This is a genomic window from Actinomyces sp. Marseille-QA0893, from assembly GCF_976954355.1.
The window spans coordinates 57672-115342 of record NZ_CDRJSY010000004.1 but is presented as its reverse complement, the minus strand read 5'-3'; the positions used below and the strand labels follow the sequence as shown (position 1 = coordinate 115342).

Sequence of the window (57671 nt, the reverse complement as noted above, 5' to 3'; positions counted from 1 at the left end):
TTGGTGGAAGTTGGATTGGGCTATGTGCGCCTCGGCCAGGCGGCGACCACGCTGTCGGGCGGTGAAGCGCAACGCGTAAAACTCGCCTCAGAACTCCAACGACGCTCAACTGGCCGTACTGTCTACGTTCTCGACGAACCTACGACGGGTTTGCATACGGAAGATATCCGCAAGTTGCTGCTCGTCTTGCAAAGCCTCGTTGACAAGGGCAATACGGTTATCGTTATTGAGCACAACTTGGATGTCATTAAGAGTGCTGACTGGGTGATCGACATGGGACCTGAAGGAGGCAGCGGAGGCGGCACTGTTGTTGCCGAAGGTACTCCTGAAGAAGTTGCACAGGTCGAGGAGTCCTTTACCGGTCAATTCTTGGCAGAGATCTTCAACGGGAAGTAAGCACTTCTCAGTTGCATAAACAACGGGGCGACTAGATACTCTCTAGCCGCCCCGCACAACTTTACTGAGCTTCGGGAGTCGTCCCGGATTCGTAGAGCGCTTCTACCTCATCGGCAAAGTCTGCCAGTACTCGACGTCGCTTCAGCTTCAAAGAGGGAGTCATATAGCCGTTCTCCACGGTGAAGGCGGCATTAACAATGCGATAGCGTCGAATCGACTCCGCGCGTGAGACCTTCTTATTTGCCCGGGCGATCGCGCGTTCCAAAGACTCACGAACTGCCGGGAGTTCGGCAGCTTGTGCCGCATCCACGATGGGCAGTCCATGCGAGCGAAGCCACTCGGGGAGCATCTCGGTATCTAGGGAGATGAGCGCGCCAATATAGGGGCGGTTATCGCCGACGACGATAATGTTTGCGATGAGGGGATGAGTGGAAAGAGCATCTTCCAAAATCTCTGGAGAAACATTCTTACCACCCGCAGTGACGATCAATTCCTTCTTACGGCCGGTAATCCGTACGTGGCCTCGATCGTCAATCGAAGCAAGATCCCCAGTCCTAAACCAGCCGTCAACGAAGGCCTCAGCTGTGGCCTCGGAAAGATTATGGTACCCGCGCGAAACGGAGATTCCGCGGACAAGGAGCTCACCATCGGAAGCCAACTTTGCCTGGTTACCCGGCCACACGAAACCAACGCTGTCCGGGGGAAAATCTTCCGGGGTCTCGACAGTGATCGGACCAGTTGTTTCGGAGAGCCCGTAGCCCTGCAGGAGCGTAATACCCAAACCACGGTAAAAATTCGCGAGGTCGAGAGCTAGGGGAGCACCGCCCGAAATAATCGTGTGGAGATTGGGGCCGAGAATCGCCTTGACCTTCGAGAGGACCAAAGCGTCGGCGACTCGCCCGCGAATCTTGAGCAATGTCGAAGGGCCGGGCGAGGGGATTTCCGAGGCGTCAGGCACCGGCGTCGTGTCGGGGAGCGGACCTGCAACCAGAGATTCGGGTTTGGGGGTGTTCGCGTACGCAGTGGCTTGAGATAGTGCACGTGCTTGCTGTGCGGCCCAGGAGAACATACGTCCCTTGAAACCACCGCCAGCTTTGGCCGAAGCGGCATTGAAAACCTTCTCCAAAACACGCGGAACGACAAGAAGCATACTCGGCTTGAATGTGGCGATGTCATCAACCAAGTTGCGTGTATCAGGGGAGAAAGCAACGACCCCTTGACCTGCCAGCAAACAGTACATGACAAAACGTGCGAGGACGTGTGCGACAGGCAAAAACAGGAGCGAACGAGAACGCGGGTCGTTAATGAGGAGAGGCAAGAAGTCGTAGGCCTGAAGCATTGGGCTAATGAAATTGCCGTGAGTCAGCACGACGCCCTTGGGAACACCGGTGGTTCCGGAGGTGTAAATGATCGTTGCTTCGTCCTCGAGTGCTACTGCGTCAGTGCGCTCTCGAACTTTTTCAATCGGTACTTCAATCCCGGCCTGAGCCAAGACCCTTTGAGCACCCTTGTCGATCGATAAGATCTGCCGAACGCGCTCAGTGCGAACAGACTGGACAAGCTCAGCTTGTTGAGATGTCGCAGTGATGACAATGCGAACGTCGGCATCTTTGAGAATATGGGCAATCTGGACGGCCGAGTCTGTTTCGTAGATCGGTACGGTGATTGCTCCACACGACAGGGCGGCAACGTCAACGAGTGCCCACTCGTAGGATGTGGGTGCAAGGATTGCCAGATGCTCTCCCGGTTCAAGCCCGAGAGCAATCAATCCGCGCGCAAGAGAGTCCGCATCAGCTAAGAACTGATCAATGGTGACCGGCCGCCACGCCCCAACCGGAGAGCGGCGTTCGATCGCTACCTGTGAGGGGTAGTTTTCAGCACGCAAGCGAAGCATCTTCGGAATGTTCATTTCGGGAGTTGCCTGTCGCGTAGCCGGAGACTCCCACGAACCGTCTGCAAGCCTGCGTACTGTCATCTGTTTTCCCTTTCGGTAATTGTTGCGATGAGGCCGAGGACGTCAGTGCTCGCGTCGTCGGAAGGAGAACCTGCGGCGCGGCCTTTCAGTCGCTTCAACGGGTCCTCCGTAAAGCTCATCAATCTCGTGCGCGTAGTCCGCGATCACTTTGCGGCGACGCAGCTTCATCGAAGGTGTAACGTATCCGTTTTCTACGGTGAAGCTGGCGTCAATAATGCGGAACTTGCGGATAGATTCGGCGCGAGAGACAGCCTTATTTGCGCGCTCGATTGCGCGCTCAAGCGAGGCCTGAACTTCAGAAAGTTGTGCGGCCTCGGCAGGGGAGCAGCGGGGCAGCCCGTGCTTGCGAAGCCAATCGGGGAGCATTTCGGCATCCAAGGTAATCAGAGCGCCGATGAAGGGACGTTGATCGCCGACGACAATGACGTTCGCGATGAGCGGGTGTGTCGCAAGAGCGTCTTCGAGGATCTCTGGGGAGACGTTCTTACCGCCCGCAGTGACGATCAATTCCTTCTTACGACCGGTAATGGAGAGCTGACCGTTACGCGAGATAGAGCCGATATCGCCTGTGTGGAACCAGCGTCCATCGGGCATGACTGCCTGAGTTTCTTCGGGAAGGTGATAGTAACCGGGCATAACTGCCTGGCCTCGGACAAGGATTTCGCCGTCCTTGGCAATTTTGATGAAATTACCAGGAAGGGGAAGGCCAACGGTTCCAATCGGGTTTGCTCCCAGATGCTGAACTGCGATCGGACCGGTTGTTTCTGACAGGCCGTAACCCTGGATAAGAGTGATTCCCATGCCGGCATAGAACTGAGCGAGATCGGTTGCCAGTGGTGCGCCGCCGGAGACGATGTAGCGCAAGTTCGGTCCGAGGACGGAGCGAATCTTTTTGAGGACGAGTGCATCTGCGAGGCCGTGACGAAGTTTCTTCGTCAGCGAAGGGCCGAAAGTGCGCTGCTGAGCCACAGAGTAGCTGCGCGCCTGCTTTGCACTCCACGCGAACATTCGTCCCTTAAGACCGCCACCGGCCTTAGAGGAAGCAGCGTTATAAACCTTCTCAAGAACGCGAGGAACGACAAGCAGGATTGAAGGCTTGAACGCCTGGATATCAGGAAGCAAATTCTTGATATTCGGCGAGAAACCTAAAACGCCAGCACCGGAGAGCACAACGTGCATCACCAAACGTGCCAAAACGTGTGCGACGGGGAGGAAGAGCAAGAGACGAGTATCAGGCGAATCGATGACCTCACCCAGCACCTGGCGTGTGCCTGCGATCGTCGCGAGGAAATTCGCGTGAGTGAGGACAACTCCCTTTGGGACGCCCGTCGTGCCCGATGTATAGATGATCGTTGCGATCGACGAGGAGCTTAAAGATGAACGACGTTCCTTGATGTTATCAATTGAAACGTTGCGTGCGGCCCGTGCGATAGTGCGCAAGGCTCCTTGATCGAAGCTCTCAATTGCTCGCGTAAAATCGGGGGCAACCGTACGGACAAGTTCAGACTGTTGAGTTGTTGCGGTAAAGACACGAACAACGTGTGCATCCTCGAGGATGTGCTGAATCTGAGACGCTGAGTCGGATTCGTAGATGGGTACCGTAACTGCGCCAATGGAGAGCAAGGCGAGGTCCAGAAGCATCCACTCAAAAGAGGTGGAGGCGAGGATCGCAATAGAGTCTCCGGACTCAATGCCCAGTCCAATAAGGCCGCAGGCGGTGTATTCGACTTGACGTTGGAGCTCAGCTGCGGTCATCGATCGAACCGCACCAACAGAACTACGTGTTTCAACGACAACCTGATCCGGATGTGCTTCTGCTCGCCGCATGAATAGATCCGGAAGTAGCTCATCGGTGTGAATCGTGAACGTGGGCTTGATGGTGTACGAGCCATCGCGCAAGCGTTTCATTGCGTCTCCGTTTCAGACCTACGTTTCAGGTTGACACTAGGCATAGTAGCGCCAAATCTAATGCCATCTAGCTCACAGATCGTAGTACAGCTGGAATTCGTACGGGTGAGGATAAGCTCGCATGGGGGCAATCTCCACCGTTTCTTTATAGTTAATCCAGGTTTCGATCAGGTCTTCTGTGAAGACATCGCCTTCAGTGAGGAACTCGTAATCATTGCGAAGCGCTTCGAGTGCGCCCTCCAAGCTTGAAGGGATCTTTGCGATCGAGTCGTAGTCGGCGCTCGGTAGTTCGTAGAGGTCCTTGTCGATTGGCGCAGCGGGTTCAATGCGGCGCTTAATTCCATCAATTCCCGCCATGAGGCATGCAGCGAAGGAAAGATAGGGGTTCGCACTGGGATCGGGAACTCGGTATTCGACACGCTTTGCAGCCGGTGAAGTTCCTGTTACAGGGATACGAATGCAGGCGCTGCGATTGCGCGCCGAATAGACGAGGTTAATCGGAGCCTCGAAACCTGGAACAAGGCGTCGGAAAGAATTAACCGACGGATTGGTGAACGCCAAAAGCGCGGGAGCGTGCTCCAGTAGTCCGCCAATGAACCAGCGTGCGGTGTCGGAAAGTGAACCGTAGCCTCGTTCGTCGTAGAAAAGAGGCTCGCCGTTCTTCCACAGTGACAGGTGTGTGTGCATTCCCGAGCCGTTGTCTCCGAAGATCGGTTTGGGCATGAAGGTGGCAGACAGGCCGGCGGCGCGGGCAGCGTTCTTGATGACGTACTTGAACTTCATCATGTCATCAGCTGCGGCCATCAGGGTATTGAAGCGGTAGTTGATTTCCTGCTGGCCGCCAGAACCAACCTCGTGGTGGGCGCGTTCAAGGGTAAGTCCGACCTCGGTCAAGAGGTTAGCCATTTCATCACGCAGGTCGGTGAAGTCATCAGCGGGGGAGACCGGGAAGTATCCGCCCTTGACGGGAACCTTGTACCCGAGGTTTCCACCCGCCTCGCTGCGTCCGGTATTCCAGTAGGCCTCGTCAGAATCGAGAGCGTAGAAGGTGTGTTGCGGACTCACTTGGTAGCGAACGTCATTGAAAACGAAGAACTCAGCTTCTGCTCCGATGTAGCACGTATCGGCAATGCCGGTCGAACGCAGGTAAGCCTCGGCCTTGGCAGCGACTTGGCGCGGGTCGCGCGAGAAGGGCTCATCGGTGAAAGGGTCGACGATCGAGAAAATAATGACCAGTGTCTTGTTAGCGCGGAAAGGATCAACAAAAGCAGAGGACAGATCGGGAATCAGTTTCATGTCCGACTCGTGGATTTGCGTGAAGCCCCGAACTGAGGAGCCGTCGAACATCAGGCCGTCTTTAAGGACCGAGGCCTCGAGTTCGCTGGCGGGAATCGTGAAGTGTTGCTGAACGCCGGGAAGATCACAGAAGCGCACATCAATGTACGCGATCTCTTCTTGTGCAATGAAGTCGATAACTTCTTGGGCCTGGGTAAACATGACGAACCTTTCCGCACCGGTAACTTCAAGAAATGATAAACCCAGCACCAAGAGTTTTTCCATAGGCCTGCTGGGTGCGCACAAAGTTCATGGCGCGGCTAGGCTAAAAGAATGGCTGATCCATCAACCTATCGTCCGAAAACCGGGGAAATCCCGACCGATCCCGGGGTGTACCGTTTTCGCGACGAACAGGGGCAAGTGATCTACGTTGGGAAAGCCAAAAATCTTCGTGCGCGTTTGACCAACTATTTTCAGGATCTAGCCAATCTACATCCCCGCACCCAGAAAATGGTCACGACTGCGGCCTCGGTTCAATGGACCGTTGTACGTAGCGAAATTGAAGCACTCACCCTAGAGTTCACGTGGATTAAAGAATTCAATCCACGCTTCAATGTGATGTTTAAGGACGACAAGTCCTATCCCTATCTGGCGGTCAGCATGGGGGAGAAGTATCCCCGAGTTCAGGTCACGCGCGAGGCGCGCCGGAAGGACAGTCGATACTTTGGACCCTACACAAAGGTGTGGGCGATTCGAGAGACCATTGATCTCCTCTTGCGAGTGTTTCCGCTGCGAACCTGTTCAGCCGGGGTCTTTCGTCGTGCGCAGGCGCAAGGGCGCCCGTGTCTATTGGGCTATATCGATAAGTGCTCAGCCCCTTGTGTCGGGCGTATCTCCCAAGAAGAACATCGAGCTCTTGCCCAAGCAATGTGCGAGTTCATGGAAGGCCGAGCAACTCCCGTATTGCGCCAGATCGAGGCCGAGATGCGTGAAGCAAGCGCTCAGCTTGATTTCGAAACCGCGGCTGAAAAACGCGACGATTTACAGGCGCTGCGAACGGTGCTCGAAAAGAACACCATGGTTCTGGGCGACGGAACGGATGCGGATATTTTTGCTCTTGTGAGCGATGAATTGGATGCAGCTGTTCATGTTTTCCACGTCCGCGGCGGAAGAATCCGCGGTACCCGTGGCTGGGTGATTGAGCGCGATGATGATGCTGATGAATCGGAGCTCATGTCTCGGCTTTTCGAACAGATTTACTCCGAAATACCGGAGGACTCTGGAACGGGAGCGCGCGCCATTGAGCAGGCCCAAGCAGTCTCTGTCGATGATGTTGTCCACACTCCTACGCGTGCGGTTCCCCGAGAAATTCTTGTCAGCGTCATGCCAGATGATCGAGAGACACTGGCTCAGTGGCTTGCGGGCAAGCGTGGCGGCATCGTCGATATTCATGTCCCCCAAAGGGGTAACAAAGCTCAGCTGATGGAGACTGTGAAGGAGAATGCGAAGCAGGCTCTGGTGCTTCACAAGACTCGCCGTTCGGGCGATCTTGCTCAACGAGGCCAAGCAATGGATGAATTGGCGCAATACCTTGACCTTCCAGCTGCACCTCTTCGAATCGAGTGTTACGACATTTCGCATACTCAAGGTCAGCAGCAGGTCGGATCGATGGTCGTCTTTGAAGACGGCACCCCGCGTAAAGATGCCTATCGGCACTTCAACATCCATGGTGATGACGGAAATGGGACGCCGGACGACACCTCGGCAATGGATGAAGTATTGCGGAGACGTTTCCGTCGTCTCCTGGCCGAGGAAAACGGTGAAGATGGCGAAGATGATGAGGGTATTGCTTTCGAGTCCGGTCCGGTCGATGCTAGCGGGAGACCACGGCGTTTTTCCTATCGGCCAGATCTTGTGGTCGTCGATGGCGGTCTTCCTCAAGTGAATGCTGCACGCAGTGCACTCGACGCAATGGGAATCGATATTCCGCTGATTGGCTTGGCCAAACGATTGGAAGAAGTCTGGATTCCAGGAGAAGATTTCCCGGTCATTTTCCCCAGGACCTCGGCTGCCTTGTACATGCTCCAATATGTGCGCGATGAATCCCATCGTTTTGCAATTACTGCTCATAGGAAACGTCGCGCAAAGACCCAGCAGCGTTCGGTTCTTGACGAGATCCCGGGCGTTGGCCCCTCCCGACAGAAGGCGCTCCTGCGCTGCTTTGGTTCGGTTAAGAAGATCCGCGAGGCCACTGTCGGGGCCATCGCCGAAGTGCCTGGGATTGGAGATACCCTTGCGCAGACTATTTTCGATGCGTTGAACCCTGAGCAGAAAACTGACTAAAGTGGCGAAACTTCGGTAACAATCGTCAACAAATGGCACCATAGGACTATGAGCGATATCCCTATGCCCCCCGTTCCCACTGAGGACACTGTTCCTGGAGGGATTCCGTTGCTTGATGAGATTGCCCCAGAGGTTCCCGATCCGGGTTCAAACGAAGTCGTGATCATCACCGGCTGTTCAGGTGCAGGACGAACCGGTGCCGCTCGAGCTCTTGAAGATCTTGACTGGTACGTTGTCGATAATCTTCCACCGGCTATGCTTCCTGCCCTCGTGGGAATGATGTCCCCAGACGGCGGGGGAGTGCACCGTCTAGCCGTCGTTGTTGATGTACGTTCCCGAGAGTTTTTTGCTGACTTCGCTCGTTCCCTTGAACAGCTGCGCGAGCTTGGAGTGACCTATCGGGTGTTCTTCCTTGAAGCGTCGACGGACACGTTGGTTCGGCGTTATGAATCGAATCGACGCCCCCACCCGCTTCAAGGAGACGGCACTCTTCTCGAAGGAATTCACGCCGAGGCCCGCGCACTTGCTCCGGTTCGGCGTGCGGCAGATGTCGTTATTGATACCTCGGGGATGTCTGTTCACGATCTGACGCGACATATTCGTGATGTGATCGCCGATGCCGGTGATGTTCCACTTCGAATTACGGTTGAATCCTTTGGGTTTAAGCATGGACTTCCCCTGGATGCAGATCATGTTCTGGACGTTCGTTTCTTAAAGAACCCTTATTGGGTTGATGAGCTGCGCCATCTGACAGGAAAAGACCAACCCGTCGCTGACTATGTGCTTTCACAACCCGGTGCTCGTGACTTTGTTCTGGGCTACGCAGATCTCCTCGCTCCCATGCTCAGGGGGTATATTGGTGAGCTCAAGCGGTACACGACGATCGCAGTTGGGTGCACGGGCGGGAAGCACCGTTCAGTGGCGAGCGCAGAGCTCATTGCCCGCCGGCTGCGTGAACATGGATTTAGTGTTCGCGTCACGCACCGCGATATGGGAAAGGAATAGTCGATGACCTACGTTGATGCTGCTGGGTGGATGCAGCGCGGCGATTCGAATAATCGCGTCGTCGCTCTGGGTGGCGGACACGGATTGTCCGCAACTCTTCGCGCCCTTCGACACATCACGCGTCAGCTCACCGCTGTTGTCACCGTTGCAGACGATGGCGGTTCTTCTGGACGTCTGCGCTCAGAAATGCCGATTCTCCCACCTGGCGACTTGCGCATGGCGCTTGCCTCACTGTGTGAAGAAACAGAGTGGGGGCTGACGTGGCGCGATGTTTTCCAGATGCGCTTGAAGACCAGCGGGCCAATGGATGGACATGCAGTTGGCAATATCGTCATTGCCGGGTTGTGGCAGCTTCTTGATGACCCGGTAGAAGGACTCGATTTTGTTGGTCGCCTCTTAGGCGCTCAGGGGCGCGTGCTTCCGATGTCTGTCGATCCACTGAGCATTGAAGCTGATATGGATGACAACGGCCGGCACTACACGGTGAAGGGACAATCGAAAGTTGCGATTGCCCCCGGGACGGTTGAAGCGGTTCGTTTGACCCCGGAGAAGCCGCGCGTTCCTGCAGCTGTCACTGAAGCCATCTCTGAGGCCGACTGGGTTGTTCTAGGACCAGGTTCGTGGTACACCTCGGTGATTCCGCATCTGTTGGTTCCTGAACTTCACCGCTCGCTGGTCACCACCGAAGCCCATCGTGCGCTCATTTTGAATCTCTCGCGTCAACGCGGGGAAACAGACACGATGACCACGGCTGACCATGTTCGCGTTATTGCCCGGTATGCGCCGAGTTTCAAGCTCGATGTCGTCATTGCTGATCCGACGACGACTGATGATATTGATGACCTTGCCGAGGCCGCTGATGCTTTGGGTGCGCGAGTCCTCCTTCGTCAGGTGCGCACGGGCGACGGCGAGCCTCACCATGATCCTCTTCGGCTGGCCGCAGCCTTACGAGATGCTTTTGATGGTTTCCTTGGTGAAGTTGGTCGTAGCGAGACCTGGCTTCCCTGATTTCTCACAGTGCATGTACTTTCCCTAAAGGAGTAAAGGTGTCCCTCACATCGGATATGAAGGATGAGCTTGCCCGCAGCGCGGTTACTTCGCAGTCCGCGATGGCGGCCGAGGTCTGCGCGATTCTTCGTTTTTCGGGTGGTCTTCACCTAGTGGGTGGCCGCATCCTCATCGAGGCCGAACTTGATTCTTCCGTTGCGGTCCGCCGTCTTCGCGCTTTCCTCTCGACTCTGTACAACGTCGAGTCCTTCGTTGTTGTGGTTTCGGGTTCGTCACTGCGCCGGGGCAAGCGCTACGTGGTTCGGGTCGTGCATCGGGCGGATGAACTCGCACGTCTCAGTGGCCTCGTTGATGCTGCGGGACGGCCGGTCCGCGGGCTGCCGGCGGCGCTTGTTGCAGCAGGCAAGGACGAGGCCGCAGCGGTCTGGCGTGGAGCTTTCCTCGCGCGTGGCTCACTTCTGGAACCGGGACGTTCATCATCTTTGGAAATTACGTGTCCGGGACCAGAGGTTGCCTTGGCGATGGTTGGACTGGCGCGCAAGCTTGGTGCGGTCGTTCGCTCCAAAGAAGTGCGCGGTTCGGATCGAGTGACAGCTCGTGACTCTGAAGCAATCAGTGCGCTGATTCGGGCGCTTGGAGCCCCGGCAACTCATCGCTCATGGGAACAGAGGCGCGAGCGCCGTGAAGCGCGGGGCTCAGCTAATCGTCTTGCGAATTTTGACGACGCCAACCTTCGGCGCAGTGCGCGTGCTGCGGTCGCTGCCGGTGCACGAGTGGAGCGGGCTTTCGCGATCCTTGGCGATGATGTCCCCGAGCACTTGCGCGAAGCGGGTGAACTGCGCATTAAATTTAAGCAGGCCTCGCTTGAGGAACTTGGAAAGCACACTGATCCGCCTTTGACGAAGGATGCAGTTGCAGGACGCATCCGCAGGCTTCTGGCGATGGCAGACAAGGTAGCGCATGATCGCGGGATTCCGGATACCGAGTCTGCGCTCACTCTTGACATGCTCGACGGTGACTGAGATCTCTCTTTCAGCATAATGTGGGCCAGCTCTCTAAGGACTTAGTTCACCCTCATCTGTTGCGGTGAGGGTGTAGATTAGAAGTACTGGAACCGCAGAGCACTGCGGGCCATAGATGCAAACCGCATCTTCATGGTTGATACAGAAAGTGTGTCCCGCAGGGGGCACAAGCAGGAGGACAACAGTGACCACCCGCGTTGGCATTAACGGCTTTGGCCGCATCGGCCGTAACTTCTTCCGCGCTGCAATTGAGCAGGGCGCAGATCTCGAGGTCGTTGCAGTTAACGATCTGACCGACAATAAGACTCTGGCACACCTGCTGAAGTACGACTCGATCATGGGTCGCTTCAATGGTGAGGTTTCCTACGACGATGAGGGCATCATCGTTGACGGAAAGCACATCAAGGTTCTCGCACAGCGCGATCCTGCCGACCTGCCTTGGGGCGAGCTCGGTGTTGAGGTTGTCGTCGAATCCACCGGTTTCTTCACCGATGGTGAGAAGGCAGCTGCACACATCGCAGCCGGCGCAAAGAAGGTTGTCATTTCGGCGCCTGCAAAGAACGTTGACGGCACCTTCGTTATGGGTGTGAACGATGGCGATTACGATCCCGCCACCATGAACATCATCTCCAACGCTTCGTGCACCACCAACTGCCTTGCTCCTCTGGCCAAGGTTCTCCACGAGAACTTCGGTATCGAGCGCGGCATCATGACCACCATCCACTCCTACACCGGCGACCAGCGTGTCCTCGACGCTCCCCACTCGGATCTGCGTCGTGCACGTGCAGCAGCCCTCAACATGATCCCCACCAAGACCGGTGCGGCTCAGGCTGTTGCTCTGGTTCTGCCCGAGCTCAAGGGCAAGTTCGACGGACTCGCAGTCCGCGTTCCCACCCCGACCGGTTCTCTGACCGACCTGACCTTCGTTGCTACCAAGGAGGTCTCGGTTGAGGCTATTCAGGCTGCCGTCAAGGCCGCTGCCGAGGGCGAACTCAAGGGCGTTCTCGAGTACACCGAAGATCCGATCGTTTCGACCGACATCGTGGGCAACCCCCACACCTCGATCTTCGATGCAACCGAGACCAAGGTTATCGGCAACCTGGTTAAGGTTCTCTCCTGGTACGACAACGAGTGGGGCTACTCGAACGCTCTCGTTCGCCTGACCTCGCTGGTCGGCTCCAAGCTCGCCTGATAGGCGCGCTGAGCGTGATGTACTAAGTTCTGGGCCCGTGTACGTGCAAACGTATACGGGCCCAGTTCACTACTCACCAGTTCAATTCTTTACGATATGAGGAGAATTCCATGAGGACGATCGATACCCTGGGTGACCTTTCCGGAAAGAGCGTTCTGCTTCGCTCGGATTTCAATGTCCCCCTCGACGGCGACCAGAACATCACCGACGATGGCCGTATTCGTGCCGCGCTTCCTACCATTAAGCTGCTTCTCGATGGTGGCGCAAAGGTCGTAATCGCAGCTCACCTTGGCCGTCCTAAGGGACAGGTCAACCCCGCTTTCTCATTGGCACCGGTTGCTCGCCGACTCCAAGAACTCACCGGCGTGAAGGTTACCCTTGCCCCCGATACTGTTGGCGAAGGTGCGCGTGCAGCTGTCGCTGCCGCTCAACCCGGCGAAATTGTTCTGCTGGAGAACGTACGTTTCAACGCAGCAGAAACCTCGAAGGATGACGCTGAGCGTGAAGCTTTCGCTGCTCAGCTTGCATCGCTCGCAGATGCTTTTGTTTCGGATGGTTTCGGTGTTGTTCACCGCAAGCAGGCTTCCGTTTACGATGTTGCCAAGCTTCTTCCCAGCGCTGCTGGTCTTCTTGTTGTCAAGGAAATTGAGTCCTTGGGCAAGGCCGTCAACGATCCCGAGCGTCCCTATGTTGTGGTCCTCGGTGGCTCGAAGGTTTCCGACAAGCTCGGAGTTATTGCGAACCTGCTGTCCAAGGCTGACAAGCTGATCATCGGTGGCGGTATGGCTTACACCTTCTTGGCTGCAAAGGGCTATGAGGTCGGTAAGTCTCTTCTCGAAGCGGATCAGATTCCTACGGTGCAGGGTTACATGGAGACCGCTGCGAAGAACGGCGTCGAGCTTTTGCTCCCCGTTGACACTGTCGTTGCTCCGGAGTTCGCCGCCGACGCTCCCGCAACTGTGGTTGACGCTGACGCAATCCCGGCTGATCAGATGGGCCTCGATATCGGCCCGAAGAGCCGCGAACTCTTTGCAGATGCGATCGCGTCTGCAAAGACCGTTGTGTGGAACGGCCCCATGGGCGTCTTCGAGTTCCCGGCTTTTGCTGAAGGAACGAAGGCAGTTGCGCGCGCTATGAGCGAAGGCAGCGCCTTCACCGTCATCGGTGGCGGTGACTCGGCATCTGCTGTTCGTAACCTTGGTTTCGACGAATCCACTTTCTCTCACATTTCTACCGGTGGTGGAGCTTCCCTTGAACTTCTTGAAGGCAAGGTTCTCCCCGGTATCGCAGTTTTGGAGGACTGAACAATGACACGTACCCCTTTGATGGCCGGCAACTGGAAGATGAACCTCGATCACCTCGAGGCCAATCACCTTGTCCAGGGTCTGGCAATGGAACTCTCGGATCACAACTTCGATTACTCGCGCTGCGAAGTCCTAGTGATCCCTCCCTTCACTGATCTTCGCACCGTTCAGACCGTCGTTGACGCTGACGAGCTTCAGATCAAGTACGGCGCACAGGATATTTCTGTCCATGACAATGGTGCATTCACCGGTGAAATCTCCTCTGAGATGCTGACCAAGCTGGGTTGCTCTTACGTTGTTGTCGGACACTCAGAACGTCGTGAGTACCACAACGAATCCGATCAGTTGGTCGGACAGAAGGCACGCAAGGCTTTTGATGCTGGCATGACTCCGATCCTGTGCTGCGGCGAGGCTCTTGATGTCCGTAAGGCTGGAACTCACGTCGAGTTCGTCCTCGGTCAAGTTCGCGCTGCCCTCGAAGGCTGGAGCGGGGAAGACGTTGCGAAGATCGTCATCGCCTACGAACCCATCTGGGCAATTGGCACCGGCGAAACCGCAACCGCCGATGACGCGCAGGAAGTGTGCGGGGCCATCCGTGAGGCTCTCCGCGCAGACTACGGTGATGCGACTGCTGACTCGACCCGAGTTCTGTACGGCGGTTCCGCAAAGCCCGGAAACATTAAGGAGCTCATGAGCCAGCCTGATGTTGATGGTGCACTTGTCGGTGGAGCTTCGCTGAAGGCAGATTCCTTCGCAGCTATGGCACGCTTCCAGGAACTGTGATCCATTAATCCAGCGGTGCGCCGAAGAAGCAACACTTCGGCGCACCGCTGGCTTTATCCTTTGGTTATTCGCTAGACTACTCAGCGTTGAAGTATCTGAAAGAATCGGAAGAAGAACGTGGCAGCTCTGAAAATTACATTGATCGTCATCATTACGCTGACCAGCATCCTGCTCACCCTGACGATTCTTATGCATAAGGGAAAGGGCGGCGGCCTGTCGGATATGTTTGGCGGCGGTATTTCTTCTTCCGCAGGATCTTCTGGCGTTGCAGAGCGTAACCTCAATCGGATCACTTTGGCTATTCTTCTGATTTGGGCGGTTTCAATCGTCGGTTTCGGTGTGTTGACGAAGTTCGCTGCCTAAGACGTTCTTCATCGTGCTGCATCCGCCTGCGGATGCAGCATTTTTTTACCCTGCGATAGCATGAGCTTATGCTGAGCGGATTAATGAGTGCCTTACTGGTCTTTTCGCCTGCCATATTTTGGGGCATTCTTTTTATGTGGTCCTATCGGAAAGAGCCGCGACAGTTCAAGAATGCGATTTTCTTCTTGTTGATGCTGGTCTTCGCACTCGGTGCGTGTGCGATCTACACCAATGACATCGGGATAGTCCTTCTTTTGGGAATTGCAATCCCATTTGCACCCATCATTACCGTGGGGTTCTTGCTTGTTAATGCGTGGATTGTCATTCGGCGAGAGGGCTTTTCTCTTCCAAACGTTCTTCCCGCGCTTCTTGCGTTGGCAATTGTCGCCTGGATTATCGGAATTCCAGTGGGTATTGGAATAAGCCACTCAAGGGTCGTCGTTTCTCTTTCAGCTTTGCTCTTGGTGCTCGGTTTGTGGTTCTTCTTCAGTTTTGTTGCGCTACTTGTGTATTCCTGGTTCTATCGCAAACTTCCACGGAAGCGACGCTTCGATTACATCATCATTCACGGTGCTGGTTTGAAGGGTGAAGAGCCGACGCCCCTTCTGCGGGGTCGAATTGATAAAGCACTCGAACTTTGGAGTGCTCAGGGATGCTCCGCCATCTTGGTTCCTTCTGGCGGGCAGGGGAGTGACGAGGTTATTTCAGAAGCCGAGGCGATGAGTCGTTACATGCTCCGCCTAGGGGTTCCTCGGGAGGCAATTCTTCCAGAAGATCAATCAACGACAACGATGGAGAACCTCGTTTTTGCCAAGAAACTTCTGGATGCGCGTCAAGCGACACCCTACCGCTGTGCTTTTGTCACCTCGGACTATCACGTCTTTCGCACGGCACTCTATGCTTCGCATGTCGGTCTCAAAGGAGACGGTGTTGGTTCGAGAACCGCCTCATACTATTTTCCGACGGCCTTTATTCGCGAGTTTATCGCGATAACGAAAGAACACTGGATGCCCTATGTGATCCTGACGATCGTGTGGGCAACCAGTGTCCTTGCGCCGTATTTTGGTCAGCTACTGCGGGTTTTCCTGCCCAGTCAGTAGGCCATGCCCTCAGTGAGCTGCAGCAAAACTCTCGCGAGCTTTTGCTGCGATATTTTCAGGGGTAAAGCCGTACTTCTCGAAGAGACGACTGCCTTCCGTTGACTCGCCGAAGTGCTCGAGCGAAACGATTCGGCCACAGTCGCCAACCCATCGGTACCACGGCATTGCAATTCCAGCCTCGACGGCGACGCGCGCACGGACCGCGCAAGGGAGCACCGATTCGCGGTAATCCTCGTCCTGGGCCTCGAACCACTCCATGCAGGGCACCGAGATCACGCGGACGCGAAGTCCTTCTTCGGCGAGGATCGCGCAGGCTTGCAGAGTAGGTGCGACTTCAGAACCCGAAGCCAAGAGAAGGATATCGGGAGTTCCCTCGCAGTCTGCAAGCACGTAGGCTCCGCGGCGCAGGCCTTCGGCACCTGCAAGTTCTGTTCCCTCCCCGCGAGCAGGGTTCGGCAGGTTCTGACGGCTCAGAACGAGGCCAACCGGGTGGCGCTGAAGGAGGGTAGCCTTCCAGGCCTCGGCAGTTTCGGCAGCGTCTGCAGGACGAACGACTGCGAGATTCGGAATTGCGCGATAGGCAGCCAGGTGCTCGATGGGCTGGTGGGTCGGACCATCCTCTCCAACGCCAATTGAATCATGCGTCCACACGTAGGTGACTGGAAGATCCATGAGAGCTGCAAGACGCACCGCGCCACGCATGAAGTCGGAGAAGACGAAGAAAGTTCCACCGTAGACACGGGTCAAGCCATCTGCGGCGATACCGTTCATCGCGCACGCCATGGCGAACTCGCGAATTCCGAAGTGGAGGTTACGACCGAAGGGATCGGCTTCGAATGAACGCGAGTAGGTTCCTTCGGGGAGGAAAGATGTCAATCCGTTGAGGAAAGTATTATTTGACCCGGCCAAATCCGCAGATCCGCCCCACAGTTCGGGAAGCGTTGGTGCAATCGCGTTCAGCACCTTTCCCGAGGCCGATCGGGTTGCCAGTGCCTGTCCTTCAGGGAAGGTTGGGAATGAAGATTCCCAATCGCTTGGCATTTCACCCTGACGAAGACGGGCAAGTAGCGCAGCCTTTTCCGGGTTCTGTTCTTGCCACTGAGCGAAACGTTGGTCCCACTCCTCGCGCAGCAGCTTCGCGCGAGCGGCAAATTGACTGCGAGCGTAGGCGACAGCTTCTTCGTCAACATCGAAGCTTGCATCGGGGTTAGCGCCCAAGGCTTCTTTAAGCCCTCGAAGGGCGTCGGTCCCCAGCTTGGCGCCATGGATTCCGCCGGTGTTCATCTTCTCGGGAGTGGGCCAGCCGATTACGGTACGAAGCGCGATAATCGAAGGCTGCTCGGTATTCGCGCGAGCCGCTTCCAAAGCAGCATCGAGAGCCGTAACGTCTTCGGTGTAGGAACCATCCTCGCTGAGCCAATTGACGCGCTGAACGTGCCAGCCATAGGCCGAGTAGCGCGCCAAAACATCCTCGCTGAAGGCAATATCAGTGTCGCCTTCAATCGAGATACGGTTGTCATCCCACAAAACAATGAGGTTGCCTAGCTTTTGCGTACCTGCAAGCGAAGAGGCCTCAGCTGAAACACCTTCTTGGAGGCAGCCATCACCAGCGATGACGTAGACCTTGTGATCGAAAACGGACTCGCCGTATGGTGTTGAAGGATCGAGCAGCCCGTGGGTGAAACGTTCTGCCATTGCAAAACCGACAGCAGAAGCAATACCAGTTCCCAGCGGGCCGGTGGTCAATTCGACGCCTGGAGTGTGGCCGTACTCGGGGTGGCCGGGGGTGAGAGCACCCTCTGTGCGTAGAGCTTGAAGGTCCTCAAGCTCAACCCCCATCCCTGCGAGGTAAAGCTGAAGATACTGCGTGAGAGATGAATGCCCTGAAGACAAAATAAAACGGTCACGACCCAGCCACTGCGGGTCGTGAGGATCAAGATGCATATGGCGGTGGTAAAGGGCATAGGCTGCGGGAGCGAGTGAAATAGCCGCTCCTGGGTGTCCATTTCCTACTCGTTCTACGGCGTCTGCGGCGAGAATCTTGGCGGTGGAAACGGCGCGGCTATCGAGCTCATTCCATAACGCGGGCACGGTGTAACCTCCTGGTAATTGACGTGACCTCCCTGTACAGGCCAAGTGTAGCGGTTCGGCACGCGTAACTTGGAAATACCTGGCGAGCATCGAAGCAATCCATACAATGGGCGCGTGGCAAGTACCTTTGAGAGGGATCGCGATGAATGGCTCGCGTTTCTGAGCGTTGAAAAAGGCGCATCAACGCATACCGTGTCGAATTACCGCCGAGATGTTGAACGCTATTTGGAATACCAGCTTCAACGAGGCCACGCTACCTATGACGCAATTACTGAGCGGGCAGTCGAAGACTATCTCGCTCATTTGAGTAGTGGAACTGGCGGGAGGAAGGCAGCGCCTTCGTCAGTGGCACGTGCTCTAGCCGCAATCCGTTCTTTCCATAAATACATCCTTCGTGAAGGCATTGCTTCCCATGACCCCAGTGCCCAGGTGCGACTCCCTCAAGTTGGAGAACACTTGCCTAAGGCTTTGACGATCGAGCAGGTTGAGGCTCTGCTTGAAGCTGCGGGCACCGGCGATGATGCGCGTTCCTTACGCGACCGGGCGCTCTTAGAAACGCTGTATGCGACCGGAGCTCGGGTGAGTGAAGCGGTTTCGCTGGCAATCGACGACCTCGATCTGGATGAAGAACTCCCAATCGTTCGTCTTTTCGGCAAGGGACGTAAAGAACGTCTAGTCCCGCTTGGCTCGATGGCACAGCAAGCACTCGAGGCCTATTTGGTACGTGCTCGCCCTCTTTATGCATCGAAAGGAAGAGGCTGCCCCAATGTGTTTCTCAATAACAGGGGAGGGGCACTGTCACGTCAGTCCGCCTGGGAGATTATTCAGCGTGCGGCAACGCGAGCCAATCTTGAGCTTGCTGTATCACCGCATACCCTGCGTCACTCATTTGCCACCCATCTTTTGGAAGGCGGCGCAAATGTACGTGATGTCCAAGAGCTGCTGGGGCATTCCTCGGTGTCAACGACCCAGATCTATACCAAGGTAACAATTGCAACTTTGAAGGAGATGTATCGCTCGGCGCATCCACGCGCAAACGTCGATCCTGCGTCGATCGTTCATGCGGCCACGGAAGAAGGAAAGAATTGAGACTGCCCGCGGGTAGGGGACGCGCATGGCTTTGATGATGCACTAGGATAGTAGGCGTGACGAATCCATCTCAGCCAACGCTTACCGGGGACCTACCTGCCGACGAAGAACAGGATTTCCCGATCCCGGCTCCTTTGACGGGACATGGACCCGCGCGCATTATCGCGATGTGTAACCAAAAGGGTGGGGTCGGAAAGACGACGACCACCATTAATCTTGCGGCCTCCCTTGCCGAGTATGGCCGTCGCGTACTCATCGTTGATTTTGATCCTCAGGGTGCCGCCTCAGTTGGACTGGGTATTAACACCCTGGATATGGAGCACACCATCTACAACCTCCTGATGAATCCGAAGGAAGATATTCATCAGGCTCTGTGCCATACTTCGGTTCCTGGCTTGGATATTGTCCCGGCGAACATCGATCTGTCCGCTGCCGAAGTACAACTCGTCAATGAGGTTGCTCGAGAATCGGCGCTCTCGCGCGTTTTGCGTGCGGTTGTCGATGATTACGACGTCATTCTGGTCGATTGCCAGCCCTCTCTGGGATTGCTTACCGTCAACGCGCTGACGGCAGCGCACGGCGTCATTGTTCCCATGGAAGCTGAGTTCTTCGCGCTGCGTGGCGTTGCACTTCTTGTCGAGACGATCGAGACTGTCCGTGACCGGATTAATCCTCGCCTAAAGATCGATGGGATCCTCGCGACAATGGTGGATACGCGAACCTTACATTCGCGCGAAGTTCTTGAACGACTGGACGAGGCCTTCGGAGACTTGGTCTTCACCACGCGGATTGCGCGTACCGTGAAGTTCCCTGATGCTTCTGTTGCAACGGTTCCGATTACGACCTACGCACCAAACCACCCGGGTGCGCGAGCATACCGACGTCTTGCCAGAGAGATTATCGCCCGTGGAGACGTCGCCTGACAGCACACTCACCCAAGCGGCACTTGACGAGTTTCAGGTGTCACTTGGGGTCTTTGAAGGTCCTTTCGACCTTCTTCTCCAGCTTATTTCACGCAAGAAACTTGATATTACGCAAGTCGCTTTGGCTGAAGTGACGGATGAGTTTATTGCGCACATGCAGGCTTTTCCGGACTTGTCGCGGACGACTGAATTCCTTGTCGTCGCGGCAACTCTCCTTGATATGAAAGCCGCGCGTTTGCTTCCCGATTACGACGAGGAATCATCAATAAGCGCAGAGGATTTAGAGGCGCGAGATCTTCTCTTCTCCAAGCTCTTGCAATATCGTGCGTTCAAGCTCGCGTCGGCTGCGCTTGCTGAGCGATTGGACACCCACATGGGCCTCATTGCCCGAAGCGTCCCGCTCGAAGCTCGTTTTGCACGTCTCTTGCCGCAGTTGCGCTTCGAAACAACTCCGGAGGATCTTGCGCGTTGTTTCGCTGAGGTGCTGAGCGCTCAGCCCCCCAGCGTGGAAGTTACTCACCTTCACGAGGCGCAGGTGCCGGTAGCCCGCGAGGCTCGCAATGTGGTGGCCTTCTTAACTGCTCATGGGAGAGCGACTTTCGCTCAGCTGATTGAGGACGCTCGCGATACCGCCGTGGTTGTTTCCCGATTCTTGGCTATCTTAGAGTTGTATCGGCGCCGGGCGATTGAATTTGAACAGGAAAGAGCTTTGGCACCGCTTCAGATCGTGTGGAATGGAATCGACCCTCAGGTCGACGAATGGGAGGAAGACGCATGAGTGAGGCGATTAGCCCACAAGAAGCGCAGCTGCTTTTTGCTCCCGTGGAAGCAATTTTGATGGTCGTCGATCAACCTGTCACCTCCGAAGAATTGGGGAGGGTTTTGAACCTTTCCCCCGAGGATATGGAGAGTGTTCTCCACATGCTTGCTGCCGAATACTCGGGCGCGCAGGGGGGCCGTGACCATGGCTTCGAACTCCGACGTTTCGGCGGTGGATGGCGTATCTATTCTTCTGCACGCTGGGAGTCGCTGGTGTCGCAGTTTATTGTTGGGACTGGACAATCTAAACTGTCTCAAGCAGCACTAGAGACGCTTGCAGTCATCGCATATCGTCAACCGATCTCACGGGCGCGCATTTCGCAGATCCGTGGCGTCAACGTTGACGCAGTTGTTCGGACTTTACTGGCACGCGAACTTGTCGAAGAAGTTGGTCAGTCTTCTTCGGGAGCTCGCTTGTATGCGACAACCGCTGTTTTTCTTGAACGGATGGGGATGAATTCCCTTGACGAATTGGCCCCATTAGCACCCTACCTTCCAGCATCAGATGAGCTGGACGAACTTGAGGAGACACTGTGAGAAACGAATCCTATAGCGAAGACGGCATTCGCCTGCAAAAGGTCCTCTCACGTGCGGGGGTTGCCTCTCGGCGTGCTGCTGAGGAAATGATTGCCCAGGGGCGCGTGCAAGTTGACGGTAAAGTCGTGCGCGGCCAAGGTATGCGTGTCGATCCCACAACCCAAGCGATTCACGTTGACGGCAAGCGCATCATTCTTGAAGAGAATCGGCCGATTGTCATGGCTGTCAACAAGCCTGTCGGAATGGTTTCGACGATGTCCGATCCTGAGGGGCGGCCAACTCTTGCCGATCTGTTGGTCGACTACCCGGAACGTCTCTACCATGTCGGCCGTTTGGACATTGATACTTCAGGACTTCTGCTTCTCACCAATGATGGTGAGCTCGCGAACCGCTTGACTCATCCCTCCTACGAGATCCCGAAGACCTATGTCGCCAGGGTTCATGGAGAGGTGAAACCGGGCGTTCGTCGTCGCCTCATGGAAGGTATTGAACTCGAAGACGGTCCGATTGCAGTGGATTCCTTCCGAACGATGGAAACCTACGGCGACATTACGACGGTTGAGATTGTCGTCCATGAAGGTCGCAATCGTCTGGTTCGCCGTTTGATGGACGAGGTGGGTTACCCGGTTCGCGAACTGGTTCGTACGAAGTTCGGACCGATCCGTCTGGATCACCTCCAACCGGGGACGATGCGTCGAGTGAAGGGCCCGCAGTTGGCGGCTCTCTACGATGTCGTCGGTCTGTGAGAAGCGCCGTGTCGGAGCACACTCTAGCGACGAACGGTCCCGTTCTCATTATCGGAACCGGTTTACTCGGTACATCGATAGCCTTGGCGCTTCGCAGTGGGGGAGTTGAGGTATACCTTCGGGATGCTTCACCAACTGCTGGAAGGCTTGCGCAAGACCTGGGTGCGGGTACTTTGATCGCCCAAGACGATCCGTGTTCTCCACGCCTCGTCATTGTATCGACGCCCCCTGATGTCGCCGATGTCTGCGTTGTTGATGCCTTGCTTCGCTATCCGCAGGCAGTGGTTACCGATGTTGCCTCTGTGAAGTCCGCTGTCTGCGACGGAGTTTTTGACGAGGCCAAGCGGCGCGGTGCGGATATTCCCAGTCGGTATGTGGGTTCCCATCCGATGGCGGGGCGGGAAAGAAGCGGGGCTGGGGCGGCTGATGCTGACCTGTTCTACGGGCGTCCGTGGGTGATTGTTCCTAATCGTTACTCAACTCCCGACGCTGTCATGGAGATCCGCTCGCTTGCCGTTGATCTTGGAGCTTTCCCGATCGAGATGGATGCTCGTACTCATGACCAGTCGGTCGCCTTAATCTCACACGTTCCCCAGCTTGTTTCCTCGATGCTCGCCGCCCGTTTGGTTGATGCGCCGCTGTCTGCGCTTTCGCTGTCTGGCCAGGGACTTCGTGATACGACGCGCATTGCGGCTTCTGATCCTCGACTCTGGACGGCAATTTTGGCCGGAAATGCCGGGCCTGTCGTTGAGGTTCTTCGTGAAATTCGCGGGGATCTTGATGACCTCATTGAACATCTCGATGCGGCTGCCCAGCGGGGTCCCCTCGAAGGGGGGAGCGTCGGCGCAGTTCATCGGGTCATGGACCTGGGGAACAGGGGAGTTGCGCGGATTCCCGGCAAGCACGGTGGCGCTCCAACCCGTTATGCGGTGCTTGACGTTTTTGTCCCCGATACCGCTGGTTCACTTGGTCGATTGTTCACAGAACTCGGCGAGATTGGCGTCAATATCGAAGACCTTTCTTTGGAGCACTCCGCTGGAGCTCAGATGGGTGTCGCAAGGATCAGTCTTGACCCATCAATCCTTGCTTCAACGGTGAAACAGCTTGAAGAACGAGGCTGGAATACAGGAAGCGGAGACTGATGATGGAAAGTACACCTCGTCGCCACGGCTTAACGATCGCGATTGACGGTCCTGCAGGTTCAGGGAAGTCGACGATCGCCAAGCTTCTTGCCGAGCGCCTCGGGATTGGCTATTTGGATACGGGCGCAATGTATCGTTCCCTCACGCTGGTGGCCCTGGAGACTGGAGTTGATCTTGATGATCACGAGGCGGTTGCTGGACTCTTGCCAAGTCTGCATTTGAGCGCTGATTCAAACCCCGTGAATCCTCACTTCTACGTGGGTGAGAGGGAAGTGACCTCGCTGATCCGCACCCCTAGAATTGCCGAGGCCGTACCCAAGATTGCGGTTATTCTTCTTGTACGCGCGTGGATGGCCGAGCAGCAACGTAAGCGTATGGCCGAGGCTAGCGCCGACGGCTCGGGCATGGTTGCTGAGGGGCGGGATATTACGACGGTGGTCTATCCCGAGGCTGATCTACGAGTTCTGCTTGTGGCGTCGCCACTGGCCCGGATGAAACGGCGTGCGCGCGAACTTTTTGGTGATGACAGCGCTGAAAGCTTGGCCAAGGTACGCGCGCAGATTGTGGACCGCGACGCATCTGATTCAACGGTCAGTGAGTTTCTCACTCCCGGTCCCGGAATCGAATTAGTCGATACCTCAGAGCTTGATATCGAGGGAGTTTTGGAAGCTGTTCTTGCCTTACTCCCAGCCGATTCTGGCGTGGCTCACTCGCGAATGTGACGGGGGTCGCTGTACTCGATTGGAGTTTTTGAGGCGAGTTGGGCTAGACTATCCGAGTCGCCAAAATACAGGTGATTAAAACGGGCTGTGGCGCAGTTTGGTAGCGCACTTGACTGGGGGTCAAGGGGTCGTGGGTTCAAATCCCGCCAGCCCGACAGTGATCAGGACCGAGTCATCGGTCCTGATTTTTGTTTATGGGGTTTACTTCTCATGTGCTCTACCTTCGCGCGCTAGGGATATTGCAGCGGCCGACGATGCCGATCCTGCACCTACGACCGGCGCGCTGACGAAGCTTCTCGCCCCAGGCGCGCAGCGAGCTAAGACAGTCACGCTCATTTCGTCTTGTGATGGTCTTACTACACAACACCCCGCTATTCAGGTGTTTGATCTTGAAGTGGGCCACTTGCCCTATACCGGTGGAAGGGGAATTCTGCCCTATCTTCTCCTCGGCTTACTCCTGCTCGGGTCTGCAGGAGCGATGCGAATGACGAGAATCTGATTTCCACATAAATTCCTGCTCGCATCGTGTGAGGCCTTCCACTAATTACTGTTGTTTATGTGACAGATGTGTATAGTGTTACGAAAGTGACAAACCATCATCACTGACGGAGTTTTTCGATGCGATTAGTTTCTCTTGCGGCGGGCATTGCCTTCGCAAGCTTGGTAGTTCCACAAGCGGCAGCTACTGCAGCCCCCCAAAGTAGCGCGCAAGCGGCAAGTCAGGCCGCGGCCTCGTCTGGGCAGGAACGTCCGGTCCAAAAGATCATTTTGACCCGCGCGCAAGGCGAACCCACGCAGCTTGCGCAAGCCGGCCTCGAGACGGTCAACATCGGAAGTGGACACGCGCTAACGCGGATTTCTCGCGCAACTTTGCAAGGCCAGGGGACAAGCAGCTTCGATCCAAGCCAAGATGCCGCGATTTTGACGCAGCCCTTGAGCGTTGATCCATTTTTGGTCACAGGTTTGTCATGGAGTGGGAAAGACAGCCTTGCCTCAGGCACCCAGATTTACATCCGCGTACGCGAGCGGGGCGAATGGAGCCAGTGGTACCTCACTGATGGCGATGGTGGCGCAGGTAAAGACCGCGTTGACGGACATAATGTTCGCGGAGGAACTGATCCCTTTGTGACCGCCGGTGCCGACGCGATTCAGGTTCGCGTCACTGGAAAGGAATCTGACCTTCCTTCGGACCTCGAAGTCGCAATGGTTCCCGAAAATCCTCAAGGCGAAACCGTTTTGAGCGAGAATGATCTTGACTCGGTCCCGGCCGCGAATACCGATCTCAACCAAGACTCCGTTCAAGAGAACTCGCCGAGCTTTGCCTCTCAGATCGAGTCTTCTCCCGCTGCTCAAAGTGGCGAAGGGGAAGAGGCAGATTTTTCTGCCCAGAACACCGATGTCGATCAAGAGGCAGTCGAGAGTGATAATGCACGCTCTGGCGTGATCATCTCCGGCGTAGGTTCCGGTCAGGCTCGTGGGCTTAACGGAACGAAACTTGCTCGCGCTTTCCCCGCAACTGTTCAGCCCAATGGCCTGCCGGTCGCTGTAACCAGCAGGAGCGGTTGGGGAGCAGATGAGTCCTACCTTGACTGGGATCCGGAGTACTTCACGGCAAGTCATGTTGTTGTTCACCACACCGCGGGGACGAACAACTACACAATGGACCAATCAGCATCGATTGTTCGCGGAATCTATCACTATCATGCGGTCACCTTGGATTGGGGAGACATCGGGTATAACTTCCTCGTCGATAAGTGGGGACGCGCCTTCGAGGGACGAAAGGGGACACTCTCCTCACCGGCCGGCAAGATGGTCGCTGGTGCCCACGATCAGGGCTTTAACTCCGGGACGATGGGGATCTCGATGATGGGAACCTATCAATCCGAGGCGCCGTCTCAGGCAACCCTTAATACTGTCGGTGCTCTTGCAGGGTGGCAGCTCAGGCGTGCAGGAGTGACAAATATGTCCGAATCTGCAGGCTTTAGGCCCAAGGGATCCAACCCTAAATATCGGGCCGGCACCTACATCAATCTTGCCCGTATCTCCGGCCACCGAGACACTTACCCGACGAGTTGCCCGGGAGATGCCGGATACTCGAAGCTTCCAACAATTCGTCAGATCGCGCAGAATGGTGCGCAGGATTCCCGATCGGCCTCGGCCTCGGCGAATAGTCGTCCGGATTCCTACACCGTGAAGGGCGCGATCTGGGGACTATGGAATGACAACAAGTCGCTCATGGGCAATCCCGAATCAAATGAGGAAGCAAGTGCTCCTGGTGTCTACCAACTCTTCGATCGCGGGACCGCGTACTGGACTGCGCAGACCGATGCGCACTTTGTTGGCGGGAAGATTTTCGTCGAATACGGTAACCAGCGCTATGAGCGAGGCGTCTTAAAGTTCCCAACAAGCAACGAATACTCTGCGGGCTCTGGACGCGCGCAAGAATTCCAAGGTGGAACAATCACGTGGACCCAAAATTCCGGTAGCCATACGCTTCGCTATGGCACTGGCATTGCTAATGCTTTTAGAGAATTAGGTGGCGCGAAGGTACTGGGTGCTGCGACGTCCAATGAGACTCGTTCTGGTAGCGGTGTTTTCCAAGTCTTCGAGAAGGGGACCGCCTACTGGAAGGCAGAGAACGGCACGCATTTCGTGCGCGGTCGTATTTTCGACAAGTACGGTTCGACTGGGTATGAACGCGGAAGTTTGGGATACCCCACCAGCGATGAATACGCAGTTGCCTCGGGGCGCGCGCAAGAATTCGAAGCTGGAGTGATCAGCACCTCGAACTCCGGTACGTACGTTCTGCGCTACGGCACCGGGATTGCAAACGCCTACCGAGACCTCGGAGGGGCACAAGTCGTTGGCCTGCCAACTACGGCTGAAACGCCTTCCGGGAAAGGCGTCTTCCAGGTGTTCGAGTATGGAACTGCGTATTGGACCGCCGAGGGAGGAACGCACTTCGTGCGTAATGGAATCTTTGGTGCCTATGGTGCATCCGGATACGAGCGAGGGTTCCTTGGCTACCCGCTGAGCGATGAATACTCCGCGGGATCCGGACGCGCGCAAGAATTCGAAGGTGGAGTAATTACCTGGTCTTCGGATTCAGGAACTTACGTCTTGCGTTACGGCACCGGCATTGCAAACGCCTACCGAGACCTCGGAGGCGCGAAAGTATTGGGCGTTACAAGGAGTGCTGAGACAAACTCCGGTAAAGGAGTATTTCAACTCTTCGACAAGGGAACCGCCTACTGGTCACCTACTACCGGTTCGCACTTTGTACGAGGACGCATCTTCGAGGCCTACGGTCGCAGTGGATACGAACGCGGAGGCTACGGCTATCCCACCAGTGATGAATTCTGGTCCGGAGGTAGTAGAGTTCAATACTTTGAGGGCGGTAGAATCGCCTCATAATTCTGCCCCGGCGGCGTAGATGAGGCAATGATGGCGTACACGCAAGAAGACTTTCAGGAATGGATTTTCTTCATTTCTGACAAGCTGGACTACATGACCGATACATTCGCAAAGGAAAACGGTCTGAATCTTGACTTCTCAGTTGAGTCTATTGATGCCCTTGAAGAGTGGATGCTTGCGCATTACTCATCGCCTCAAGACCTCATTAACGATCCGCGGATGCACGATCTACTCACTGTGTACATCGGCGAGACCTATCGTCATCATCTCGGTGGCAAGTGGTTCATGGATCTGGAGAACAAGAAGAACGCATACTATGCGATGCCTATTCTGAAAGATCTGAATTCGCGAAGGGCTGGATCGATGACGCCCCTCATCGATGCGACAGCATCTCTCAATCGGCGCACGGGAACGTACTTGAGCACAATCTTCCGGTATAAAATCGAGCTTTCGAAAGAAACTGATGACTGAGCACTGATGGTTTGAGCGCCGTTAATACTAGTGGTGTGGCCTCCCCGATGGGAGGCCACACCACTACTCATGTCCGTCAGACTAACGACGACGACGCTCGCGCACACGTACCGAGATCTGAATCGGCGATCCTTCGAAGCCAAAGTCTTCTCTCAGACGACGTTCGATGAATCGGCGATATCCGGGATCTAAGAATCCAGTCGTAAAGATGACGAAACGTGGAGGCATGTTTGATACCTGAGTCGCGAAGAGGATGCGAGGCTGCTTCCCGCCGCGAAGAGGGTGCGGATGCGCTGCAACCAGTTCGCCGAGGAAGGCATTCAAGCGACCAGTTGGAATGCGTGTTTCCCAGCTCTCGAGAGCCGTATCCATGGCGCGCGTGAGGCGGTTGATGTGCCACGTTGTCTTTGCTGAAAGGTTAATGCGCGGGGCCCAAGCGACTTGCACAAGCTCGCGTTCTAACTCGGCCTTCAGTTGGGCTTGACGCTCTTCATCGACCAAGTCCCACTTGTTATTGACGATAACGACCGCACGGCCAGCATCAACTGCCTGCTGCACGACTCGAATGTCTTGCTCCGTCAGCGGCTCTGAAGCATCGAAAAGAATCAACGCAAGCTCTGCCTTCTCCAAAGCTGCCTGGGTACGGATCGATGCATAGTAGTCAGCGCCGGTCGTTCGATGCATCTTGCGACGGATGCCAGCGGTGTCAACAAACCACCATTTCTCACCGTCGAGCTCAATGAGTTCGTCAACGGGGTCGCGAGTCGTTCCTGCCAGTTCATTCACAACAACGCGTTCAGCGCCAGCCAAGGCATTGAGTAATGATGATTTACCGACATTCGGGCGTCCGATGAGCGCAACGCGACGGGGACCGCCTTCAGGAAGAGCTGAAGCGACAGCGGACTCGGTAGGAAGAACAGCCATGACTGCATCGAGCAGGTCACCGGTTCCTCGCCCGTGTAGGGCAGAGATTGCGTAAGGCTCTCCCATGCCAAGGGACCACAGATAAGCTGCCTCGGCTTCCTGCATAGCTGAGTCGACCTTGTTCGCGGCCAATACGACCGGCTTGCCGCTGCGTCGAAGCATTGAAACGATACGCTCATCTGTGTCAGTCATTCCGACCGTCGCGTCGACAACGAAGAGGACTGCGTCAGCGCAATCAACCGCGACTTCTGCCTGCTGGGCAACGGAACGATCGATACCTTTTACATCGATTTCCCAGCCGCCGGTGTCAACAAGTGTGAAACGGCGACCCGCCCACTCGGCGGGATAAGAGACGCGGTCGCGAGTTACTCCGGGAGTATCTTGGACGACGGCCTCGCGCCTTCCAATAATACGATTGACCAGTGTCGACTTACCGACGTTTGGCCGACCAATGACAGCAAGAACCGGGAGGCCAAACTCGTCTTCGACCTCGTCACCGTAGTCGAATTCCTCGTTTAATAGGGCGAGGTCTTCTTCATCGAGGTCAAATTGATCAAGGGATTCACGCATCGCGCGTGCACGAAGCTCCCCCTGAGTTTCGTCGTAGGGGTCTTGGATGTCGATGTGCTCTTCACTCACAGACTTATCCTATCGGTTGCAATGCCTTAGAGGCGCGCGCGAATGTCTTGCGCGAGCACTTCCTGTGCGACAGGAACGTCATTGTAGGCATGTTTAATTCCACGGATCTCTTGGTACCATTCAGCGCCCTTACCCGATATCACAACGATATCTCCGGCCTGGGCAGCAAGAATAGCTTCGCGAACGGCGTCGCGGCGGCAGGTCGGAACTTCGATGACGTTCTTAAGATCGGGGCGGACCGAGCGAATTCCGGAAAGAAGCTGGCGACGAATAGAAGAAGCATCTTCCGATCGTGGGTTCTCGTCGGTCACCCACAAGACGTCAGCAAGCTGCGCAGCGATTGCTGCCAGGGGTTCTCTCTTCGTCGCGTCACGGTCACCATCGGTTCCAAAGACCAGGACGAGCTTGCCGCGAGTGAGTTCGCGAACTGACTTGAGAGTCCACTCAAGACCTTCAGGAGTATGGGCGAAGTCGACAATGACGAGCGGTTGATTACCCGGATCCGGGTTGACGGAAGTCATGCGTCCGGGGACCTGCTCCGCATTCTCGAGCGCCTGAACAGCAGCATCAAAATCGGTGCCCATCTGGACTGCACTGACCAAAGCCACGACGGCGTTTTGAACGTTGACTTCGCCGAGCATCGGCATGCGAATGGTACGCACATGCGATTGAGGCGTTTCAAGGTCAAAGGTGACGGCGGGGATGCCGCGATCGAAAGTAACCTTGCGAACCTTCCAATCGGCCTCGTGGTCAGAAAAAACTGCAACTGTCGTCACGGTGACTTCGCTCTCTCGTGCGAGGCGCTGGCCCCACTCATCGTCCACGCAGACAACGCCCTGCTTGGAGTGCACAGGAGTGAATAGGCTCTTCTTGGCAGCGAAGTAGGATTCCATGTCGCCGTAGTAATCCAGATGATCGTGCTGAAGATTTGTGAAAGCTGCAACGTCGAAGACGATGTTGTCGATACGATTCAGGCTGAGCGCATGAGCGGAAACCTCGACAATTGCGGCCCCGCAGTCTTTTTGCCGGGCTAGGGCGAGGATTCTTTCGATTTCGGGAGCCTCAGACGTGGTCTTCTCGGAATTGATCAGGAGATCTCCTACCCGGATCTCAACTGTTCCACACAGCGCAGGATCCCTAAAGCCGCCTCGAAGAATGGAGCGCAGAAGATAGGTAGTCGTCGTTTTGCCATTCGTTCCAGTGACCGCAGCAGTTTTGAGTGACGAGGCCGGGTGGCGATAGACATTCGCAGCGATGAGGGCACTTGCCTGGCGTGGGTCGGGAACAACGACGATCGGAAGACTTGGATACTCCGCGCGGGCCCGCGAAGCCCCCTCAGGATCGGTAACGACAGCGCAGGCACCGGAGCTGAGCGCCGAATGAAGGAAACGAATTCCGTGCTGGACGAGGCCCGGAATTGCAATAAAAATCCAGCCCTCTTCCATATCGGTGGAAGAAACGCTTACGCCATTAACAGGGAGCTCGGGATCGGGGCACAAGGTCCAATCCACGTCTTCAACGCCTTCGAGTGCCTGGGTAAGAGGCATGGCGGGGTTATTAGGACGAATTTCATTGGCTTGTGTCATACCGTTTAGCCTAACTTCTTGGCTCATGAAAAGCTCTTTCATCGACACGTCGGCAGGCAAATACCTAGAATGGCACCATGTATGTCCTGACCCGTGAAGATGCCCGTCAACGCTCTGCTTCCATAAAGGTGCGACACATTGATGTGTCCCTCGATCTGTCCGGAGCGACACGCGAGTCGCATTTCCCTGTGTGTTCGCATATGACGCTTGTGACTGCCACCCCCGATCTTTTCATCGATTGCGCGGGGATTGTTCAGCAGGTCAGTGTTAATGGAATCGCAGTCCCATACACGCATGATGGCGAGCGGATTGACCTCCACGAACTGCCAACAGACCGAGAAATCACTATCTGTGTTGATGCTCAGTGTCGATATTCGACAACGGGGGAGGGACTGCATCGCTATCGTGATCCCGAAGACGGTCGTTACTACCTCTACACACAATTTGAACCAGAAGACGCTCATCGGGCATGGCCGTGTTTTGACCAGCCTGACATCAAGCCCCAGTGGACATTTCATGTGATCGCTCCATCTTCTTGGGTCGTCACTTCGAATGGTGTTGCGACGACTGCTGATCTGGAAGAGAGCAACACACGTTGGGACTTTTCAACGACGCAACCGCTGTCGAGCTACATCACGGCCGTTGTCGCCGGTCAGTGGGCCATTGTTGATGGGGGAACCTGGGAAGGCAGCGCGGGAGATGGCGCCTCGGCCTGTCTCGACTTGCGTCTGATGTGTCGGCAGGCGCTTGCTGAGGCGATGGATAGCGACGATATCCTGGCGGTTACGCGCGCCGGCCTCGATCACTATCACGCTCGCTACGGATATACCTATCCTTGGGGAAGCTACGACCAGATTTTTGTGCCCGAATATAACCTCGGGGCAATGGAAAACCCGGGGTGCGTGACTTTTACGGAGAGCTATCTCAGCCGCGATACTCCCTCTTTCGCTCTTCGACAAAAACGAGCGAATACGATTCTTCACGAAATGTGCCACATGTGGTTTGGCGATCTTGTAACTCCTGCTTGGTGGGACAACTTGTGGTTGAAGGAGTCCTTCGCTGAGAATCAAGGAACGACGACGGCAGCGGAAGCAACTGTTTACAGGGGGGAGTGGGCGTCCTTCGCCATTGGCCGTAAAGCGTGGGCCTACGCCCAAGACCAATACCCGACAACGCACCCGATCGTTGCCGACATCCCCGATATTCCGGCTGCGACGAATAATTTTGATGGCATTACCTATGCAAAGGGGGCCTCTGTACTCAAGCAACTCGTTGCTTGGGTCGGCGAAGATGCTTTTTATCAAGGTGTCCGCCTGTACTTCCAGCGCCACGCGAACGGTGCGACGAGTCTTGACGACCTGTTAACCGCGTTGGAAGAGGCAAGCGGTTACGATCTTGCATCGTGGAAAGACGCGTGGCTTTTGACCACGGGTCCTTCGAAGCTTTCTGTGACAACAACAAGTGATGAAGACGGAAAGGTTACCTCTCTTACTCTTGTGCAAGAGGGCCTTGCGCGTCCTCACTGCCTGAACATCTCTTATTGGACATCTCGGGGCGACGCCCTTCAATGCGTCAGCAAGGATCGCGTTCGCATTGAGGGTAGGGATCTGTCACTCAGCGTTCCCGAAGATTTTTCAGTCCCGGGCGGCGCCGATATGCTCCACCTCATCGTTGTTAATGACGATGATCTGACTTACGCGATTGGAACCTTGGATGAGCGCTCGACTCAAACTGCTTTGAGCCGAGTTTCACGTATCGAACAAACGATTACCCGAGCAGTCATTTGGTCGCATCTCTTTGCTGCTGTGCGCGAAGGAGAACTCGACCCCCGACTCTATATTGACGCTGCCTTGACTCATATGACTGCGGAGAAGGAAGACGCGATTTTTGAGCGTCTTCTGGCGACAATCGCCCAATCTCGCACTTTCTTGCCCGGACATGTCAGAGGAGAATACGACAGCAAGATCCTCCAGGAGGTTGCGCAAGCCATGCGCGCAACCTCCTTGGATCGTTCGCGCTCGCTTCTTCATCTCTTTGTCGATGTGTGGAGTGCCGGAACAGATACAAGCTACTCGGATTCGCTTGTTGCCCTTGCGCGAGGCGAAGAGGGTGAGTTGCTTCCTCTGATCGCGGGGGAGGAGAGCGCGTGGGTCGTCCGCTGCGCACTGGCGGCGCGTGGCCTCGTTGATGAAAAGCAACTTGATGCGTGGCTCGATGAGTCGCCGACGGGGGAGAACAAGACTCGGTGGGTTCGTGCGCGCTCTTCGATTCCCAACGCCTCCATTCGCGAGGCCGTCTGGAAGGAAGTCTTGTCGCTGGAGCTGTCGAATCATCATTTGAGTGCATCTTTGCAAGGACTCAATGCATCCTCGTGGGAAGGCAAGGAATACACCGATCACTTCTTTGCTGAGCTTTCGTCATTCTGGGAGCGCGCGTCAATGGGATTAGGACTGCGCTACATCAATGCCGGTTTCCCCATGAGCCTTGATTCTGACCGTCCTGACGAGGCCGAGCACCTCCTCGCTTTGACTCGTCAATGGCTCACCGATAATGAAAGCGCCGCCGCTGCGCTTGCCCGCCTTGTTACAGAGAAACTCGACGATTGTGAGCGTGCATTTGCACGCCAGAAACAGTGGCAATGAGTACCGACAAGACGCAAGAGACTCAAGGGACTCAGCAACAGGCGGATCCCGCCGCGTCGATGTCTTTACTCAAGGCGATTCTCGAGAATCCTCTTGACGCGGGCTACGGCGCTTACCACGATGAACCAGTGCATGGTAGGGCTGGTGTCCTCAAGCAAACCATTACGATACTGATTGCCATTGCACTCGGTATTGGCAGTGGCATTGCAATCAGGGGATTGCGCGCCCAATCCCTCAGCGAAGTGCACTCATCTTTGCTCAGCCATGCTCAGCAACAGACGCAACAGATTTCCTCTCTCGACGGAGAAGTCTCAAAACTACGCGCGCAGGTAAAAGAGCTTTCTCACGATCAAAACACGAATGCGGGCCATCAAGACGTGGCAACCAATCTTGCGAATGCCGATACCAAGGTACGTGGCCCTGGGTTAAAAGTGACTCTGACAGACGCCCCCGGAGCTTCTTCATCGCGGCAAAGCGATAAGGGACAGGTCCGTGATCAAGATATCCGTATGGTTGTCAACGCGTTGTGGAGCGCCGGAGCCGAGGCCGTGAGCGTCAATGGGCAGCGAATCGGGCCGGGCTCGTTCATCCGTACTGCGGGCTCGACAATTCTTGTTGATGTTACAGCCATTTCTTCGCCATACAACATTGAGGCGATCGGGAATGCTAACGAGTTGTCCCTGTCTTTAGTTCGAGGCTCAACGGGGGACTATCTTTCCAGTGCAGAATCACTGACGGGAATTACACTGAATGCGCAGTCAGTCAAAGAAATGACTCTGAGCGCGCGAGAGAATCGGTCGACTCGTTGGAGTACGACTGTTGAGGGGGAGCACTGAGGTGTTAGCGGTACTTGGATTGATTTTCGGAATTGTTGTGGGTGTCTTAACTGACCCAACTGTTCCGACGTGGCTGCAGCCATTCCTTCCCGTCGCGGTCGTGGCTGGACTCGATGCTCTTTTGGGGGCCGGGCGCGCATGGCTTGAAGGGACCTTCCGCGATCGTGTCTTCGTGATGTCCTTTTTCTGGAATGTCGTTGTTGCTTGTTTGCTGGTCTTCTTGGGGACACAGCTTGGGGTTGGTTCGGCAATGACTACCGCAGTCGTGGTGGTTTTGGGAATCCGAATCTTCTCGAACACGGCCTCCATTCGACGTTTGATCTTTAAGGCCTAAGCGATGGGACAGCACGTTAAACATGAGGATGCCCCGCAGGGTCAAGAGCCTCTGCAACCAATCCACACGCGCCTACGCGCGGCAATCTTGGCCGTTCCTCGCGGAACTCACCTTCTTCTCTTTGTGATCTGCCTGATTTTGGGAATCGCTTTGGTCACTCAGGTGCGGGCGCAGCGCACGGATCCGCTGAGTTCTCTAAGCCAAGAGCAATTGGTTGAGCTCCTTGACAACCTTTCGGTTCAAGAACAGAACTTGCGCGTGGAACGCGGACGACTGGAATCTCAAGTCAGCCAGCTTGAAGACGAGTCTCAAAAGGAAGAGGCAGCTGCAGCTGCAGCAAAGAAAGCTGAGGAACAGGCAAAGATCAACTCTGGGCAGGTCGCGGTGCACGGCCCCGGAATCGAGATGGTCATCGCTGATTCAACGCATTCGCTCAGCTCAACGCACTTCGTGATGGCGATGGGAGAATTGCGCAATGCGGGTGCTGAGGCGGTGGATATCAACGGACATCGCATTACTATCGCCTCGAGTTTTACGAGCGATGGGGGAGTGATTCGCGTTGATGGCGAGGAAATTGCTTCTCCCTATGTCTGGAAAGTGATCGGGGATTCACAGACGATTTCGACCGCGCTCGAGATTCAAGCCGGCAGTGCTGCTCAGATGCGCGCCAAGGGCGCCTCAGTGACGATCACGCAGATTAAAGACCTCACAATTAGTTCGACGTCGACACCGAAGGTCCCTGAATTTGCCAAAGAAGTTCAATAGATCCTTCGCGAAGGTGGCGCCGCCACACTATACTGAGCCTATTGTCCCTATGAACTGGAGTATGTGATGGAAAACCAGCGCCAGGAGTTCGACCCGACGACAACTTCCGTCTTCAGTCTGAACACTGTTGACGAGGCCGTGGATGCGCCTCTGCCTTTGTCTGCGCGCGATCAGGATGCTGTTAACGCCCTTCCCGCGGGTTCCGCGCTGCTCATTGTTCAGCGTGGTCCGAACTCGGGCGCGCGTTTCCTCTTGGATGCAGAGGTCACTAACGCGGGTCGTTCGCCGCGTGCCGATATTTTCTTGGATGACGTCACTGTTTCTCGTAAGCATTGCCAGTTCCTTTCTCGTGACGGTGGGCATACCGTGCGTGATTCGGGTTCTTTGAATGGCACCTACGTCAATCGTGAGCGTGTCGACCAGTGTGAGTTGCACGCAGGCGACGAGGTACAGATTGGCAAGTATCGTCTGACCTACCAGCCTTCACCGCAAGTCCAATGAACGCGCGCGCACAGCGCAAGGTCACGGAAGAAACGATCGAACCGTGGCCTCGCGGTATCAGTCGTGAGCCGGAACTCTCAATCGGGCAGCTTGTCGAGCGCCTGAAAGGGGAGTTTCCTGCTATCACACAGTCGAAGGTTCGATTCCTTGAAGATAAGGGCCTCGTCGTCCCCGCGAGAACCTTGGCCGGGTACCGCAAGTATTCCCGTGCTGATATCGAACGCCTTCGCTATGTTCTGGCAAGCCAGAGAGATTCATATTCGCCTCTGGATGTCATTCGTGATCAGCTCCGCGCGCTTGATGCTGGCCACGAAGTCTCTCAGCGCCGAGCCGCTCAAGTTGTTGCCTCGGAGGGAAAGGTTGTCTCCGTCGGTAATCGTCGTGCGATTCCCGCCGCTGATCTTGCTGATCTGACCGGTTGTGACTTGAGTGCCATTGAGCGTTACGTGACCTTGGGATTAATTTCCTCCGATATTGCCGGCTATTTTCCGGCTCGTAGCGTTCAGGTCGTACTGCAGATTCGTGAGCTCGAATCGATGGGCGTAGATGCACGCACATTACGCTCAGTTCGTCAGGGTGCCGAGCGCAGTGCAGATCTCATTGACCAAACCGTTTTGTCGCAGACTCCGCGCGATCGGGCTGTTGATCGAGAGCGACAAAATGCGCGTTGTCTTGAGCTAGGGGAGCGCTTCGCTCATTTGCATCAAGAAATGTTGCGCGTGGCGATTTCGCAATTGACTGACGGCGGGGTGTAACCTTCAACTTGAACTTGAAGGCTCGCCGTGTTGTTCATTGACCCTCGTCCTTCATGTTCGTAGTCTTAACCTCAGATCGTCATTCTTTCGTATCAAGGAGCATTCGTGAGCGCAGAACCGCTGGATGGCATGCAGGGGCGTCAGCCTATGCTCTTTGGTGACCCCTTGGAAGGTCGCGATGGGGACGATGTGGGTTACCGCGGTCCCGTTGCCTGTGCTGCGGTCGGAATTACATATCGTCAGCTCGATTACTGGGCACGTACTGGCCTGCTTCAGCCATCGGTTCGAGCTGCTCGTGGATCAGGTTCGCAGCGCCTCTATTCCTTCAAGGACATCTTGGTCTTGAAGATTGTGAAGAAACTACTTGACGCAGGTGTTTCTCTTCAACAGGTTCGTACGGCTGTTACGCAGCTTCATCGCCGCGGCGTGGATGATCTTGCCTCCATCACTCTCATGAGCGATGGCGCTTCGGTTTATGAATGCACCTCAACCGATGAAGTCATTGACCTTCTCCAGGGGGGGCAGGGCGTATTTGGAATTGCGGTAGGCCGCGTCTGGCGAGAGCTGGAAGGTTCGCTGGCCGAGCTCCCGAGTGAACGTGCTGAAGAGAATGTGCTGGTCGATGAGCTTGCCGCCCGTCGTGCGCTGAGGCGTTCAGTTTCCTAATCCCATTGTCGAGGCTGCGCGTGCCTTTGTGTTTTCCGCTGTAGTTTCGTATAGGGAAGTGGTAAGAAACCAAAATCTCGTGGTTTGCTTTCCTGATCGACATTACTTGACATAATGTACATTATCGGATCGGGATACGTGCTTTATTTATATTGCCTTTCTCGCCGCATGTGACGATTTCGGCTAAACTTCTATTCATTCAATCAATACTGCGGGAGGATCAAGGTGGCAGATCGCGCGCTACGCGGAATGCAAATCGGTGCGAAGTCGATGGAGTCTGAGGACGGAGTCGTCTTTGCGGATCGCTTTACAGCTCAGTACCTATGCTCAAACGGACACCAATTTGAGGTTCCTTTTGCCTCAGAGGCAACGCCTCCGGCTACATGGGAATGTCGCTGTGGCCAGATGGCAGAACTGATCGGTGAAGCTACCGAGGATGAAGAGCAAAAGCCCGCAAAGCCTGCCCGCACTCACTGGGACATGCTCCTTGAGCGTCGCTCGATTGAAGAGCTTGAAGAGGTTCTTCAAGAACAGCTAACTCTCCTACGTGAGGGACGTCTTCGTCTTGAAGGGCACTATCGTAAGGGCTGACATTTCAGCTGTATTACTTGACATAATCTGCGCCCATCTCTTTTGATGGGCGCAGATTTTTACTTCTTACGACGCAAAAACTTTCGTTTAATGCCGTTTCTTGTCACCATGACAAGTTCTTCGACAAAGATTGAACCCGAAAGCTTTGATTCTCCCAATTCACGTTCGTCGAAGGTAATGGGCACCTCGACAATCGTTGCGCCCATCGCCTCGGCCATTGTCGTCATCTCGACTTGGAATCCGAAACCGACGGTCGAAACCTTGTCAAGAATGGCCGTTTCGCGCAACCAAGAAGCCTTGTGGACGCGCAAACCCGCGGTCGCATCCTTGATTCGTGTACCGAGCCAGAAATTGATATAGGCATTTCCAGCACGTGAAAGCGCCACGCGCCAAGGGGCCCAGCCGTTGGTCTTTCCTCCGGGAACCCACCGAGAGCCGATCACCATATCCGGATGATCTGGACCGGCCGCTCGGACCAGAAGCTTAGGAAGATCCTCTGGACGGTGCGAGGCATCGGCGTCCATCTGAATGAGGTAATCGAATCCCATCTCAAGTGCCCGTCCAAGGCCTTCAACATAAGCGGTTGCGAGTCCAGACTTTGCAGGGCGCGTATGTAAATGAAGACGGGAATCTGATTCCATCTGTTCACGAACCCACTCCCCCGTGCCATCGGGCGAAGAATCATCAACGATCAAAACACTCAGCTCAGGAAGGACAGCATGCACGCGTGAGAGCAAACCAGGAAGGGACTCCACTTCGCAGTAGGTGGGGATAACAGCCACTACTCCCCTGCCGGTTTCATACATCTGTTCAGAGTTCGTCATGAGCGGCGTTTCCCTTGTGATCGACGAATGGTTTGCATGCACAGCAACACCAGAAGAATTCCAGTTGATGCCCAGCTAATTTTAGCGGAATATGGCGCTATTCGCGCAGCCCAGGTGAGAGAAGAACGCAGTGGTACCTCGGCGGTTAAGGTAGCAGATTGCATCCTACCGCTTTGAGCGACAACGCTTCCGTCAGGACGAACAATTATCGAATTTCCAGTTGTTGAAGCCTGAACCGTGGAACGTGAAAACTCGATCGCACGAAAACGCGCAATCTGAGTCTGTTGTGACCCTTCGGCACTAAGCCCAAAATGATAGTTATTTGACGGAATAACGATTATCTGGCCGCCGGAAGCAACGCCTTCGCCGAGGAGATCCTCGTAAGCGACCTCAAAACAGATTCCCATCGCTAGAGGTACCACTCGCCCGTCCTGCAAAGACACATCGAAACGCGAAGAGTTATCGACAGCCTCGAGATCGATATCAACTTGTGCAGCTTCAGTTGCTAGACGCGAAATGATTGAACGCGCAGGAATGTATTCACCGAAAGGCACAGGGATTTGCTTGCCGTAATAGGACTCGCTCAAGCCTGAACCCGGATACCATACGCCCATGTAGTTGTAGCGACGATCGTCTTCGAGACGCGTGATACCCACTAGGATCGGCGCTTGCACATCTTGCGCTGCCGATCCAATCAGCCCTGAGACGAGGCGGTTATAAAGTGGATCGCGATCCGTTGAGGACTCTCCCCAGATGACAAGATCGACGTGGTCCTTCGACGCTGCTAGATCTTTCGTTAAACGCGCATGGTTTCCCGTGACTTTCCCAGGCTGAGCATAGGTTTCGAGAGCAGGAAGCTCGATGTTGCCCTGGATAGCTGCGACGGTGAGCGCGCCATTTTCTTGTGAGGAATGCAAAGGAAGTGCGATTGGTGCACAGAAGATCGCAACAGCACCAACCAAGGCGAGTGGGCGCGAATACCAGTGCAGGCCTCCACGCTGGGTGAAATCAAAAGCGCGCCGGAGACATACAGCGCATGCAATGACTGCTGCGCTCACTAGTACTTCACCACCCCAGGGAGCCAAGTGCCCTAAAGGCGTCGCAACCTGGGGATAAGCAAGATTGCCCCAGGGGAATCCTGACCAAGGAAAATGACTCCGTAGCTGTTCGATCCCCACCCAGGAAACCGCGGTTACAACCACCTGCCCGAGCGTGAAACGCGCCCAGGATAAACGCATGAGTCCGCTATAAATTGCACCCCATAACGAGAAAAACAATGTTTCAACGACACTCAAGGCGATCCATGGCAGAACGCTCCCTCCGGTTGCCTGAGCGGTCCATGGAATAAGCGGAAGCCAGAAGGCGAGTCCCACAAGAAACATGTAAAAAGCCGCGCGCCACGCGCCGACCCGGTCGACGCGCGAAATCATCAGCGCTGCCGAGGGAATCATGACAATAGCGATGGACAGATCCGGGAATGATGCCCACAAGCCGCATCCGGCTAATAGACATACCGCGCAATCAAAGAGGCTGAGACGAAAACCTCGTGCTACTCGGCGTCCCACGTGACGACTCCTCGCAGAAGAAGCTGGCGCGCATCTCGCGCTTTGGCGGCAAGAGCAGGTGAAGCAACATGACGGAGCTGATCAAGGAGATCCACGACCTGGCGAACCCAACGGACAAAATCGCCGGCAAGAAGAGGTGTCCCCCAAATTGCTGTCGTTAAAGTTGCGCCATTCGCCCATGCGATTACCGCATGTGCAAGTCCGGGATCAAGCTCTGGAGTTGAAGGAACACCGAGTTCATTTTCTATCGAAATAACCGATTGTGACAGGGCGAATGTTTCTTCCCACGCACGGGCGAGATCTGTCGAACTTGCCGTCCACGGCTCAACCCCGGCAGATTCTTCTCCCCGTGATTGATAAACACAGGTTGAGGCAATTGCAGCCAACTCAGGGGCCGAAAGATTGTCCCAAACCCCGCGTTGAAGAGCTTCGACAACAATAAGATCTCGTTCGCCAAAGACACGCCTCAACACTTCACCGGAAGGCATCACGCGATCATCAACTAAAAATCCCATGCGGTCGAGAACCGCACATACGCGGTCAAACTGAGATGCGACAGAGTTTGTTCGACCGTCAATCCGCTTGAGAAGCTTCTCATACTCAGCATTCTTCTTCGCCCACGTATGCCCCGCTCGCGCATGCTCATCACGGTGCGGGCATGCGTGGACTGGGTGCCGTCGAATATCTGCCCGAAGTGCGGCGATCTCACGATCAATCGGCAATGCCTGCAGTGAGGAATTCTTCTTCGCCTTTCCGCTGGCTCGCAGTTCGCGGATACGATGCGCCCACTCTTCGCGTCCCCGATGGCGACGTAACGCCTCGGAAGGAGGAATGCGTAGCACGGCAACAAGTTCAAGGCTTCCGCTCAAGTCCTCCAAACTCAAGGTATGGAAACGCCCATCGCTTCCCAAAGTCTTGAGCAAGGGACGCATGCCCGCGGAATGCTGAAGTTCAAGCGCAAGGTATCGACGGGCCTTACGTTTGGCACCAATATCGAAAACCTGACCGGGCTTCAGAGAGCGGAATAGCTCTTGGTCTTGCCTCCTGCGCTCGCTCGTATGTTCACGAGAAGCTTCCTTCTCAAGGCGTGCGAGACGGTCACGCATACTGAAGTACTCGTGGGCATCTCCTCGAGAGCACTCAACATGCTCTCCTAAAGAATCCAAGTCCTTCTCAAGAGCGCGCGCGCTCTGAGCGAGATGCACGACTGAGGAATCGGCTTGGAACTGGGCAAAAGACGATTCCAAGACTTTTCTCGTTGCCTTACGCGTGGAATGCGCAAGCAGATTAACCACCATGTTGTATGTCGGATGGAATGCACTCACAAGCGGATAAGTACGTTTCGACGCCAGGGCAGCAACTTCCTCGGGGGCAATGTCGCGACGCCCACTGACGACCACATGGCCCTCAATATCAATCCCGCGCCGTCCTGCACGTCCTGAAAGCTGCGTAAACTCGCCGGCCGATAAACGGACGTGCTCGGCACCGTTCCACTTTTGTAAAGACTCAATCACGACACAACGCGCAGGCATATTGATACCCAAAGCAAGAGTCTCTGTGGCATAGACAACGCGCAAAAGCCCCATGGTGAAGAGTTTTTCAACCGTTTCCTTCATCAGTGGGAGCATCCCCGCGTGATGCGCAGCCACTCCCCTCTCAAGGGCACGAATCCACGGATCAATCCCTAAAACTGCGTAGTCCTCAACGGGGATGGAGCTCACCGCTGATTGTGCAATATTGCGGATACGTTCAGCCTGGGAACGAGTCGTCAGACTCACTCCGGAGGCAAGGACTTCACTGACCGCGTCCTCGCAGCCCGCACGGGAAAAAATGAAAACGATCGCCGGTAGAAGATTTGCTCGGTCTAAAGTGATCACGGTTGCGGGACGTGAACGAAAACGGCGTTGACTCAGACGTCGTCCCTGGGGTGAACATGCGTAGAGAAGTTCTGGGTTGAGCCGCTCGGATTGTCCAGTGCCTCGACGTGAGGGCGCATAGACATCGTAGAGTTCGCCGTCAACGAGCATGTGTTGGAACAGGGGAACAGGACGTGTTTCAGAGATGATGACCTCGCAAGAACCACGAACCTGGCCGATCCATTCCCCGAACTCCTCGGCGTTCGACACGGTCGCGGACAACGCCACAACCCGCGTGTGCTGGGGCAAATGAATAAGCACTTCTTCCCAGACTGGGCCGCGGAAACGATCCGCAAGATAGTGCACTTCGTCAAGCACAACATGACTGAGCGTGCTCAAGTCTGCACCCATGTAAATCATGTTCCGCAAAACTTCGGTGGTCATGACGATGATGGGCGCGTCAGGATTAATCGACGTATCGCCGGTGAGGAGGCCCACTCGGTCCTCGCCATAACGCTTCTGAAAATCAGCAAACTTCTGATTAGAAAGTGCCTTAATCGGTGTTGTGTAGAAAGCACGGGAATCAGTCGACAATGAGAGTGCTACGGCGAACTCACCAACAACCGTCTTCCCAGCTCCGGTCGGCGCTGCCACAAGGACACTGTGCCCAGCTTCAAGCGCGTCCATCGCTTGGATTTGGAACTCGTCAGGCCTAAAACTCAATGTATCGACGTACTTCTGGCGGAAAGACCGATCAATACGCTGCTGGCGTCTAAAACCCTGCATTCCCTGTGCGGGAGACCATTGGCTTTCATTCGGTTCTTGTGCGTCCATTGATGCGCGACGTCGCTTCCGTGCTGGACTCACTCACCGCTCCTCATCTCTTGAAAATGATCCCAGTTCTCAAGCGCCTGCGTAGCGTAAGTAGCCATTCGTAAACACCATGAGGCCGGGCATTCAATGATATCTGCCGAAATATCACAGAGCAGTGCAAGAACCCACGCTTCATTCCACACCGGTAGACTCAGCGTCACAGTGTCAGCGTCTTCTTTTAGCAGCGTGCACTCGTAGTCTTCACAGAGCCACCGTGCACCCTGGGTAACGGTGAGGGTAAGGGATTGTGGAGCCTCGGCATCGGGAATCGCAACTCGAGGCCGCCGCCCGCCGATCTGTAGTGAATCGATATGGGTGACGTTATAGCTTCGATGGACCTCTCGCTTTGGATCCCAGGCATCGAGAATCCACGCATCGACGAGGCGACGGAGCCCAAGCGGAAATACGTGACGAGGGGCGTGTATCTGACCCGTCTGATATGTGAATGTAACTTCAAGACGCTGTGCGATGGCCTCGCGAAGTTGCGCAACCGTGTCGCCTTCTGTGCTCTTCGCGAGGACCGGCTCCTTACCAAGTAGCTGAATAATCTCCCTATCCTCAGAAGAAGACATAGCCTGTTCCTGTGCAAGGTGAGAGAGCTTCGCAGCAGCAGTCAACAGCGCGTCCTTCTCGACCTCCCGCAAGTGAGGAGAAAGCGCACGTAAAGCAACAAGTAAAGTTGCTGCCTCGGCAGGGGTGAATGAAGGCAACGAGGGAAGGGTGCTCCCGCGCATCACGAGGATCTCTTGTTCGTCGTAGAGCTGCCAGTCGATTCCATAGGAACGATCGAGCATCGAGTCGCCGATCTCGCCCATGTACTCGATATCTCTGCGCACCTGGCGGGAGGTACGCCCAAAGTGCTGTGCGATTTGGCGAACGGTGTGACCGGGATTGTCATTGATCCACGAGGCCATGGCAAGAATGCGCGCCACCTGCAGTTGGGATTCTTCAGGCATGACTCACCTCTTTGCGGTGAGAAGCCTTTTCGAGGCGGGATCGAAGATCGCTGACAAAAGGCTCCGGAGAGAGCGGAACACAATCGGCGGCGTGGAGAAGAACGAACTGGAGCCAATAGTGATAGGGAGCGAGGTGGCCCGTGTAGAGCTGCCACTCCCCTGTCCCCTCTTCCAGAGGAACATCATGTATCTGTGCTTCTTGGAATGCAGCCGATGCCCCGCGCACGGCGAAGATCGGCTGCAGCGGGCGCGAAATATCAATAGTTTCACTGCGGGGTGAACGAGTGCGCGCGTCCCCGGGTTCTCCGAGAACCTCGATCGGCCCAAGGATTCGGGAAAGCCTGAAAGTTCGTTCGCCTTCGCGGTCAAGATCGAAGCCTTGAAGATAGATCGCTGAGCCAGAGACCACAAGATTCCATGGCTCTACTGCTCGAGTTTGCGTTGACTTTGGACTGCGATAGACGAATGAGACCACGCTTGCACTTGTAATGGCTTGGTAGAGAGGCAGCACGTTCTCACAGCCCGACAGACGAAGCTGGATGGCCTCGTGGGAATGGGAGCCCATATGCGCGCGGAGTTTTGTCGCTGCAATCTGAGTGGCATCGGAAGTTTGCCAAGCGGATGCTGCCAGGTCGATGAGAGCAATCTCGTCGGCACTGAAGTCCACGCTTTCATGAGACTGTGCCGCAATTCGGTAAATCGCCTCGTCTCCTCGGCGGCGGACGGTAATCTCAACTCCGACCCGCTTCAGGGTGTTCTTATCCCGCGAAAAAGCAGAATCGAAAGCGTCATCACTGAGCGCGCGATAGTGAGCGAGCCGACGAATATGAGACCGAGAACGCCCACGTTCTGCAGAGGTGAGGTCAAAGAGAAGGTCGAGGATTCGTACGCTGGTATCGTTCCCCTCCACGATGCCTCCTCCTTGTGACAGAATTGATCCAAGCTTCAGCCTAGTGTGCCTTGGTTCTATCAGCGAGCAAAGACACGGTCAGACGACGGGAGTTGGCTGTGAGGATCCTTCTTTCGGCAAGTGACTATACGAACCTCACCAACGGTCTTGCACGCTCCGCCCGAGATTTTTGTCAAGGATTGCGCGAGCGCGGGCATGAGCTCAAAGTTCTGTCTTACGGTGAGGAATCTTCACTGGAGTACCCGCTTCCAGAGCTGCGTATTCCTATCCTCAACGCATATATCCATGCACAGAACTTCCGCATCGCGCGCCCGGATCTTCGCGCGATCAAAGCTGCACTCCAGTGGGCAGATATCGTCTACGTTGAAGATCCTCTGCCTGCGAACGCCGTCCTGGTTCGGGAGGCACGGCGGGCTAGGATCCCCGTTGTCGGGAGTTTCCACGTCTATCCGGAGAATTTCCTTGCTCCGTTCCCGGCATTGAACCGTCCGAGCATCAATCATGCTTTGTATTCTTTGTTCTACTCGTCGGTCTATTCAGCCTGCGACTGCATTCATGCGCCAACTCAGGCGGTCAAGGAACGTTTAGAGCGCTTTGGGTACAAGGTTCCAATTGAGGCGTTCTCAAATGGACTGCCGAACGCGTGGATTCGCACTGGTCTACCGTCATCTTCGCGCGGGGAATTTGAAACATCGCAGGCACCGCACAGGTTTACTCTCGTCTCAACGGGACGGTACGCGCCAGAAAAGAACCATGGAGTTCTGCTGCGTGCTCTTGCATACTCGCGCCATGCACCAGCAATTGATCTCTATTTACCAGGACGCGGCCCCCTTGAAAATAGCCTGCGTCGTCTTGCTTCTCCCTTAGCTGCCACTGTTCATTTTGGCTTCTTTTCGCACGAGGACCTGCAAGGGCTTCTTGACCGTGCGGATTTGTATATTCACTGCGCCAGAGTCGAGATTGAAGGGCTTGCGGCTCTTGAGGCGATGGCACGAGGAATCACGCCTTTGATCGCGCGATCTGAAGAGTCTTCAACCTGGCTATACGCACAAGATGAACGCTGTGTGTTTCCCTACGACAATCCAGTGAGACTTGCCCGGCTCATTGACTATTGGCTGGACCGTCCTTGCGAATGCCGCGATATGGGAATGAAACATTACGAGCAGGCACGGGAACTAAGCATGACGCACAGCATTGATGCTATGGAGTCTTTGCTTGTGCGAACGTATCGTTCGTACACACGCTAATGCCCTCAGACAGAAATGGCTGTCTGAGGGCACGCGGAAAATACTAGAACTACGACCGTGGTACGTAATCGTTAGTCATCACTTGATCAAGCGACACGTCTTGTTGAAGTAGCCCGGAAACCGATGACATAAAGCTCAGCATTTCGTTCCATCTGCTCGTATCCTGTTCAAGCGAAACTGTCGAATTCGCGCCAAGAATCAGCAGATTCGTCGCAGTCAGAATCTTCGTCGCTGTTTCTCGAGTTTTCTCGTCGCTCAGTGTCGTATCGCGTTTCTCGGTCGCTGCAAAGGCTTGGTCAGGGTGTTCGACGGCAGTCGTCATGCCTTCCTGAGTAGCTGCCAGCAACTCTTTAAGTTCGTTCGCATGATCTTTTGCCCACTGGGGTGTTGTCACCAGAGAAGCTGACACGAGTGGAATAGTGCAGTCACATTCCACCGCCTGTGCATCAACTCCAGCGGCGGAAAGCTGTACGGCCTCGTTATTGGCAAAACCGACAATTGCGTCGACGTCCCCCTTACTCAAAGCAGAGGTCTGGGTATAGCCAATCGACATAACGTTGACGTCAGAAGTCGTCATGTTCGCGCTTGCAAGGTACGCCTGAAGAGCGAGCCAAGAAGATCCGTACTCCCCCGGGATCCCAATTTTCTTTCCTTTAAGGTCACCGACGGTCTTAATTCCGGTGTCTTTCCTCGTCAGAATCACATTGGGTTGTTCGCGGTAATAGGTCGCTACCGAGATGACGTCCATGCCCTGAGAGCGCGCTTGGACGACTTCGTCGCCTGTCGCCAGAACAACTTGTTCGTCTCCGCTCACGAGCGCCGTGAAAACGCCTTCGTCGTTGCCGTGATGACGAAGCTCGACGTTGAGTTTGTGTGAAGAATAGTTCCCATTGTCTAGGGCAAGGTAGATGCCAGAAAACTGGACATTTGGAACGTAGGTTAGACCGATGACGGTTGACCCTGAAGAAGTAGTTCCACCGTGGCAGCCGCCAAGTAGAATTACTCCCGCAGCGAGTGCGGCAACCTTACGTAATGCAGGACGCATCATGCTCTCCAATCACATGTTCGTACTAGTCGGTTTCCACCATGACGCGTGCCCGCGCTTCCCAAGCAGACATGAGCAAGTAGATCAGTACTGCTTGGAGACACAGGAGAATGATGACAACAAACATTCCCGCAGTGTCGACATTCGTTCGCATTTGTGAGAGCAACATTCCGAGGCCTTTTCCTCCCATCACCATTTCGCCAACGACTGCACCCGTAATTGAGAGGGTGAAACCGTTACGAATTCCGGCAAGAATTGCCGGTGAGGCTAGTGGAATCTCAATTCGCAAAGCCATCGTGAGGCCGGCCGCACCATCGAGCTGAGCAGCCTCACAGACCTGACGATCAAGAGATCGAAGACCCACAAGCGCAGAAATGAGGATCGGGAAAAAAGCGATCAATGCGCAGAGCATAGAAATCGGAACAAGACCGTATCCAAACCAGAGCACCAAAAAAGGAGCTAGGGCAACCGCAGGGAGCGCTTGAGAGGCCCCAAGAAGAGGTTCAATCGCATCCGATAGCGTCTGAAAACGGAAGATGCAGTAGCTCAGAGGCAGTGCGATACACACGCCGACGAGTCCGCCGACTAGAGCCTCTCCGCCTGTACGCGCAAACGCGAGCCAGAGAGAGGACTGTTGAATAAGGGAGTATCCTCGGGCGAGGACGGCGTACGGCGAAGGAAGACGCCACGCTTGAATCCCGCTCCATGCAGTGATGGCCCACCAAATAAGGACGACACATGCAAGAACAAGCAGCGGGGCGAAAACAATGAGACGGCGAGAGGCTCGACGCTTCACGGTATCCCTTCCCGCACTTCGAGCTATGCAGCCGCTCAGCGGGGTACAAACCCGCTCAACTACTTCTCCCATCCAGGCTTTAACTGTCGGTACTGGAGTTTCACCAGTTCAACCGCAATAGGTATTGCGGGTCGCGGACTATCACCGCCGGCTCGGACTTACACCGACCCCGAAGTACACGATCATTGTGGCACGCCGCGATGCGGGTGTCATTTCTAGTGCATGTGTGAGTGAGCAAGAGAACGCAAAGTTGCAATCTCTTCATATGCGTCTTCAGCGCGGAAAATTGCAGAACCCGCAACAAAGTTTGTCGCTCCTGCTTCAGCGGCCTGCTCGATCGTCGAGCGAGAAACTCCCCCATCAACTTGAATTGAAAGATCGAGTGCGGAAGCATCAATTGCTTCGCGAGTCCTGCGGATCTTGGGAAGCATCGTATCTAAGAAACTTTGACCCCCAAATCCAGGTTCAACAGTCATAACAAGAATCATGTCGAACTCGGGAAGCAAATCGATGTAGGGAGCGATATCTGTTGAAGGCTTGAGGGCAAGAGCAGCTCGCGCTCCAAAATGACGGATCTCCCGAGCGGTTCGGATCGGCGCCCCTGCGGCCTCGGCGTGGAAAGTCACTGATGCGCAGCCAACCTCGGCATAGGCGGGCGCCCAGCGGTCGGGGTCCGCAATCATGAGGTGCGCGTCGATGGGCATAATACCGGTTCGAACGCAGGCCTCGACGACGGGAAGCCCCCACGTCAGATTCGGAACAAAGTGGTTGTCCATGACATCAACATGGGCGATATCGGCGCTCGAAATCTTCGTGAGTTCATCCTCGAGTCGAGCGATATTACAATTGAGAATCGATGGCGAAATGACGGGCATCGTCATGGTATCTCCTGGCGGTCTTAGAGTTTTCTGAGTGCAGCAATGAACATAAGGTCAGTTTCGTTACGGTGTTCCCACAGCTGGAGTGTTGAGGCAGCAATGCCCTGGCTTTGGGGAAGGTCGAGGGGGCGTGGCGTGATCTGTGCAGCTACAGGCGCAAGATTAATCAGCTCAACCTGACCGCCTGAGAGCACACGCGAAATCTGCTCATGCGTCTCAGCGACGACCGGCGAGCAGGTTACATAGACGATGACACCGCCACTTCTGGTCAAAGCAATTCCTCGGTCAAGAAGCTGCTCTTGGATTGTCACTAATTGCTCGAGGTCTTCGGGCTGCCTGCGCCACCTGGACTCCGGACGTCGACGCATCGAGCCTAAACCAGAGCAGGGCGCATCAATAATGACGCGATCGAAAGATCCCAACTGCCAACGGGAGGTATCTCCACCGAATTGTGTTCCATCAGCACAGACCACCTCTGTGTTATCGAGGTGTTCGAGGGTACGTTCAACGAGACGTGCGCGGTGTGGGTGAATCTCATTAGCAACAAGGTACGCTCCGCGAGCACTGCCAAGGGCTGCGACTAACGCCGCTTTTCCACCAGGCCCCGCACACAAGTCAAGCCATTGAGCATCCGAGCCTTCCACCGGGACAGAAGCAGCGAGAATTGCCGCAAGCTGCGAGCCCTCATCCTGAACCGCAGCCCTACGCTGTCGGATTGCAGGAATACGTGCGGGGTCGCCAGATTCGAGGAGAATCGCATAAGGCGAAACCTCACCATCAGCGATACGTGTACGTAAATACTCGCCGCATTGATCAGCGAGATCATCAACATCGATTAAACCCGGGCGCGCAACCAAGGAAACGTAGGGTGCTCGATTGTTCGCAGCCAAAAGCTCACGAATTTCCGAGGCCTCGCAGCCATTCGCCACGAGTGCTTTCGTATATTCTTCGACCATCCATTGCGGGTGCGAATACTCAATTGCAAGGCGCTCAGTCTCATCGCACGCGTCTAATGCTTCACGCCGGGCGTCATCGCCTTCTCGGATAATCGAACGCAAAATAGCGTTAATAAACTTTGCAGGCCCCGCGCTGAGATACTGGCGCGCCAAATCTACGGTCTGGGAAACCGCGGCATGGTCGGGTACTCGCATACGCAAGAGCTGATAGGTTCCCAAACGAAGGATGTCAACAATAGCGCCCTCAATCTGTGCAAGAGGACGGGAGGAATTCCGGGCAATCACCCAGTCGAGGAATCCTTGTTCGCGCAGTGAACCATACGTGAGTTCAACCGCGAAAGCACGATCTCGTTGATCGATGTGCTCACGATGCTCAAACTCCTTAAGCACCTTGGGAAGTACAAGGTTCGCGTAGGCATCGTCTTCGCGTACTAGGCGCAGAACTTCGTAAGCGATTTGCCTCGGTGCATCTGCTTCGCGGAAAGAGCGGTAACCGTCCGAATACCTGTGCGTTGCCATCAGTGCTCAAGCCCTTCGCCTAGACGATCATCGTCATTCAACCTGGCACCACGTGCCCAAGCGGCAGCTTCCATCCTTTTCTTGCCCGCGGGGGCGACTTCTCCAAGTTCGAGGCAGAAATCTGCACACCCAACAAGAACGCTCTTCTTCGAAACGATCAAACGTCCAGGGCCGGGAGTAGGGATGTCGGTCAGAGAAGCTTTGCCAAGCTTGAGCCGTTGGCCATTCAAGAGCGTAAAGGCACCGGGGCTTGGAATGACAGCTCGAATCTGCTGCCACGTCTGCCGAGCACTGTCAGTGAAGGAGACGGCCCCGTCAGTAACTTCTAGACGCCGGGCATAGTGAAGCTCAACAGTTGGATCGACAATCTGCGGCTGAGAGTGCGCGCTGCCCAAGTCAATCGAATCGACGACTTCTACGACTTGGCGGGAGCCGGCAACCGCCATTTCTTCAAGGAGCTCACCACTGGTTTGATCCGCGATAGCAATGGGAAGTCGCGAGAACACGGGGCCTGTATCGAGGCCCTCTTCGAGCTGAAATACGCATGAAGCAGTCTCTTCGCACCCCGAAAGGATCGCCCATTGAACCGGGGCTGCACCGCGAAATTCAGGAAGATTCGAAAAATGCAGATTGAGCCAACCGTGCGGCAACATGTTGAGAATACGCAGTGGGATCAATGCGCCGTAGGCAACAACGACTGCGATATCAGCCTTCCAATGAGCAATACGCTCATAGGCCTCATCGCTCTTGAGTGAGGAAGTTTCATACAGATCAATACCGAGCTCCGCTGCGCGTGATGCCACAGGAGACGGAACCAGTGTACGTCCGCGGCCGCTTCGCGCAGGCGGTCGTGTAATCACTCCAACGACTTCATGAGAAGAGGCGACTAGGGCATTGAGGGTTGGTAACGCCGCTTCGGGGGTACCAGCAAAAACAATTCGCACAGGCATAGTCTAGCGGTTCTTTAGAACAGCTCAGGGGGATTGAGCGTCAGTCGTAGCGGATAGAGTTTACGCGCTGAACGTACACCCGAGCGCTCTCGCAGGACACGTGCAAGCTGTGGGTAGTCTTCGGTATTGCATCGAATGAGCGCACGACGTATTCCCTGATTCGGTGTGCGTCTATCGCTGCGTGGTGCGTCGACAATACCGATAAGCTCAGCGGGTAATTCTTTGCAGAAGCTGTTGAGCTGATCTTCTGGGCCGTCAATCGCAACGATGGAAGCTGTGGGAGGAAAACGAAGTACTTGGCGCTCATCCAAAATGCGCTGGATGTATTCGTCGGGATTCCAGCGAATGAGCGCCTGTGCAAGAGGTTGATCCAATCCCGCAGAGACCCAAATCTGGCCCTGTGGCCGAACCAGAGCTGCTGTAGTGAGCCAGCGGCGAAGCGCTTCTTCGGGGGCCCAAAGTTCCGGTCGTGAGGCCAATGCCGCTGCGGAGGGAATAATCAAAGCAGCGTACCCCGATTCGGCATCGGGTTGTGCACCTGCTGTGGCGACAACGATTCGCGGCGAGGCATTGATTTCCGGGCGCTGCTCATCAATACCCTGCGAAATAAGGAGGGGAACCTGAGTAAATGAACGTCCGAGCTCTTCACCAATGCGTTCGGAGCCGATCCGCCACCACCGCAAAGCGGTTCCTTGGCATTTCATGCATCGCCAGTTGTGTGTTGCTCGGGAACACCATGCACAAACGATGCTCTGATCGCGCGATAGCGTGAGGGGCCCCGAACAAACTTCGCAACGCGCTGGTGCCCCGCAGCGCTCGCAGCCGACAACGGGAATGTAACCCGCGTTTGGGGCAAGGATGAGCACTGGGCCTTCTGTTAGGCCGCGGCGAATACACGCGTAAGCATCGGGCGGCAGCAGAGCATGCGCTGCCCTGCCCTGGCGTTCATCGTCAAGGTCATCGGATACAAAGAAACGCCCCGTTGATTCACGCAGCACTTCTCTTTCTGGATTGAGGGAGATCGCCCACTTGCGCATGACAAGATACTGGGCTTTTACCGAACGGCTAAAACTGCCCACAGCCATTGCAACGTGTTGAAGGTGTGCGCGTGCAACCGCAATATCAAGCGCATCCGTACGTGGATTGCGAATCTCTCGAAGGTGGTCGTCTCCATCTCCCCAGATGATGATTAAACCTAAATCTTTCAGGGGAAGCCATGCTGCTGAACGTGTGCCAACGACAATGCGATGCGAGCCCTGGCTGCATTGTCGGTAAATTCGATAACGTTCAACAGCAGATTGCTCTGCAGTGTAAAGCGCAACGGGCACCGAGAGAAGATCTTCAAGGTCGCAGCTCAGACGCTGTGCCGAACGCTGCGTCGGCGTAATGATCAATGTTGAACGCTTGGACGTCAATGTCGCGCTGGTAAGTTGAGCGATTTCTTGCGTGGAACGTCCCGGAATTGAAGTCCAGACACAACGTGGATGGTCTCCCTGTTCTAAATGCTCAATGAAGTTCGTTCCGTATGGGTAGGGCTGCCATGCGCTGGCATCACGCTGCGTCTTGATGTCTCCATCAAAGGGAAGGTGTTTCTCTTTTTCGACTGATGCACGTCGTGGCGGAATCGCAAGACTTAAGACCGCAGAGACGGTTGACAAGTAGCGGTCAGCGATATACCGAGCGAGAGAAAACGTCTGTGGTGCCACTACTGAGCAAGAGGACACCACGTCTATCAGTTCGCGGATGGTTGGACTTGGAGTATCTACGCGTTCACATGAGAGGACCCATCCCACGCGTTTTGATCCGCTCAAAGGAACTTGGACGATGTATCCGGAAAGATCGATATTTTCCCAAGCTTGAGGAACCAGATAGTCCAAGGGACGATCCAGGTGTGGAAGATCCGTATCAACATACACTCGTGCGATCAGCCGAGGTTCAGCATCCTCGAGCTGAAAGCCTGGGAGTGCGACTTCTTCCATCACCATGCCTCTAGTTCATCACATGGCGCTGGCATTTGGAGACCGATTGACGCTGATCTTAGTTATCCGAAAAGAAGCGGACCATATCTGAAGGCGATCATTGCGAGGATCGCGGTGATAACGAGAACAGCAACCAGCCAGTCACCACCGGACTTCATCACAGCTTTCCACCAGTTCGGTGCTGGGAGTACACCTTGCTTGATACACACCCGAGTCAATCCAAACCAGACCAGTGTTGTGGTGATCGTGATCAGTAAACACCAAGGACACAGGACATGAATGACGAAGTACGACTGAGTGAAGAGCCAATAGGCAAAGAGCACGCCAATTGTGTAGAGCGCTTCGACGCACAGGATGTACCACTTGGGGAAGCGAACTCCCGCGATGAGGGCAAAAGAAACTGCCAGCACAATGGCCTCGAAGAAGATTCCGAGGAAAGCGTTGGGGAATCCCAGCACGCGCGCCTGCGGCGTCGAAGCAACAGCTGAACATGACAAGACCGACGAGACATCGCAGCTAAACCTGCGGCCATCATCGGAAGCAAGCTGCCAGGCTTCGATTGAAAGGACGAAGGAAGCACACAGGCCAATCACACCTGAGATTGCCATTTCGATGGCAGTTCCCCGGTGTGGTGCTCGCGACGAGAGTTCAGACGTGCTCATCCGAGAATATCCTTCAGCATCGATACTCGATCGGTCTGCTCCCAAGGGAAGATATTGCGACCAAAATGCCCATAAGAGGATGTGCGTGCATAGATTGGACGTAGCAGATCGAGGTCCTCGATGATACCGGCCGGGCGAAGATCAAAGCAACGAGTAATGGCCTCGGTCAAAGCATCATCACTTACGCTCCCGGTTCCGAAGGTCTCCACGTACAAACCAACCGGATGTGCGCGACCAATCGCGTAAGCTAGCTGAATTTCGCAGCGCTTGGCATATCCGGCAGCGACGATATTCTTCGCGATCCAGCGAGCAGCATAGGCTGCAGAGCGGTCGACCTTGGAGGGATCCTTACCTGAGAATGCTCCACCCCCGTGACGGGCCATGCCACCGTATGTGTCGACGATAATTTTACGTCCGGTTAGGCCGGCATCACCTGCGGGCCCACCAATGACGAAGCGCCCAGAGGGATTGACCAAAAGCTTCATCGAAGAAGTCGATAACTCCAAGCCAGCCTCTTCAAGGACTGGGGCAACAACCAAGGCTCGCAGTTGCTCATCCAGGTCTGTCATCGAAAGTTCGGGGTCATGCTGCGTTGAAATGACGAGGGTATCAAGTTCGCGGGGAACCCCCTGTTCGTCGTAGGCCAGCGTGACCTGAGTTTTCCCGTCCGGGCGTAGGCCATGAGCAAGTCCCTGGTGACGAACGTATGCAAGACGTTCGGCGAGCTTGTGGGCAAGCCAAATGGGAGCCGGCATCAAGTCCGGCGTCTCATCAGAGGCATAACCGAACATCATTCCTTGATCGCCGGCGCCCTGTGATTCACGGCGATCTTCGCTTGAAGATGTACGCGTTTCGAGTGAGTGGTCAACGCCCTGGGCAATATCGCTACTTTGAGCGCCGATCGAGACCGAAACGCCGCAGGAGGCTCCGTCAAAGCCCATGCAGGAGGAGTCATATCCGATCTCAAGAATCTGCTCGCGTACGATTTGGGGAATCTCGACGTATGCATCCGTCGAAACCTCTCCGGCTACGTGCACCAAGCCGGTGGTCACCATGGTTTCAACAGCCACACGTGAGCGAGGATCCGCCTCGAGAAGCGCGTCCAAGATGGAATCAGAGATACGATCGCAGACCTTATCAGGATGGCCTTCGGTCACGGATTCGGAAGTAAAGTACTTTCTCATGTCACTCACGCTTCTATCGTAGTTAGGCGTTCGGCAATTAGATCAACTAGGGTGCGGGCAACGTCGGCTTTCGTCCCGCCTCCTTCGGTGACAAGGGAGCCTTGGGCATCCATCACATACACATAGTTCGGTACGTCCCCAAAACCGAGGCTCTCCCCTACGGCGTTCACTGCTAAGTAGTCGGCGTTCTTCCGCCGTGCTTTCGCTCGACCATATTCAAGAACGGTCTGAGGATCGCCGGTTTCTGCAGCGAATCCGATGACAACTGAGGGACGTTGGGGCGAAGAAGTAACGGCCTTGAGAATGTCCGTAGTTTCTTCCAGCTGGATTATTGGCGGTGCAGCGCCCTGCTCTTCTTTTTTGATTTTCGAGGCCGCAGGAGCCTTTGGGCGGTAATCGGCGACCGCCGCCGCCATAACGAGAGCGTCGCACGACTGGAGTTTTTCGAAAAGCACCGAGTGCATCTCAGCGGCGCTAGAAGCTGGAATAACAGTGCACTCACGTGGGAGAAGCGAAGCTTCAATATTGGAGGCAACCAGGGTCACATCCGCACCACGCCGCGCAGCTTCTTTAGCAATCTCGATTCCCTGTCGACCACTGGAACGATTCCCGAGGAAACGAACTGGGTCAAGCGCCTCGCGAGTACCACCTGCGGTAACGATGATTTTCTTGCCAAAAAGCTCGCCGCTCGAGGCAAGAATGCGGCTTACCTGTGCGGCGATATCCTCCGGTTCGCTCATTCGCCCAGCGCCAGAGTCCCCCGAAGCTAAATCGCCTTTCTCCGGACCGACGATAATAAACCCACGTTCGTGAAGGGTTTTGATATTGTCTTGCGTCGCCGAAGCGTTCCACATCTGCGTGTGCATCGCGGGGGCCACGATAACTGGACACGAACTCGCTAGGACAGTTGTAGTAAGCAGATCATTTGCCTGTCCGTGTGCAATGCGGGCGATAAGGTCGGCAGTAGCCGGAGCGATAACAAGCGCATCACAATTCCGAGCAAGCTCCACATGATCGGCGCCTCCGCCATGAAAGACGTCGGTGAACACGCACTTCTGCGTCAACCCTTCCCACGTAGTCTTGCCGACAAACGCAAGGGACGCCGGAGTCGGGACAACCGATACTGTGAAGCCTTCCTTTTGGAGCAGGCGAAGCAGGAATACGGCTTTATATGCAGCAATGCCCGCAGAAACACCGAGAACGATGTGCGCGGGCTTGTGCTCAGGCTTGAGGTGCTGACTCAAGGGTCAACAGGCCTTCATCAATCTCACGAAGTGCGATTGCCAAAGGCTTCTCGTCAACTTCAGTATCGACAACGGGGCCAACAAACTGGATCATGTTCTGCTCCAGCTGGATGTTGTAGGAATTGATCTGACGTGCACGACGGGCCGCAAAGATCACCAGGGCGTACTTCGAATCAACGTGTTCGAGCAGATCATCGATCGGCGGGTAGGTGATACCTTCTGGCTGTGCAACAATTCCGGACATGCAAATCTCTCCTGATGTAATGAGCGAGAACTAAATTCTATTCTAGCCCCATGATTTGGGCGAGTTCCTCGACGGCGGTTTCCAAATCATCATTGACAACAGTGACATCAAACTCATCTTCTGCTGCAAGCTCAGTCTTTGCCGTGAGAAGTCGACGTTCCTGCTCAGCAGCATCTTCAGTTCCTCGATTCACGAGGCGAGCAACAAGCTCTTCCCACGAAGGAGGCGCAAGAAAAACGAACTGCGCATCCGGCAATGACTCCCGGACTTGGCGCACGCCTGCAATATCGATCTCGAGGAGGAAGGGAACTCCCCTCTTCACGGCGTCATCAACAGGCCCTCGCGGAGTTCCGTAGTGATACTTGCCATGAACAAGCGCCCATTCGAGCATCTGCCCTGAATCGACGAGCCGAAGGAATTCCTCTTCGGAAACAAAGTGGTAGTGCACTCCGTCTACTTCACCGGGGCGAGGAGAACGCGTCGTCATTGAGATTGAAAGCTCAACTTGAGGAAAACGCTCACGCAAACGTGCAATAACGGTGCCTTTGCCGACAGCCGTTGGGCCGGCGATAACGGTAACTTTGGAAGTAGACATGCCTGTATGCTGCCACAGTGAAGCCGAAACTTCAGCCGAAGCGGCGAATCAGTTCCTCTCGCTGAACCTGCCCAAGACCACGAACACGTCTAGAAGGCGCAATCTTGATCTCGTTCATGAGAGCTTCAGCAGTACTCACACCGACTCTGGGCAGGGCTTCAAGCAAAGAACGCACCTTCATCTTCGCGATTGCTTCATCACTAGCGGCCATATCAATGACCTCTGAAAGAGTGAGCTCTCGCGATTTGAGCGCATTCTTCACCTCAGCGCGCCGACGACGAGCGCGCGTCGCCTTTTCCAGAGCCTCGGCTCGCTGTTGCGGAGTTAGATCTGGCAGTGCCATCTCACTACGCTCCTTTTCTAGATTCCCCTGACAGGAATAGCATCGCACTTTCTTGATGATTTTTGGTGCAAATGCAACCGACAAATCGCGAATTTCCACGAGCTAAAGGCGTGAGAGGCAGCTTCGCAACGAGCGACTATTACGGAGCAGAGACTCGCAAACCCGGAAAAACTGCAGA

At 55.3% G+C, this 57671-nt stretch carries 51 protein-coding genes, 1 tRNA gene and 1 riboswitch (1 of these 53 only partly in view); of the genes, 29 read left to right on the top strand and 23 right to left on the bottom strand.

The features are described 5' to 3' along the window. A protein-coding gene (gene uvrA, locus ACWNMW_RS06095; RefSeq protein ID WP_449490364.1) for an excinuclease ABC subunit UvrA crosses the window boundary here: on the top strand, positions 1 to 396 show its final stretch. Its footprint begins 2445 nt before the window's first position; only the last 396 of its 2841 coding nucleotides appear in the window; its start codon lies off the left edge, out of view; its stop codon occupies positions 394 to 396. A 61-nt stretch (positions 397 to 457) separates the two neighbouring features. On the opposite strand, the gene ACWNMW_RS06090 is transcribed toward uvrA, so the two are convergent. From ACWNMW_RS06090 to glnA, 3 genes are all read right to left on the bottom strand, one after another. Continuing rightward, entirely contained in the window at positions 458 to 2371 is a 1914-nt protein-coding gene (locus ACWNMW_RS06090; RefSeq protein ID WP_449490363.1) for an AMP-dependent synthetase/ligase, read from the bottom strand. A gap of 42 nt (positions 2372 to 2413) precedes the next feature. Next, positions 2414 to 4279, bottom strand: a complete 1866-nt coding sequence (locus ACWNMW_RS06085; protein ID WP_034503398.1) for an AMP-dependent synthetase/ligase — start codon at positions 4277 to 4279, stop codon at positions 2414 to 2416. 72 nt (positions 4280 to 4351) lie between these two features. Further along, on the bottom strand, positions 4352 to 5776 hold the full coding sequence (gene glnA / locus ACWNMW_RS06080) for a type I glutamate--ammonia ligase (protein WP_295894281.1): 1425 nt from the start codon (positions 5774 to 5776) through the stop codon (positions 4352 to 4354). A 111-nt stretch (positions 5777 to 5887) separates the two neighbouring features. On the opposite strand from glnA, the gene uvrC reads away from it, so the two are divergent. The 9 genes from uvrC (at position 5888) to ACWNMW_RS06035 (ending at position 15674) form a co-directional block, all read left to right on the top strand. Then, positions 5888 to 7897: an excinuclease ABC subunit UvrC gene (uvrC, locus tag ACWNMW_RS06075; RefSeq protein WP_314213071.1), complete on the top strand. Its 2010-nt coding sequence runs from the start codon at positions 5888 to 5890 to the stop codon at positions 7895 to 7897. A gap of 48 nt (positions 7898 to 7945) precedes the next feature. After that, positions 7946 to 8902: an RNase adapter RapZ gene (gene rapZ, locus ACWNMW_RS06070; RefSeq protein WP_034503394.1), complete on the top strand. Its 957-nt coding sequence runs from the start codon at positions 7946 to 7948 to the stop codon at positions 8900 to 8902. A 3-nt stretch (positions 8903 to 8905) separates the two neighbouring features. Beyond that, positions 8906 to 9910, top strand: coding sequence for a gluconeogenesis factor YvcK family protein (locus ACWNMW_RS06065; protein ID WP_295894289.1), 1005 nt, complete (start codon positions 8906 to 8908; stop codon positions 9908 to 9910). Positions 9911 to 9948: 38 nt separating this feature from the next. Continuing rightward, on the top strand, positions 9949 to 10932 hold the full coding sequence (gene whiA / locus ACWNMW_RS06060) for a DNA-binding protein WhiA (RefSeq protein ID WP_034503389.1): 984 nt from the start codon (positions 9949 to 9951) through the stop codon (positions 10930 to 10932). A gap of 184 nt (positions 10933 to 11116) precedes the next feature. Then, positions 11117 to 12124 (top strand): type I glyceraldehyde-3-phosphate dehydrogenase, encoded by a 1008-nt coding sequence (gap, locus tag ACWNMW_RS06055; RefSeq protein WP_019126003.1) that lies wholly within the window; start codon positions 11117 to 11119, stop codon positions 12122 to 12124. Positions 12125 to 12234: 110 nt separating this feature from the next. After that, entirely contained in the window at positions 12235 to 13428 is a 1194-nt protein-coding gene (locus tag ACWNMW_RS06050) for a phosphoglycerate kinase (RefSeq protein WP_449490362.1), read from the top strand. A gap of 3 nt (positions 13429 to 13431) precedes the next feature. Continuing rightward, on the top strand, positions 13432 to 14211 hold the full coding sequence (gene tpiA, locus ACWNMW_RS06045; RefSeq protein WP_449490361.1) for a triose-phosphate isomerase: 780 nt from the start codon (positions 13432 to 13434) through the stop codon (positions 14209 to 14211). Positions 14212 to 14328: 117 nt separating this feature from the next. Next, positions 14329 to 14574, top strand: a complete 246-nt coding sequence (gene secG / locus ACWNMW_RS06040) for a preprotein translocase subunit SecG (RefSeq protein WP_034503376.1) — start codon at positions 14329 to 14331, stop codon at positions 14572 to 14574. A 68-nt stretch (positions 14575 to 14642) separates the two neighbouring features. Beyond that, positions 14643 to 15674 (top strand): YdcF family protein, encoded by a 1032-nt coding sequence (locus tag ACWNMW_RS06035; RefSeq protein WP_449490360.1) that lies wholly within the window; start codon positions 14643 to 14645, stop codon positions 15672 to 15674. Positions 15675 to 15683: 9 nt separating this feature from the next. Here ACWNMW_RS06035 and tkt read toward each other — a convergent pair whose 3' ends face one another. After that, positions 15684 to 17765, bottom strand: a complete 2082-nt coding sequence (tkt, locus tag ACWNMW_RS06030) for a transketolase (protein WP_449490359.1) — start codon at positions 17763 to 17765, stop codon at positions 15684 to 15686. Positions 17766 to 17879: 114 nt separating this feature from the next. Here tkt and xerD point away from each other — a divergent pair, with 114 nt between their 5' ends. From xerD to ACWNMW_RS05980, 10 genes are all read left to right on the top strand, one after another. Continuing rightward, entirely contained in the window at positions 17880 to 18854 is a 975-nt protein-coding gene (gene xerD, locus ACWNMW_RS06025; RefSeq protein WP_449490358.1) for a site-specific tyrosine recombinase XerD, read from the top strand. A gap of 56 nt (positions 18855 to 18910) precedes the next feature. Further along, positions 18911 to 19777 (top strand): ParA family protein, encoded by an 867-nt coding sequence (locus ACWNMW_RS06020; RefSeq protein ID WP_072457713.1) that lies wholly within the window; start codon positions 18911 to 18913, stop codon positions 19775 to 19777. Continuing rightward, positions 19761 to 20555: a segregation and condensation protein A gene (locus tag ACWNMW_RS06015; protein WP_448750995.1), complete on the top strand. Its 795-nt coding sequence runs from the start codon at positions 19761 to 19763 to the stop codon at positions 20553 to 20555. Before ACWNMW_RS06020 ends, ACWNMW_RS06015 begins: the two co-directional genes overlap by 17 nt. Beyond that, the gene (gene scpB / locus ACWNMW_RS06010) at positions 20552 to 21133 is read left to right on the top strand and encodes an SMC-Scp complex subunit ScpB (RefSeq protein ID WP_034503356.1); all 582 of its coding nucleotides are present in this window, start codon (positions 20552 to 20554) and stop codon (positions 21131 to 21133) included. Before ACWNMW_RS06015 ends, scpB begins: the two co-directional genes overlap by 4 nt. After that, entirely contained in the window at positions 21130 to 21879 is a 750-nt protein-coding gene (locus ACWNMW_RS06005; RefSeq protein WP_295894996.1) for a pseudouridine synthase, read from the top strand. The genes scpB and ACWNMW_RS06005 overlap by 4 nt, the downstream gene beginning before the upstream one ends. A gap of 8 nt (positions 21880 to 21887) precedes the next feature. Then, positions 21888 to 23021: a prephenate dehydrogenase gene (locus ACWNMW_RS06000; protein ID WP_449490357.1), complete on the top strand. Its 1134-nt coding sequence runs from the start codon at positions 21888 to 21890 to the stop codon at positions 23019 to 23021. Beyond that, positions 23021 to 23743: a (d)CMP kinase gene (gene cmk, locus ACWNMW_RS05995; RefSeq protein ID WP_449490356.1), complete on the top strand. Its 723-nt coding sequence runs from the start codon at positions 23021 to 23023 to the stop codon at positions 23741 to 23743. Before ACWNMW_RS06000 ends, cmk begins: the two co-directional genes overlap by 1 nt. Positions 23744 to 23824: 81 nt before the next feature. Then, positions 23825 to 23898 (top strand) — tRNA-Pro (locus ACWNMW_RS05990). A gap of 463 nt (positions 23899 to 24361) precedes the next feature. Continuing rightward, a complete protein-coding gene (locus tag ACWNMW_RS05985; RefSeq protein WP_449490355.1) occupies positions 24362 to 27157 on the top strand; it encodes an N-acetylmuramoyl-L-alanine amidase in 2796 nt (931 codons plus the stop codon). Positions 27158 to 27187: 30 nt separating this feature from the next. After that, complete coding sequence (locus tag ACWNMW_RS05980) at positions 27188 to 27628, top strand: hypothetical protein (RefSeq protein WP_072455764.1); 441 nt, start codon at positions 27188 to 27190, stop codon at positions 27626 to 27628. An 81-nt stretch (positions 27629 to 27709) separates the two neighbouring features. On the opposite strand, the gene der is transcribed toward ACWNMW_RS05980, so the two are convergent. Both der and ACWNMW_RS05970 read right to left on the bottom strand, forming a co-directional pair. Beyond that, entirely contained in the window at positions 27710 to 29191 is a 1482-nt protein-coding gene (der, locus tag ACWNMW_RS05975; RefSeq protein WP_034503336.1) for a ribosome biogenesis GTPase Der, read from the bottom strand. Positions 29192 to 29217: 26 nt separating this feature from the next. After that, on the bottom strand, positions 29218 to 30777 hold the full coding sequence (locus ACWNMW_RS05970; protein WP_449490354.1) for a UDP-N-acetylmuramoyl-L-alanyl-D-glutamate--2,6-diaminopimelate ligase: 1560 nt from the start codon (positions 30775 to 30777) through the stop codon (positions 29218 to 29220). A gap of 77 nt (positions 30778 to 30854) precedes the next feature. On the opposite strand from ACWNMW_RS05970, the gene pepN reads away from it, so the two are divergent. The 8 genes from pepN (at position 30855) to ACWNMW_RS05930 (ending at position 37867) form a co-directional block, all read left to right on the top strand. Further along, positions 30855 to 33419: an aminopeptidase N gene (gene pepN, locus ACWNMW_RS05965; RefSeq protein ID WP_449490353.1), complete on the top strand. Its 2565-nt coding sequence runs from the start codon at positions 30855 to 30857 to the stop codon at positions 33417 to 33419. Further along, positions 33416 to 34255, top strand: coding sequence for a DUF881 domain-containing protein (locus tag ACWNMW_RS05960; RefSeq protein WP_449490352.1), 840 nt, complete (start codon positions 33416 to 33418; stop codon positions 34253 to 34255). Before pepN ends, ACWNMW_RS05960 begins: the two co-directional genes overlap by 4 nt. Before the next feature lies 1 nt (position 34256). After that, complete coding sequence (locus ACWNMW_RS05955) at positions 34257 to 34589, top strand: small basic family protein (RefSeq protein WP_449490351.1); 333 nt, start codon at positions 34257 to 34259, stop codon at positions 34587 to 34589. Positions 34590 to 34592: 3 nt separating this feature from the next. After that, positions 34593 to 35354 carry a DUF881 domain-containing protein gene (locus ACWNMW_RS05950; protein WP_449490350.1) on the top strand — a complete coding sequence of 254 codons (762 nt, stop codon included), beginning with the start codon at positions 34593 to 34595 and terminating at the stop codon, positions 35352 to 35354. Positions 35355 to 35420: 66 nt separating this feature from the next. Beyond that, on the top strand, positions 35421 to 35855 hold the full coding sequence (locus tag ACWNMW_RS05945) for an FHA domain-containing protein (RefSeq protein ID WP_299058622.1): 435 nt from the start codon (positions 35421 to 35423) through the stop codon (positions 35853 to 35855). After that, positions 35852 to 36610 carry a transcriptional regulator FtsR gene (gene ftsR / locus ACWNMW_RS05940; RefSeq protein WP_034503317.1) on the top strand — a complete coding sequence of 253 codons (759 nt, stop codon included), beginning with the start codon at positions 35852 to 35854 and terminating at the stop codon, positions 36608 to 36610. The genes ACWNMW_RS05945 and ftsR overlap by 4 nt, the downstream gene beginning before the upstream one ends. A 129-nt stretch (positions 36611 to 36739) precedes the next feature. Beyond that, a complete protein-coding gene (locus ACWNMW_RS05935) occupies positions 36740 to 37276 on the top strand; it encodes a MerR family transcriptional regulator (RefSeq protein ID WP_034503733.1) in 537 nt (178 codons plus the stop codon). 225 nt (positions 37277 to 37501) lie between these two features. Continuing rightward, positions 37502 to 37867 carry an RNA polymerase-binding protein RbpA gene (locus ACWNMW_RS05930; protein ID WP_072455758.1) on the top strand — a complete coding sequence of 122 codons (366 nt, stop codon included), beginning with the start codon at positions 37502 to 37504 and terminating at the stop codon, positions 37865 to 37867. Between the two features lie 59 nt (positions 37868 to 37926). Here ACWNMW_RS05930 and ACWNMW_RS05925 read toward each other — a convergent pair whose 3' ends face one another. From ACWNMW_RS05925 to ACWNMW_RS05905, 5 genes are read right to left on the bottom strand one after another with little or no spacing between them, the layout of a single operon-like run. Beyond that, positions 37927 to 38691, bottom strand: coding sequence for a polyprenol monophosphomannose synthase (locus ACWNMW_RS05925; RefSeq protein ID WP_295894873.1), 765 nt, complete (start codon positions 38689 to 38691; stop codon positions 37927 to 37929). After that, positions 38688 to 40256, bottom strand: a complete 1569-nt coding sequence (gene lnt, locus ACWNMW_RS05920; protein ID WP_449490349.1) for an apolipoprotein N-acyltransferase — start codon at positions 40254 to 40256, stop codon at positions 38688 to 38690. Before lnt ends, ACWNMW_RS05925 begins: the two co-directional genes overlap by 4 nt. Continuing rightward, on the bottom strand, positions 40241 to 42946 hold the full coding sequence (locus tag ACWNMW_RS05915) for a DEAD/DEAH box helicase (protein ID WP_449490400.1): 2706 nt from the start codon (positions 42944 to 42946) through the stop codon (positions 40241 to 40243). Before ACWNMW_RS05915 ends, lnt begins: the two co-directional genes overlap by 16 nt. Before the next feature lie 29 nt (positions 42947 to 42975). Continuing rightward, positions 42976 to 43941 carry a helix-turn-helix transcriptional regulator gene (locus tag ACWNMW_RS05910; protein WP_449490348.1) on the bottom strand — a complete coding sequence of 322 codons (966 nt, stop codon included), beginning with the start codon at positions 43939 to 43941 and terminating at the stop codon, positions 42976 to 42978. Then, positions 43934 to 44851 (bottom strand): helix-turn-helix transcriptional regulator, encoded by a 918-nt coding sequence (locus ACWNMW_RS05905; RefSeq protein WP_449490347.1) that lies wholly within the window; start codon positions 44849 to 44851, stop codon positions 43934 to 43936. Before ACWNMW_RS05905 ends, ACWNMW_RS05910 begins: the two co-directional genes overlap by 8 nt. 98 nt (positions 44852 to 44949) lie before the next feature. Here ACWNMW_RS05905 and ACWNMW_RS05900 point away from each other — a divergent pair, with 98 nt between their 5' ends. Beyond that, complete coding sequence (locus tag ACWNMW_RS05900; protein WP_449490346.1) at positions 44950 to 46098, top strand: glycosyltransferase; 1149 nt, start codon at positions 44950 to 44952, stop codon at positions 46096 to 46098. Between the two features lie 49 nt (positions 46099 to 46147). On the opposite strand, the gene ACWNMW_RS05895 is transcribed toward ACWNMW_RS05900, so the two are convergent. From ACWNMW_RS05895 to mihF, 12 genes are all read right to left on the bottom strand, one after another. Continuing rightward, a complete protein-coding gene (locus ACWNMW_RS05895; RefSeq protein ID WP_449490345.1) occupies positions 46148 to 47146 on the bottom strand; it encodes an ABC transporter substrate-binding protein in 999 nt (332 codons plus the stop codon). A 22-nt stretch (positions 47147 to 47168) separates the two neighbouring features. After that, positions 47169 to 47939, bottom strand: a complete 771-nt coding sequence (locus tag ACWNMW_RS05890) for an ABC transporter permease (RefSeq protein WP_034503289.1) — start codon at positions 47937 to 47939, stop codon at positions 47169 to 47171. A gap of 56 nt (positions 47940 to 47995) precedes the next feature. Beyond that, positions 47996 to 48120: riboswitch (FMN riboswitch) on the bottom strand. Between the two features lie 34 nt (positions 48121 to 48154). Further along, on the bottom strand, positions 48155 to 48820 hold the full coding sequence (rpe, locus tag ACWNMW_RS05885) for a ribulose-phosphate 3-epimerase (protein ID WP_449490344.1): 666 nt from the start codon (positions 48818 to 48820) through the stop codon (positions 48155 to 48157). 17 nt (positions 48821 to 48837) lie between these two features. After that, positions 48838 to 50292 carry a transcription antitermination factor NusB gene (locus ACWNMW_RS05880; protein WP_449490343.1) on the bottom strand — a complete coding sequence of 485 codons (1455 nt, stop codon included), beginning with the start codon at positions 50290 to 50292 and terminating at the stop codon, positions 48838 to 48840. After that, positions 50292 to 51236 (bottom strand): methionyl-tRNA formyltransferase, encoded by a 945-nt coding sequence (gene fmt, locus ACWNMW_RS05875; protein ID WP_449490342.1) that lies wholly within the window; start codon positions 51234 to 51236, stop codon positions 50292 to 50294. Before fmt ends, ACWNMW_RS05880 begins: the two co-directional genes overlap by 1 nt. A gap of 20 nt (positions 51237 to 51256) precedes the next feature. Beyond that, positions 51257 to 53227: a primosomal protein N' family DNA-binding protein gene (locus tag ACWNMW_RS05870; RefSeq protein WP_449490341.1), complete on the bottom strand. Its 1971-nt coding sequence runs from the start codon at positions 53225 to 53227 to the stop codon at positions 51257 to 51259. A 56-nt stretch (positions 53228 to 53283) separates the two neighbouring features. Beyond that, on the bottom strand, positions 53284 to 53883 hold the full coding sequence (locus ACWNMW_RS05865) for a vitamin K epoxide reductase family protein (RefSeq protein ID WP_052040918.1): 600 nt from the start codon (positions 53881 to 53883) through the stop codon (positions 53284 to 53286). Beyond that, entirely contained in the window at positions 53880 to 55067 is a 1188-nt protein-coding gene (metK, locus tag ACWNMW_RS05860) for a methionine adenosyltransferase (RefSeq protein ID WP_072455737.1), read from the bottom strand. Before metK ends, ACWNMW_RS05865 begins: the two co-directional genes overlap by 4 nt. Before the next feature lie 5 nt (positions 55068 to 55072). Continuing rightward, entirely contained in the window at positions 55073 to 56311 is a 1239-nt protein-coding gene (coaBC, locus tag ACWNMW_RS05855; RefSeq protein WP_449490340.1) for a bifunctional phosphopantothenoylcysteine decarboxylase/phosphopantothenate--cysteine ligase CoaBC, read from the bottom strand. Continuing rightward, complete coding sequence (rpoZ, locus tag ACWNMW_RS05850) at positions 56289 to 56555, bottom strand: DNA-directed RNA polymerase subunit omega (RefSeq protein ID WP_034503272.1); 267 nt, start codon at positions 56553 to 56555, stop codon at positions 56289 to 56291. Before rpoZ ends, coaBC begins: the two co-directional genes overlap by 23 nt. A gap of 37 nt (positions 56556 to 56592) precedes the next feature. Further along, on the bottom strand, positions 56593 to 57150 hold the full coding sequence (gene gmk / locus ACWNMW_RS05845; RefSeq protein ID WP_034503270.1) for a guanylate kinase: 558 nt from the start codon (positions 57148 to 57150) through the stop codon (positions 56593 to 56595). 31 nt (positions 57151 to 57181) lie between these two features. Then, positions 57182 to 57493 carry an integration host factor, actinobacterial type gene (mihF, locus tag ACWNMW_RS05840; protein WP_034503267.1) on the bottom strand — a complete coding sequence of 104 codons (312 nt, stop codon included), beginning with the start codon at positions 57491 to 57493 and terminating at the stop codon, positions 57182 to 57184. Positions 57494 to 57671: the final 178 nt, after the last annotated feature.

What these genes read in the sequence shown, in the direction of transcription:
- ACWNMW_RS06090 (WP_449490363.1), bottom strand. Translation starts at nt 2,371, where the DNA reads ATGACAGTACGCAGGCTTGCAGACGGTTCGTGGGAGTCTCCGGCTACG.
- ACWNMW_RS06085 (WP_034503398.1), bottom strand. Translation starts at nt 4,279, where the DNA reads ATGAAACGCTTGCGCGATGGCTCGTACACCATCAAGCCCACGTTCACG.
- glnA (WP_295894281.1), bottom strand. Translation starts at nt 5,776, where the DNA reads ATGTTTACCCAGGCCCAAGAAGTTATCGACTTCATTGCACAAGAAGAG.
- uvrC (WP_314213071.1), top strand. Translation starts at nt 5,888, where the DNA reads ATGGCTGATCCATCAACCTATCGTCCGAAAACCGGGGAAATCCCGACC.
- rapZ (WP_034503394.1), top strand. Translation starts at nt 7,946, where the DNA reads ATGAGCGATATCCCTATGCCCCCCGTTCCCACTGAGGACACTGTTCCT.
- ACWNMW_RS06065 (WP_295894289.1), top strand. Translation starts at nt 8,906, where the DNA reads ATGACCTACGTTGATGCTGCTGGGTGGATGCAGCGCGGCGATTCGAAT.
- ACWNMW_RS06050 (WP_449490362.1), top strand. Translation starts at nt 12,235, where the DNA reads ATGAGGACGATCGATACCCTGGGTGACCTTTCCGGAAAGAGCGTTCTG.
- tpiA (WP_449490361.1), top strand. Translation starts at nt 13,432, where the DNA reads ATGACACGTACCCCTTTGATGGCCGGCAACTGGAAGATGAACCTCGAT.
- ACWNMW_RS06035 (WP_449490360.1), top strand. Translation starts at nt 14,643, where the DNA reads ATGCTGAGCGGATTAATGAGTGCCTTACTGGTCTTTTCGCCTGCCATA.
- scpB (WP_034503356.1), top strand. Translation starts at nt 20,552, where the DNA reads ATGAGTGAGGCGATTAGCCCACAAGAAGCGCAGCTGCTTTTTGCTCCC.
- cmk (WP_449490356.1), top strand. Translation starts at nt 23,021, where the DNA reads ATGATGGAAAGTACACCTCGTCGCCACGGCTTAACGATCGCGATTGAC.
- ACWNMW_RS05985 (WP_449490355.1), top strand. Translation starts at nt 24,362, where the DNA reads ATGCGATTAGTTTCTCTTGCGGCGGGCATTGCCTTCGCAAGCTTGGTA.
- ACWNMW_RS05980 (WP_072455764.1), top strand. Translation starts at nt 27,188, where the DNA reads ATGGCGTACACGCAAGAAGACTTTCAGGAATGGATTTTCTTCATTTCT.
- ACWNMW_RS05970 (WP_449490354.1), bottom strand. Translation starts at nt 30,777, where the DNA reads ATGACACAAGCCAATGAAATTCGTCCTAATAACCCCGCCATGCCTCTT.
- pepN (WP_449490353.1), top strand. Translation starts at nt 30,855, where the DNA reads ATGTATGTCCTGACCCGTGAAGATGCCCGTCAACGCTCTGCTTCCATA.
- ACWNMW_RS05960 (WP_449490352.1), top strand. Translation starts at nt 33,416, where the DNA reads ATGAGTACCGACAAGACGCAAGAGACTCAAGGGACTCAGCAACAGGCG.
- ACWNMW_RS05950 (WP_449490350.1), top strand. Translation starts at nt 34,593, where the DNA reads ATGGGACAGCACGTTAAACATGAGGATGCCCCGCAGGGTCAAGAGCCT.
- ACWNMW_RS05945 (WP_299058622.1), top strand. Translation starts at nt 35,421, where the DNA reads ATGGAAAACCAGCGCCAGGAGTTCGACCCGACGACAACTTCCGTCTTC.
- ftsR (WP_034503317.1), top strand. Translation starts at nt 35,852, where the DNA reads ATGAACGCGCGCGCACAGCGCAAGGTCACGGAAGAAACGATCGAACCG.
- ACWNMW_RS05935 (WP_034503733.1), top strand. Translation starts at nt 36,740, where the DNA reads ATGCAGGGGCGTCAGCCTATGCTCTTTGGTGACCCCTTGGAAGGTCGC.
- ACWNMW_RS05925 (WP_295894873.1), bottom strand. Translation starts at nt 38,691, where the DNA reads ATGACGAACTCTGAACAGATGTATGAAACCGGCAGGGGAGTAGTGGCT.
- ACWNMW_RS05915 (WP_449490400.1), bottom strand. Translation starts at nt 42,946, where the DNA reads ATGGACGCACAAGAACCGAATGAAAGCCAATGGTCTCCCGCACAGGGA.
- ACWNMW_RS05910 (WP_449490348.1), bottom strand. Translation starts at nt 43,941, where the DNA reads ATGCCTGAAGAATCCCAACTGCAGGTGGCGCGCATTCTTGCCATGGCC.
- ACWNMW_RS05895 (WP_449490345.1), bottom strand. Translation starts at nt 47,146, where the DNA reads ATGATGCGTCCTGCATTACGTAAGGTTGCCGCACTCGCTGCGGGAGTA.
- rpe (WP_449490344.1), bottom strand. Translation starts at nt 48,820, where the DNA reads ATGACGATGCCCGTCATTTCGCCATCGATTCTCAATTGTAATATCGCT.
- ACWNMW_RS05880 (WP_449490343.1), bottom strand. Translation starts at nt 50,292, where the DNA reads ATGGCAACGCACAGGTATTCGGACGGTTACCGCTCTTTCCGCGAAGCA.
- ACWNMW_RS05870 (WP_449490341.1), bottom strand. Translation starts at nt 53,227, where the DNA reads ATGGTGATGGAAGAAGTCGCACTCCCAGGCTTTCAGCTCGAGGATGCT.
- ACWNMW_RS05865 (WP_052040918.1), bottom strand. Translation starts at nt 53,883, where the DNA reads ATGAGCACGTCTGAACTCTCGTCGCGAGCACCACACCGGGGAACTGCC.
- metK (WP_072455737.1), bottom strand. Translation starts at nt 55,067, where the DNA reads ATGAGAAAGTACTTTACTTCCGAATCCGTGACCGAAGGCCATCCTGAT.
- rpoZ (WP_034503272.1), bottom strand. Translation starts at nt 56,555, where the DNA reads ATGTCCGGAATTGTTGCACAGCCAGAAGGTATCACCTACCCGCCGATC.
- gmk (WP_034503270.1), bottom strand. Translation starts at nt 57,150, where the DNA reads ATGTCTACTTCCAAAGTTACCGTTATCGCCGGCCCAACGGCTGTCGGC.
- mihF (WP_034503267.1), bottom strand. Translation starts at nt 57,493, where the DNA reads ATGGCACTGCCAGATCTAACTCCGCAACAGCGAGCCGAGGCTCTGGAA.